The organism is Escherichia sp. MOD1-EC6021 (assembly GCF_002965245.1).
GTDB lineage: Bacteria > Pseudomonadota > Gammaproteobacteria > Enterobacterales > Enterobacteriaceae > Escherichia > Escherichia coli_F.
On the sequence record NZ_PTRU01000010.1, the window covers coordinates 57,672 to 114,527 of the forward strand.

A 56,856-nucleotide genomic window follows, 5' to 3' on the forward strand; every position below is an offset into this window, starting at 1 on the left:
AGACCGTCCAACAGTGCAAGCCAATGAAGTTTCAAAGCAGGAGCTGCACGCAGGCGGGCGTAAGCTGATTGAAAAAATTGAAGATTACCAACCACAAGCGTTGGCAATTCTGGGCAAACAGGCGTTTGAGCAAGGATTCAGCCAACGCGGTGCACAGTGGGGGAAGCAAACGCTCACTATTGGTTCGACGCAGATTTGGGTACTGCCAAATCCCAGCGGTTTAAGTCGCGTTTCACTGGAGAAACTGGTTGAGGCGTATCGGGAACTGGACCAGGCGCTGGTAGTGCGTGGGCGATAAAAAACGCCACCGAAAAGGTGGCGTTTGTGCAAAGGGAAAAGTGCCGGATGTGGCGTAACGCCTGATCCGGCCTACCGATTAATCGTCCAGGAAGCTACGCAGTACTTCAGAACGGCTCGGGTGACGCAGTTTACGCAGCGCCTTCGCTTCGATCTGACGGATACGTTCACGGGTAACGTCGAACTGTTTACCCACTTCTTCCAGCGTGTGGTCGGTGTTCATATCGATACCGAAGCGCATACGCAGAACTTTCGCTTCACGCGCGGTCAGGCCAGCCAGCACGTCGTGCGTTGCCGCACGCAGGCTTTCAGTGGTCGCAGAATCCAGCGGCAGCTCGAGGGTGGTATCCTCGATGAAATCCCCCAGATGCGAATCTTCATCATCACCGATCGGCGTTTCCATGGAGATTGGCTCTTTGGCGATTTTCAGCACTTTGCGGATCTTGTCTTCCGGCATCAGCATACGTTCAGCCAGTTCTTCCGGCGTCGGCTCGCGGCCCATCTCTTGCAGCATCTGGCGAGAAATACGGTTGAGCTTGTTGATAGTCTCAATCATATGCACCGGAATACGGATGGTGCGCGCCTGATCCGCGATAGAACGAGTGATCGCCTGACGAATCCACCAGGTTGCGTAGGTGGAGAATTTGTAACCACGACGGTATTCGAACTTATCAACCGCTTTCATCAGGCCGATGTTACCTTCCTGAATCAGGTCAAGGAACTGCAAGCCACGGTTGGTGTATTTCTTGGCGATAGAAATAACCAGACGTAAGTTCGCTTCAACCATCTCTTTCTTCGCACGGCGGGCTTTCGCTTCACCGATGGACATACGACGGTTGATATCTTTAACCTGCTCGATGGTCAGGCCGGTTTCTTCTTCAATCTGCTGCAGTTTCTGCAGGGCGCGATGCACTTCTTCAGAGACATCGTGCAGTTTTTCCGACCACGGCTTGTTCATTGCAATTGCCGCGTTGAACCAGGTATCGCTGGTTTCGTTGCCGGTAAACAGGGTAATGAAGTTTTTCTTCGGCATTTTGCACTGCTCAACGCAGAGCTTCATGATCAGACGTTCTTGCGTACGAACGCGGTCCATCATGACGCGCATGCTGTTGACCAGGTAGTCAAACTGCTTCGGTACCAGGCGGAACTGTTTGAATACTTCAGACAGTTTCAGGATCTCTTCCTGAGCGGCTGCGTGACTGCGACCTTTCGCTTTGATGGTGTCACGCGTTACAACGTACTGAGCGCGCAGTTCCGCAAATTTTTCGCGAGCCAGTTCCGGGTCGATGCTGTTGTCATCATCGGCGCTATCGTCATCGCCATCTTCTTCGTCTTCATCTTCGTCATCGTCCAGATCTTCCTGGGAAAGCTCAGAACCGACGTGAGTGGCGGTAGGTGCCAGATCTTCTTCTGCGTTCGGGTCAACAAAGCCGGTGATCAGATCGGACAGACGCGCTTCTTCTGCTTCAACACGATCGTACTGTTCCAGCAGATAGGTGATCGCTTCCGGATATTCAGCAACGGAGCATTGAACCTGGTTGATCCCGTCTTCAATACGCTTAGCGATGTCAATTTCGCCTTCGCGGGTCAACAGTTCAACGGTGCCCATTTCACGCATGTACATGCGTACCGGGTCAGTCGTGCGCCCGATTTCAGATTCCACGCTGGAAAGCACCTGCGCGGCGGCTTCGGCAGCATCTTCGTCCGCGGTGTTTTCAGCCAGCATCAGATCATCGGCATCCGGTGCTTCTTCCATCACCTGAATGCCCATGTCGTTGATCATTTGGATGATGTCTTCGATCTGATCTGAATCGACGATATCTTCCGGCAGATGGTCATTGACCTCGGCATAGGTCAGATAGCCTTGCTCCTTACCACGGGTGACAAGAAGTTTCAGCTGTGACTGCGGGTTTTGCTCCATAAGACGGTATCCACACTTATTTCATGAGGTTGGTGTTGGGCGATTGACCCGCTGTCCTTCAGCCGTTAACGCTGAAATCCAACGGTTATTTACCGCCAACGATAATTACGAGGGCGTACTTATATATTTGCCGCTGCCTCTCAGTGCGGCTGTCGGGGGCTTCCCGATCGCTCTTCGGCACTTAAGCCGTTAAATTACTTTTTCGCCAGCTCCTGGTTTAATGTCCAGAGCTCCAGGCGTTCTTCGTTGCTTAAACCATGCGTGCGCTCACGAGCGATTAACTCTTCCTGGCGCAGTTCAAGCAGCGAATCAAACATATGGTTGAGTGAGTCGGTGAAGGTTTGCTCAGCAATATTCCTATCTGCTATATCGTCCCACATCGACAGTTTTTCAAGGGTGGCAGCATTATTTGTACCACGATAGTGCTCTAAAAGTTGCCCGGTGGTCAGACCCGGCTGAGAGAGACAAGTGTTGACCAGTTCTCTGAATAAGCCAAGTCCAGGGAGCTTATTTTCATCCAGATTCTCAAGCGGCGGGACCAATGTCGCTAATTCTGGATTTTGCACCAGCAACCCTATAAGTATACGCATGGTCGTGCGTTTTAGCTGTGGAACAGGGCGAGAAACGCTGCTCTCCGCCGCTTTTGGCATTAATCGTTCAAGCTGGCTGTCATCAAGTATGCCTAATTTGCTGCCTAATTCCTGACGAAGATAGATTCGCAGCGTTTCGCCCGGCACCTGCGATATCAATGGCAGTGCCAGCGTACTCAAACGTGCGCGCCCGTCAGGGGTACTCAGATCAACTTGCGGCATCAGACTGTTAAACAGAAAAGCGGAGAGCGGCATCGCCTGCTCCATCCGCGCTTCAAACGCTTCTTTACCTTCTTTGCGCACCAGCGTGTCAGGGTCTTCGCCATCAGGCAAAAACATAAAACGTAGCTGCCGTCCGTCTGTCATGTAAGGCAACGCCGTTTCCAGCGCTCGCCAGGCGGCATCGCGGCCTGCACGGTCGCCGTCATAACAGCAAATGACATTGTTGGTCGCGCGGAACAACAGTTGTATGTGATCGGCGGTGGTTGACGTACCTAACGACGCAACGGCGTAATTAATACCGTATTGCGCCAGCGCCACCACGTCCATATAGCCTTCGACCACAAGCAGACGATTGGGTTCAGCGTTATCCTGCTGCGCCTCATAAAGACCGTATAGCTGGCGGCCTTTATGGAAAATATCGGTTTCCGGCGAGTTCAGGTATTTGGGGGTATCGTTGCCCAACACGCGCCCGCCAAAACCAATCACCCGACCGCGTTTATCGCGAATGGGGAACATCACCCGCTCGCGGAAACGATCGTAACTGCGACCCTGATCGTTGGTGACCAACATGCCCGCATCAATCAACGACTGACGATTTTCTGGATTGCCGCCAAACCGTTTCAGGACGTTGTCCCAGCCGGGGGGCGCAAAACCAATCGCAAAGCGGGCGATAACCTCGTGGCTTAATCCGCGTTTTTCCAGATACTGGCGCGCAGACGTGGCAACAGGTTGCTGTAAAGATTGTTGGTAAAACGTATTCAGACCGTCCATCAACTGATAAAGCGTTTGCCGTTGATGGCGCTCGATCTGACTGGGGCCGCTGCCTGCTTCAAATGGCACTTCAAGATTGTGCATTGCCGCCAGCTCTTCGACCGTTTCGACGAACTCGAGCTTGTCGTAGTTCATCAGGAAGTCGATCGCATTGCCGTGCGCGCCACATCCAAAGCAGTGGTAAAACTGTTTTTCACCGTTAACGGTGAATGACGGGGTTTTCTCGTTGTGGAATGGACAACACGCGTGGAAATTCTTGCCCTGCTTTTTCAGCTTTACACGGGCATCGATCAGATCGACGATGTCAGTGCGTGCCAGCAGATCATTAATGAATACGCGTGGGATTCGTCCAGCCATAGGCCCCGATTTTTAGCAATTCATAAACGAAAATAAGCCGCGCATTCCTTTCGGAAGCACGGCCTTACAACTACAACTCGGTCTGATCGGAGAGCAACGCTCTCGGGGAATTAGTACAGACGAGTGCGGCGTGCGTTTTCGCGAGCCAGTTTCTTCGCGTGACGTTTCACTGCAGAAGCTTTAGCGCGCTTACGTTCGGTAGTCGGTTTTTCATAGAACTCACGACGACGAACTTCCGCCAGAACACCTGCTTTTTCGCAGGAACGCTTGAAGCGACGCAGAGCTACGTCGAACGGCTCGTTTTCACGTACTTTAATTACCGGCATGTGCCTCTCACCTTTGATTAATTCGGTTTGCCGCTGGCATCAACGCCAGCTTATTTCAAAATGGTGCGGAATTTTACTGCAATTGCTGCTGCTTTGTAAAGCACCGCGGCCTTTTTTGAAAGGGACTTTTATAAGGGTGAGGAGTATACACGAGGCTTTCTCCAGGGGCGAACAAAGTTTTACATCAACCCGCATTGGTCCTACACTGCGCGGTAATAAAGCGAGGTAAAACAAGTCATGCGTGTACTGGGTATTGAAACTTCCTGCGATGAAACCGGCATCGCCATTTACGACGATGAAAAAGGTTTGTTAGCCAACCAATTGTATAGTCAGGTGAAATTGCACGCTGACTACGGTGGTGTAGTGCCTGAACTGGCCTCCCGCGATCACGTGCGTAAAACCGTACCGTTGATCCAGGAGGCGCTGAAAGAGTCCGGTTTAACGGCAAAAGACATTGACGCCGTGGCCTATACTGCAGGCCCTGGATTAGTCGGTGCGCTGTTGGTTGGCGCAACGGTCGGGCGTTCGCTGGCGTTTGCCTGGGGCGTTCCGGCGATCCCTGTACACCATATGGAAGGGCATCTGTTAGCGCCGATGCTGGAAGATAACCCACCGGAATTTCCGTTTGTCGCGCTGCTGGTTTCCGGCGGCCATACGCAGTTAATCAGCGTCACAGGCATTGGTCAGTACGAGCTGCTCGGCGAGTCTATCGATGATGCCGCCGGTGAAGCCTTTGATAAAACCGCGAAACTGTTAGGGCTCGATTATCCTGGTGGTCCGTTACTGTCGAAAATGGCGGCGCAGGGTACAGCCGGGCGCTTTGTCTTCCCGCGCCCGATGACTGACCGCCCAGGGCTGGATTTCAGCTTTTCTGGTCTGAAAACCTTTGCGGCAAATACCATTCGTGATAACGGCACCGACGACCAGACGCGTGCTGATATCGCCCGCGCCTTTGAAGATGCGGTGGTCGATACGTTGATGATTAAGTGTAAGCGAGCGCTGGATCAGACAGGCTTTAAGCGACTGGTCATGGCAGGCGGCGTGAGTGCTAACCGCACGTTACGGGCGAAGCTGGCTGAAATGATGAAAAAACGCCGTGGCGAAGTGTTCTACGCGCGTCCGGAATTTTGTACTGATAACGGCGCGATGATCGCCTATGCCGGAATGGTGCGGTTTAAAGCAGGCGCGACGGCGGATCTCGGCGTTAGCGTGCGTCCGCGCTGGCCGCTGGCAGAGTTACCGGCCGCGTAAAACTATTAGGTGCCGGAGAGTCACTTCCGGCACCGTCCTCACTTAAAGCAACACCACGGGCATCCACAGTAAGCCGGTAATCACCAGCAACACGAGGAATATCAGCCCAAAAATTGCCCCCAGTCGCCAGTAATCCACCGTTGGCAGATAACCACTACCGTAGTAAATCGGACTGGGTCCGGTGGCGTATGGTGTAAGAATGCTCCCCAGACCAATTGCCGCGCCAACCATCAGGCAGAACACGGGAAGCGGGATTTCCGGCATCGCCAGCGCGGCGGCAATCATCATCGGCGCGAGAGCGGAGGTATACGCCGTGGCGCTGGCAAAGAAGTAGCGTAGCAGATAAAACACCACAATCAACGCCACCATCACCATCGTTGGCGAATAACCGCTTAAGCTGCCTGCTAACAGTTTGCCAAACCAGCTAATAAAACCGGTGTTGTTGAGTCCGGTAGCGAGGGTGATAAGCGAGGCCAGCCAGAAGAAAACGTTCCACGCCGCTTTATTACTGACAATATCGTCCCAGCAGATAATGCGCAGAAGCAGCATCAGTGCCACCACGCTGTAACCGACCATCGCGGCATCGATATAATCACCGCCGAAAATCCACAGCACCAGTGCGCCTACCATCAGCCCCAGCATCCGTTTTTCACGAGAACAGAGCGGGCCCATTGCCTGCAGTTCCGTCTCTGCCCAGCGCGGCACCTGATCACCAGACTTCAGTACCGGCGGGTACAGCACGTAAGCCAGCCAGGGAACCAGCAGAACCAGTAAAATGCTGAGCGGCAACATGCCGAGAAACCAGTCGCCCCAACTCAGCGTGGCGTGAGATGCGCTTTTCATCAGTCCAATTAACAGCAAGTTTGGTGCCATCGCCGTCAGGAAAATGGCGCTGGTCACGCAGTCGGCAACAATCCCCATCCACATGATGTACGAGCCCATGCTGCGCGAACTGCTGTCGTTTGGTTGTGATTGATAGAGCGGTGGCAGGTTACGGATGATGGGATAGATAATCCCCGCACCGCGCGCCGAGTTGGACGGTGTTACAGGTGCCAGGATCAGCTCGGAGAACATCACCGCATAGCCGAGAAACAGCGTACGATGCCCCATCTTTTTCACCAGAATCAGCGCGATACGTCGCCCCAGCCCGGTTTTTTCATAGCCTGTGCCAAACATAAAGGCGGCGAAAATCAGCCAGATAACCGAATTAGAAAAACCAGAAACCGCCCAGGAGAGGGATTTGGCGGTGAACTTAAAACCTGGCTGGGCGAGCTGCTCCGGGCTAAACAGCAGCCACGGCGAGAGAATGGCGATAATGGAGATACCCACCATCGCCACCACGGCACCCGGCACGGGTTCGAGGATCAGTCCAACGATCACGCCAGTAAAAACGGCAAAGTAGAGCCAGGTATGACTCTCCAGCCCTGCGGGAACCGGAATTAGAGCAATAATGGCGATGACCGCCAGCGGCGCAAGGTATCGCCACCATTCAGTGGAAGGTTTCATCGTGTTATGCCTGCGAAAAAGGAGAGGGGGTGAGCCTCTCCGGGAGGGTTATTTGATGTAGTGGACGTGCTCGCAAATCTCTTCCACGATGGGATCGCGGCGTTCGGCGAACAGCTTTTTGTTTTCGGCTATCTGGTTGTTGCCGTGGGTATCAATAGAGACAATCAGCGGACCGAACTCTTTGACCCGGCAGACCCACAGCGACTCCGGCATCCCGAGTTCTGTCCAGTGCACCTCTTCAATCTCTTCCACCTGGGTTGCCGCCAGTACTGCGCAGCCTGCCGGGAAAATCACATGCAACGCCTTGAATTTCTGGCAGCCTTCTTCGGTCAGCGGCCCCATTCCGCCTTTGCCGACCACCAGTTTCACGCCGGTCTGTTCGATAAATTCACGTTCAAAACTTTCCATACGCATACTGGTTGTCGGGCCGACGGATACCATCTCCCATTTGTCGCCGTTTTTGCGCACGATGGGGCCAGCGTGGAAAATCGCTTTGCCGTTGAGATCGTAAGGGATCGGACGTTTGAGTTCGATCAAGCGACGGTGACAAACGTCACGGCAGGTTACCAGCGTACCGGTCAGGTAGATCACATCGCCGACGCGAATATCTTGCAGATCTTCAGCTTTGATCGGGGTTGTCAGGATCTTTTTCATAACGCACTCCGGGTGTGAGACAGATTTTCAAAGGTGAGATCGGCATGAACCAGCAGTGTGCCGCGACGATGCGCCCAGCAGCCGGTAGAAACAGCAACGCCGATGGTTGACGGATGGCGGGCGGCAGATTCGATATGTACGCCCATCACTGAACTGTTGCCAGTCAGCCCCTGTGGACCAATCCCCAGACGGTTGAGTCCTTCTTCCAGGCGTAGTTCCAGCTCTGCCGCTTTTGGATTGGGATGGCGGCTGCCAATCGGGCGCAAAATGGCTTTACGTGAGAGCACAGCGGCGGTTTCCACCGAGGTGGCGATGCCCACGCCTACCAGTACCGGTGGACAGGCGTTTACGGCGAGGGTGGAGATATTTTCGAAGACGAATTTCACTACGCCTTCGTAGCCTTCCGACGGCATTAACACTTTCGAACGACCAGGCAACGTGCAGCCGCCGCCTGCCATGTAAACTTCGATTTCCGCATCGTCACCGTCGGGGACGATATCCCAGGTGACCCACGGTACGCCGCTGCCGGTATTTTTGCCGGTGTTCACTTCGTCAAAAATTTCTACCGCATTGTGACGCAGTGGCGCTTTGACGGTTGCCTCTTCCACGGCTTGCTTAAGAATGCTTTGCAGCTCGCCAAGCAGTGGGAAACGGGAACCGACCTTAACAAAAAACATGATTTCGCCGGTGTCCTGACAGGCAGGACGATTCAGGTCGATTGCTTTTTGCATGTTGTCGAACATCGTGTGGTAGATGATTTTCCCCATCGACGACGTTTCGGCATCCTTTAGCTGTTTTAGTTTGTCCACCACGTCATCGGGCATTCGGGTAGAAATCATGGCGGTAAAGTTAGCGACAATCTCCGTCAACTTATTCACTGCCTGTTGCTTATTACTTTCGCTCATCATGGCAACTCCAGTTTATGTATTTGTCTGGAAAAATTCACCGCCACAAACTACCACTAAAAATGTGGTTTTATATTTTTTGCCGCCGTGAATATGTAATTCACAGTTCGTGAATCAACGCGAAAATAAGAATGAATATTGCGCCAGAGCAGGGAATGGCAATGTTTTGCGAAATACACTGCGCTTATCACAACTGCGGATAATTAACGATGCTGAATAGCTGGCCTTTAGCCAAAGATTTGCAGGTACTGGTAGAAATCGTCCACAGCGGGAGTTTTAGTGCTGCAGCGGCGACGCTTGGGCAAACGCCTGCATTTGTCACCAAGCGGATCCAAATCCTTGAAAATACGCTGGCAACAACGCTGCTGAACCGCTCCGCCCGCGGCGTGGCGCTGACTGAAAGTGGCCAACGTTGTTACGAGCATGCGCTGGAAATCCTCACCCAATATCAGCGACTGGTCGATGACGTCACGCAAATCAAAACGCGCCCGGAGGGGATGATTCGTATTGGCTGTAGTTTTGGTTTTGGGCGCAGCCATATTGCGCCAGCTATTACCGAACTGATGCGCAATTATCCTGAGTTACAGGTGCATTTTGAATTGTTCGATCGGCAAATTGATTTAGTGCAGGATAATATTGATCTGGATATTCGTATTAATGACGAAATTCCTGATTATTATATTGCGCATCTTTTGACAAAAAATAAACGAATATTATGTGCAGCGCCTGAGTATCTGCAAAAATATCCGCAGCCACAATCCTTGCAGGAATTAAGTCGTCATGACTGTCTGGTGACCAAAGAGCGCGATATGACCCACGGAATATGGGAGTTGGGGAACGGTCAGGAGAAAAAATCGGTGAAGGTAAGCGGGCACCTTTCCTCCAATAGCGGCGAGATTGTGCTGCAATGGGCGCTGGAAGGAAAAGGAATTATGCTGCGTTCTGAGTGGGATGTTTTACCGTTTCTGGAGAGTGGCAAACTGGTGCGAGTATTGCCGGAGTATGCACAAAGCGCCAATATCTGGGCTGTTTACCGGGAGCCGCTCTATCGCAGCATGAAATTACGTGTCTGCGTGGAATTTCTGGCGGCATGGTGCCAGCAGCGGCTAGGCAAGCCCGACGAAGGCTATCAGGTTATGTAGACTCGCGAAAAATCACTCAGGATCCTTTTCGCGCTTTCTTTTGAATTTCGTCCAGATTTTTGTCTCCTGACGACGCCACAGACGCTGGATGTTGTCATGATGGCGCAGCAGGATCAGGCATGAGAGCATCGAAACCGGGAAGGTGAATTGTGGCTTAAACCACCAGACGTAAAATGGAGCAATCAGTGCGCTGACAATCGCTCCCAGCGACGAGTATCCGCTCAATAGCACGGTCAGTAACCAGGTTCCCGCCATTACTCCGGTGAGATCCCAGCCAATTGGTGCGATGGCACCAAAAGCGGTAGCAACGCCTTTTCCTCCTTTAAAACCGAAGAAAACGGGCCAGATGTGTCCAAGGCAGGCGGCGATGGCAATTAAGCCTAGCCAGAAGGGGCTGACACCTAATTCATACGCGCCCCAGACGGGCAACATTCCTTTCAGAACGTCGAAAATCAGTACTGCTACGGCTGCTCCCTTGCCACCGATACGTAACACATTGGTTGCGCCAGGATTACCGGAGCCGCTGGTTCGCGGATCGGGCAGCCCACACAAGCGGCAAACCAGAATGGCACTGGAAATGGAGCCGCAGAGGTACGCGATGAGGATCATTCCAGGCGCGATTGCACTCATAAGCTGTTCCGTTTTGAAAATTCGTGTTCAACGATGAATCTGTGGATAATACGCACATTTCGCCGGAAGTGGTATCCGGTTAGCCAAAAAGCAGGCAGGACGTGATGGATATTGTATTTATAGAGCAACTTTCGGTAATCACCACTATTGGTGTTTACGACTGGGAACAGACCATCGAACAGAAGTTAGTGTTCGATATCGAAATGGCGTGGGATAACCGTAAAGCGGCGAAAAGTGATGATGTGGCGGATTGCCTCAGTTACGCTGACATTGCAGAAACGGTAGTCAGCCACGTCGAGGGCGCGCGTTTTGCGCTGGTGGAACGTGTGGCGGAAGAGGTGGCGGAGCTGCTGTTAGCACGCTTCAACTCGCCGTGGGTGCGTATCAAACTCAGCAAGCCAGGCGCAGTGGCGCGGGCGGCGAATGTTGGCGTCATCATTGAGCGTGGCAATAATCTGAAAGAAAATAATTAATTTTACAGCTGTTAAACCAAACGGTTATAACCTGGTCATACTGCAGTAGTTTGGACAAGCGTTACATTTTTATAATTTAGGGGTTTATTGATGAGCGATATGCACTCGCTGCTGATAGCGGCAATATTGGGTGTGGTCGAAGGATTGACAGAATTTCTGCCGGTATCCAGCACGGGCCATATGATTATTGTCGGTCACTTGTTGGGATTTGAGGGCGACACGGCGAAAACCTTTGAAGTCGTGATCCAGTTAGGATCAATTCTGGCGGTAGTAGTGATGTTCTGGCGGCGTCTGTTTGGCCTGATTGGCATTCACTTTGGTCGTCCGCTGCAACACGAAGGAGAAGGCAAAGGCCGTTTAACGCTGATCCACATTCTGCTTGGCATGATCCCAGCGGTAGTACTGGGGCTGTTGTTCCACGACACGATTAAGTCGTTGTTTAATCCAATAAATGTGATGTATGCGCTGGTCGTTGGCGGTCTGTTGCTGATTGCCGCCGAATGCCTGAAGCCGAAAGAGCCGCGTGCGCCGGGTCTCGATGATATGACCTATCGTCAGGCGTTTATGATTGGCTGCTTCCAGTGTCTGGCGCTGTGGCCAGGTTTCTCCCGTTCCGGGGCGACCATTTCAGGTGGGATGCTGATGGGTGTGAGCCGTTATGCGGCTTCTGAGTTCTCGTTCCTGCTGGCGGTGCCGATGATGATGGGCGCAACGGCGCTCGATCTCTACAAAAGCTGGGACTTCCTGACAACCGGCGATATCCCGATGTTTGCCGTTGGGTTTATCACCGCTTTTGTGGTGGCGCTGATAGCGATTAAAACCTTCCTGCAATTGATTAAGCGCATTTCGTTTATCCCTTTCGCCATTTATCGCTTTATTGTGGCGGCTGCGGTGTATGTCGTGTTCTTTTGATTGAGGAATAGTGTCGGATATGACGCTTGTGCGTCTTATCCGACCTGGCCGGTGTTTGCAATAAATTGAAATTCAAGTGCTTAATCAGGCTTTGGACAACGTTGTTCCTTCCAGCTGGCTACCGCCGCAATCCGCCGTCGGGTCAGCTCCTCGCGAATCTCCACACCTTTAAATCCCGCTTCAACGACGGCTTTTGTCGGCACTGACTGTGCCACTTCCCAGGCTTCGCGCAACCAGCGGCCTTGCGGGTAGTCCGCTGATTCAAAACCGGTTCTGCCGCGCACATCAGCCTCGCTGGTCAGCGCCAGTTGCTCGACACGCTGCGGTTTACGCCAGGCGTCGATGGAATCAAATAGTTTGACGATGGTTTTTGGGTTCAGCATTGGGAAGGTGTGGATGAGATCGTGAAACTCAGCCACCAGTCTGGCTAAATCGCGAATTTCATTTGGCACGCGCAGACGCTGGCATAGTTGTTCCACTAACTTCACACCCGCCGGGCCATGACCATGATGACGCGGCCAAAGTTCTGGCGGCGTCAGTCCTTTACCGAGATCGTGGCATAGCGTTGCGAAACGGACATCGACCTGCGGACTTAGCATCGCCGCCATTGAGAGCGTCATTAAGGTGTGAATACCGGTGTCGATTTCCGGATGCCACTTGGCAGGGGCCGGAACGCCAAACAGGGCGTCAATTTCCGGGAATAAAACGCGCAGTGCGCCGCAATCGCGCAGTACCTGGAAGAACACCTGGGGATTGCGGGTAGTGAGGGCGCTTTCCGTCTCTTTCCACACCCGTTCAGGCGTCAGGTGTTCCAGTTCACCCGCGTGGGTCATCTCGCGCATCAGCGCCAGAGTTTCATCGGCAATACGAAAACCGAGGTGGGCATAACGCGCAGCAAAACGCGCCACGCGCAATACGCGTAACGGATCTTCGCCAAAAGCGGGGGAAACATGGCGCAACAGACGATTTTGCAGATCGCCCAGACCGTTGTACGGGTCGATAATCTCGCCGTTATCGTCCTGGGCCAGCGCATTAATGGTCAGATCGCGCCGCTTAAGATCATCTTCCAGCGTGACATCCGGTGCGGCATAGCAGGTAAAACCGGTGTAACCGGAACCGGATTTCCGTTCGGTACGTGCCAGCGCATACTCTTCATGCGTTTGCGGATGCAGAAAAACAGGAAAATCGCGGCCTACCTGCTGGTAGCCCGCGTCGAGCATCTCCTGTGGCGTACTACCGACTACCACCCAATCTCTGTCTTTGACCGGTAGCCCTAACAATGCATCCCGAACAGCACCACCGACCAGATAAATCTTCACGCCATCATCCCTTCGTCAAATACACAATTCCTAATAATAAGACAGTGCAACGAAGAAGGCGATTTAGTTCATCCAGCGATCTTTACGTTTGCGCGTTGGGATCAGGTGCGGCAGTACCAGACCGAGCAGCAAGCCAAGCCCCAGCACGCCGCCACCATACATAAACCACTGCATGATGATGGTGCGCTGTTTGTCATCCAGCTGCACGCTGGCGGCATCGACCTTTTTCTGCGCGACAATCAGCTCGTTTTTCAGTTTCTGATTTTCTTCTTTTAACCCGTTGATCACGCTGTCGCTCTGCGCCACTTTTTGCTGCATTTCTGCGGTGCGCTGATTCCAGGTGTTATCGATATTGGTGAGCTTATCGGTCAGGGTTTTGACCTGATTTTCCAGATCTGGCACACGGGAGCGCAGGCTTGGCTCAGTGCTAAGTTGTTTCAACGGGATCCAGGCGGTACGGCCAGAGCTGTCTTTCACCTGGGCATAATTGGTGTTGGCGTCAGTTTGTAATAAGGTCACTTCCTCGCCGGCGTTAACCGTGCCCACGAGGCGATAATGGTCTCCCGGACCGCTACGGACCCAGGTATTCAGTTCGTCGGAAACATAGCGCGTTTCTTCAGCGTGTGAGACGGCAGTCGCGCTAAGTGCGAGTAAAGTTAATCCGATCAGGCGTAATTTTGGCATCAGGCTGTCGTTATTGTCATGGAAAGTGGAACGATAGTAGTGGCATCAGTGTCGCTACGCAAAGCATTCGACATCAATCGGAATCCTCTGTGTCAGGTCTTGCCACTGCTTCAAACTTTTACGCCCGTCAAATTGCCCGTTGCATGGCAATTTGGCGCAAAATACTATCTACTGACAAAAAAGATCGCATTAAGTTCGCCGTTCATCGTCACTTATGTGACATAACCGATAAGTAAAGGCCTTGACATCCTCCCCCACCTTCGCGCAAAGCGACTCAGGAGGGGGATTCCCTTGTCAGGGTAGCAATACGTTGCCGCATTGCCCGGTTCCTCGCTCGACGGCTTACGCCGCCTTACGGGCGCGTCCTTTACGGACTGACGGCAATATTTGTCCTGCCGCCATGACTTCAAAACCTGCTGTTAATATATTGCGAGCGCCGTTTACATCGGCGTTTGCCGTATAGCCGCACGCGGTACAGATAAAGCTCGCCTGCGTCCTGCGGTTATTTTTCGATGTATGCCCACAACATGCGCATTTCTGACTGGTGTACGCCGGATTAATCGCCAGCACATCACCGCCGCGCCATGCCTGCTTATATTCGAGCTGGCGGCGCATTTCTGCCCAGCCCTGATCCAGTATCGCCCGGTTAAGACCTGATTTTGCCGCGACGTTGCGCCCCGGCTGGTCTACCGTACCCGCTGCTGATTTTGACATGTTCGAAACCTTTAAATCCTCAATGACTATCATCGCGTGGTTTTTGCTGATCGTCGTCGTGGTTTTATGAAGGTAATCGCGGCGGATGTTTGCGATATGAGAGTGGAAACGGGAAATCTTCGCTTTCTGCTTTTTCCAGTTGGCGGAGAATTTAACCATCCGGGCCAGACGGCGCTGTAAGCGAGCCAGCTTATCCTGATTTTTTTTAAAGCTGTTTACCGGTTCAAAGACAGTGCTGTCTGAAAGTGTTGCCAGCTTCGTTATACCTGCATCCAGGCCTATTGCGCTGGTCGATGCGTGAATCGGATCGGTAACAGCTAATTCGACCTGAAAAGACACATACCAGTGTCCGGCATGCTGGCTGATGGTGCAATTTTTAATGACGCCTTCAATCTTCCGGGACTGACGAAATTTAACCCAGCCCAGTCCTGACGGGAGTTTCACACGGCCATAATCCAGCCCACAATATTTGCTGAAATTGACGAACCGGATAGAGTCGCAGCCTTTGGTTTTCTTTTTGAAAACGGGCTTTTCAGCCGTCAGGGATTTATCAAAACAGCGATCCCATGCGCTCCGTAGGTCTTTCAGTTTCTGCTGGAGGTTGTCAGTGTAACCCTCAGCAAGAAAGGCCAGCTCAGGGAGTTTTTTCCAGCCCGTAAGTCGTTTATTCAGGTCGAAAGCTGACGGAATTTTTCCGCCCGCGTCATGAATGCTCAGTGTTTCATTCAGTGCATAGTTCCAGACAAAGCGAGCGCAACCGCACAACTGACGCAACCTTTGCGCCTGCTGGTCAGTGGGGTAGAGCCTGTATTTATATGCTTTCTGGATTAACATTTTGCATTCAGTATGTGGTTATTTAGAATGTACAATATATCCACATTTTTTTGGGAGGATCAATACGTGTGCGAAATCAATCGTTCACGCTATTCAGCTTACCTGTTGCATGTTCACGTTGTTTTTATGACAAAATACCGCCGTCCAGTTTTTGGTGAATTGCATCATGCAAACATGCGTCAGTATGTAGCGGAGGTATGCGCGGACTTTGGCGCCGAGTTAAAGGAATGTGACGGCGAGGCAGATCATGTTCACATGCTGATTGAATACCCACCGTTGGTGCAACTCACAAAGCTGGTAAACAGCCTTAAGTCCGTTACCAGTAGGCGGCTGCGGAATGATTTTATTGATTTGCGCGCCGCGTATTCAAAGCCCGTACTCTGGTCACGCTCTTATTTCATCGGTTCATGTGGTGGAGCACCGCTGGAAGTTGTGAAAAAGTATATTCAGAATCAGCGTGGCTGATAAACTGCGGGCTTAACAGCCCAAATTCCCCTCCCGCCTACGTTGGGGGGGAGTACCCAGTGGAGGAAGGATGGCTCAGGAAATCGAATTAAAGTTTATTGTTAATCACAGTGCCGTTGAGACGCTGCGTGACCATCTCAATACGCTGGGCGGCGAGTACCATGACCCCGTGCAGTTGCTGAATATTTACTACGAAACGCCGGATAACTGGTTGCGTGAACACGATATGGGCTTACGTATTCGTGGCGAAAACGGCCGCTATGAGATGACCATGAAAGTCGCAGGAAGAGTGACTGGCGGTTTACACCAGCGCCCGGAATATAACGTGGCGTTGAGCGAACCGACGCTCGAGCTGGCGCAGTTACCGACGGAAGTCTGGCCGAACGGTGAGTTACCAGCCGATCTCGCGTCCCGCGTGAAGCCACTGTTCAGCACCGATTTTTATCGCGAAAAATGGCTGGTGGAACTCGATGGCAGCCGAATTGAAATCGCTCTCGATCAGGGCGAGGTGAAGGCAGGCGAATTTGCTGAGCCTATCTGCGAGCTTGAACTGGAACTGCTTAGCGGCGACACGCGCGCGGTGCTGAAACTGGCGAACCAACTGGTATCGCAAACCGGATTACGTCAGGGCAGCCTGAGCAAAGCCGCGCGCGGCTATCATCTGGCGCAGGGCAATCCCGCGCGTGAAATCAAACCCACCACCATTTTGCATGTTGCGGCAAAAGCTGATGTGGAACAGGGGCTGGAAGCGGCGCTCGAGCTGGCGTTAGCGCAATGGCAGTATCATGAAGAACTGTGGGTACGTGGCAACGATGCGGCGAAAGAGCAGGTGCTGGCAGCCATCGGTCTGGTCCGTCATACGCTGATGCTGTTCGGCGGTATTGTGCCGCGTAAAGCGAGCACTCACTTACGTGACCTGCTGACCCAATGCGAAGCGACCATCGTTTCTGCGGTATCTGCCGTGACGGCGGTCTACTCTACCGAAACGGCGATGGCGAAGCTGGCGTTGACCGAATGGCTGGTAAGCAAAGCCTGGCAGCCGTTTTTAGATGCCAAAGCGCAGGGCAAAATCAGCGATTCTTTCAAACGCTTTGCCGATATCCATCTTTCCCGCCATGCCGCTGAACTGAAAAGCGTTTTCTGCCAGCCATTAGGCGATCGCTACCGTGACCAATTGCCGCGCCTGACGCGTGACATTGACTCAATATTGTTGCTGGCGGGTTACTACGATCCTCTCGTCGCGCAAGCCTGGCTGGAGAACTGGCAGGGACTGCGTCATGCCATTGCGACCGGGCAACGCATTGAAATTGAACATTTCCGTAATGAGGCAAACAATCAGGAACCGTTCTGGTTGCACAGCGGAAAACGTTAATCAGGCAAGGATAAAATCGCTTATGAAGCCGCTCTCTTCACCGTTACAGCAGTACTGGCAGACCGTTGTTGAGCGGCTGCCAGCGCCTTTAGCCGAGGAATCACTTAGCGCACAGGCGAAGTCAGTACTTACCTTCAGTGATTTTGTGCAGGACAGCGTAATTGCGCATCCAGAGTGGCTGACGGAACTGGAAAGCCAGCCGCCGCAGGCCGACGAATGGCAGCATTACGCTGCATGGTTGCAGAAGGCGCTCAGTGATGTAAGCGACGAAGCAGGGTTAATGCGCGAGCTGCGTCTGTTCCGGCGGCGCATTATGGTGCGCATCGCCTGGGCGCAAACGCTGGCACTGGTTACTGAAGAGAGCATATTGCAGCAGCTCAGCCATCTGGCGGAGACATTGATTGTCGCCGCGCGTGACTGGCTGTATGAGGCCTGCTGCCGCGAGTGGGGTACGCCCTGCAATGCGCAGGGTGAAGCGCAACCGCTGCTGATTTTAGGCATGGGTAAACTGGGCGGCGGGGAGCTGAATTTTTCCTCAGATATCGATCTGATTTTTGTCTGGCCGGAACATGGTTGCACGCAGGGCGGACGCAGGGAACTGGATAACGCTCAGTTCTTTACCCGCATGGGTCAGCGGCTGATTAAAGTGCTGGATCAACCAACGCAGGATGGTTTTGTTTATCGCGTGGATATGCGACTGCGTCCGTTTGGCGAAAGTGGCCCGCTGGTGCTGAGCTTTGCGGCACTGGAAGACTATTACCAGGAGCAGGGGCGCGACTGGGAGCGATACGCCATGGTCAAGGCGCGGATTATGGGCGTTAGCGACGGCGTCTATGCTAACGAGTTGCGTGCGATGCTGCGCCCGTTTGTTTTCCGCCGTTACATCGATTTCAGCGTCATCCAGTCGCTGCGCAACATGAAAGGGATGATTGCCCGTGAAGTGCGCCGACGCGGTTTGACCGATAACATCAAACTTGGCGCGGGTGGCATTCGCGAAATTGAATTTATCGTTCAGGTGTTCCAGCTCATTCGCGGTGGGCGCGAGCCGTCGCTGCAATCCCGCTCTTTACTACCCACTCTCAGCACCATTGCCGCGCTGCATCTGCTTTCTGAAAACGATGCCGAACAATTGCGAGTGGCGTATCTCTTCCTGCGGCGTCTGGAAAACCTGCTGCAAAGCATTAACGACGAACAAACTCAGACGCTTCCTTCGGATGAGCTTAACCGTGCGCGGCTGGCATGGGCAATGGATTTCGCGGACTGGCCGCAACTGACCGGGGCGCTGACCGGACATATGACCAATGTGCGCCGGGTGTTTAATGAATTGATTGGCGACGACGAAAGCGAAACACAGGAAGAGTCGCTGTCGGAACAGTGGCGTGAGCTGTGGCAGGATGCGTTGCAGGAAGATGACACTACGCCAGTGCTGGCGCATCTTAGCGAAGATGATCGCAAACAGGTGCTGACGCTGATTGCTGATTTCCGCAAAGAGCTGGATAAGCGCACTATTGGGCCGCGAGGACGTCAGGTGCTCGACCATCTGATGCCGCATCTGCTAAGTGATGTCTGTGCGCGTGAAGACGCTGCTGTCACGCTGTCGCGCATTACCGCTTTGCTGGTGGGGATTGTTACCCGCACTACCTATCTTGAGCTGCTTAGTGAATTCCCCGCGGCGCTTAAGCATTTGATTTCTCTGTGTGCCGCATCGCCGATGATTGCCAGCCAACTGGCGCGTTATCCATTATTGCTGGACGAACTGCTCGATCCAAACACTCTCTACCAGCCGACGGCGACGGATGCCTACCGTGATGAACTGCGCCAGTATTTGCTGCGCGTGCCGGAAGATGACGAAGAACAACAGCTTGAGGCGCTGCGTCAGTTCAAACAGGCGCAACTTTTACGCATCGCGGCGGCGGATATCGCCGGTACGCTACCGGTAATGAAAGTGAGCGATCACTTAACCTGGCTGGCAGAAGCCATGATAGATGCTGTCGTACAACAGGCATGGGTTCAAATGGTTGCCCGCTACGGTAAGCCAAATCACCTGAACGAACGCGAAGGGCGTGGTTTTGCGGTGGTCGGCTACGGCAAGCTGGGCGGCTGGGAGTTAGGCTACAGTTCTGATCTTGACCTGATCTTCCTCCATGATTGCCCAATGGATGCGATGACTGACGGCGAGCGGGAAATCGACGGGCGACAGTTTTATCTGCGTCTGGCGCAACGCATTATGCATCTGTTCAGTACGCGAACCTCTTCCGGCATTTTGTATGAAGTGGATGCTCGACTGCGTCCGTCCGGGGCGGCGGGAATGCTGGTCACCTCTGCAGAAGCGTTTTCCGATTATCAGAAAAACGAGGCCTGGACGTGGGAGCATCAGGCGCTGGTGCGTGCTCGCGTGGTATATGGTGATCCACAATTGACCGCGCAATTTGACGCGGTACGCCGGGAGATTATGACGCTGCCGCGTGAAGGCAAAACCTTACAGACAGAAGTGCGGGAAATGCGCGAGAAAATGCGCGCTCATCTCGGCAATAAACATCGCGATCGCTTTGATATCAAAGCCGATGAAGGCGGAATTACCGATATCGAATTTATTACCCAATATCTGGTGTTGCGCTACGCTCATGAAAAACCGAAGTTAACGCGCTGGTCAGACAACGTGCGTATTCTGGAGCTGCTGGCGCAAAACGACATTATGGAAGAGCAGGAAGCGATGGCGCTGACCCGTGCTTACACTACGCTGCGCGATGAACTTCATCATCTGGCATTACAGGAATTGCCGGGCCATGTGTCGGAGGATTGCTTCACCGCAGAGCGTGATCTGGTGCGGGCAAGCTGGCAGAAGTGGCTGGTGGAAGAATGAAGTATGGTATTATCGCGCGCAAATTTTGAATCTCTCAGGAGACAGGAATGAAAGTAACGCTGCCAGAGTTTGAACGTGCAGGAGTGATGGTGGTTGGTGATGTGATGCTGGATCGTTACTGGTACGGTCCCACCAGCCGTATCTCGCCGGAAGCGCCGGTGCCCGTGGTTAAAGTGAATACCATCGAAGAACGTCCGGGCGGCGCGGCTAACGTGGCGATGAATATCGCTTCTCTCGGTGCTAATGCACGCCTGGTCGGGTTGACGGGCATTGACGATGCGGCGCGCGCGCTGAGTAAATCTCTGGCCGACGTCAACGTCAAATGCGACTTCGTTTCTGTACCGACGCATCCGACCATCACCAAATTACGGGTACTTTCCCGCAACCAACAGCTGATCCGTCTGGATTTTGAAGAAGGTTTCGAAGGGGTTGATCCGCAGCCGCTGCACGAGCGGATTAATCAGGCGCTGAGTTCGATTGGCGCGCTGGTGCTCTCTGACTACGCGAAAGGTGCGCTGGCAAGCGTGCAGCAGATGATCCAACTGGCGCGTAAAGCGGGTGTTCCGGTGCTGATTGATCCAAAAGGTACCGATTTTGAGCGCTACCGCGGCGCTACGCTGCTGACGCCGAATCTCTCGGAATTTGAAGCTGTTGTTGGTAAATGTAAGACCGAAGAAGAGATTGTTGAGCGCGGCATGAAACTGATTGCCGATTACGAACTTTCGGCTCTGTTAGTGACCCGTTCAGAGCAGGGGATGTCGCTGCTGCAACCGGGTAAAGAGCCGCTGCATATGCCAACTCAGGCGCAAGAAGTGTATGACGTTACCGGTGCGGGCGACACGGTGATTGGTGTGCTGGCAGCAACGCTGGCTGCGGGTAATTCGCTGGAAGAAGCCTGCTTCTTTGCCAATGCGGCGGCAGGCGTGGTGGTCGGCAAACTGGGGACATCCACGGTTTCGCCGATCGAGCTGGAAAATGCAGTACGTGGACGTGCAGATACCGGCTTTGGTGTGATGACCGAAGAGGAACTGAAGCTTGCTGTAGCGGCGGCGCGTAAACGCGGTGAAAAAGTGGTGATGACCAACGGCGTCTTCGACATCCTGCACGCCGGGCACGTCTCCTATCTGGCAAATGCCCGCAAACTGGGTGACCGCCTGATTGTCGCTGTGAACAGCGATGCCTCCACCAAACGGCTGAAAGGGGATTCCCGCCCCGTTAACCCTCTCGAACAGCGTATGATTGTGCTGGGGGCACTGGAAGCGGTCGACTGGGTGGTGTCGTTTGAAGAAGACACGCCGCAGCGCTTGATCGCCGGGATCTTGCCAGACCTGCTGGTGAAAGGCGGCGACTATAAACCAGAAGAGATTGCCGGGAGTAAAGAAGTCTGGGCCAACGGTGGCGAAGTGTTGGTGCTCAACTTTGAAGACGGTTGCTCAACGACCAACATCATCAAGAAGATCCAACAGGATAAAAAAGGCTAACCGGAAAGCGGTTCACAGATCTCGCTTCGAACCAGGCAGGTCTATTGACGCTGTTGTTTTTTCAACCTAAAGTAAAGGAACAAGGGTAAGGGAGGATTTCTCCCCCCTCTGAATTGGTTGTTAGTAAGTCGGGAAACTTAACAGTAACAACACAATCAGTATGATGACGAACTTCATCATAACCCTTTCCTTATACAAGGCCCCTTCCTCGGGAGGGGCTTTCCCGTTTCAGCCCCTTGCTGACTCCCCGATTGTTGATGAGCGCCAGACCCCGCGCAATGCTTTCTCTGTGGCAGTTCTCCCTTCCCCAAGCGGTCACGCAAAACGCTGCAACAACCTGATCATTTGCAGTTTTTTGTGGAACACAGATATAAAAAATCCCCGGTTTTTTGGGCCAGGGATATGTGTTAATGAAACCTTCTTGACGCTGATTTTTTTTCAACCTAAAGTAAAGGAACAAGGGTAAGGGAGGATTTCTCCCCCCTCTGAATGGCCGTTAATAAGCGTGGAAACTTATCAGTAACAGCACAATCAGTATGATGACGAACTTCATCATAACCCTTTCCTTATGCAAGGCCCCTTCCTCGGGAGGGGCTTTCCCGTTTCAGCCCCTTGCTGACTCCCCGATTGTTGATGAGCGCCAGACCCCGCGCAATGCTTTCTCTTATGCAGTTTTCTCTTCCCCGAGTTGGCTCGCAAAACGCTGTAACAACCTGATCATTTGTACTTTTTAGCGGAACGCAGATATAAAAAATCCCCGGCTTTTTGGGCCAGGGATGTTCATAGTTGAAAATTTATTCTATGTTTTCTGCGACGGGAGTTGTTGAGGTTAAGGGTGAAGTCAATGCCGCCAGTGAGCCGCCTGAAACACCGATTTCATTGAGTAAGGAGTCAATCAGCGGTGCCTGTGTGCGATAAGAAAGCGCGGCTGATAACGCTTGTTCCGCCAGATTTCCTCCACCAACGCTACCTGATATTGCATCCCCTGCGGTACCACCACGGTTCAGACCATCGACCTGAATAATCTTAATACCGTCGATAGACTTCATTGGTTCCACAGATTTCTCAATTACCGCAGGGAGCGCCTGCAACAATGCCAGTTTGAATTTAAGGCTGGTTTGCTCGTCAGAAAGTACGTTGATAGCATCGTTCAGCGCACGTTGCGCTTCTGCTTCCGCCAGGCCTTTTTTACGCGTAGCTTCGGCTAACTCAACGATCGCCGCCGCCTGCATCTCTGCGGCTTCTTTCTCTGCTTTCGCCCGCACGGTCAGTTCAACCGCTTTGGTTTCTGCATCCTGCGCGGCAGCGATTAGGGCAACTTGTTTAGCACGATCGGCTTCTGCGGTCTGGCGAGTGGTTTCTACGTTTTGCTGGGCGCTTACCGCTTCTGCAAGTGCAAGGTTGGCACGCGCTTCCGCTTGTGACTGCTGTTCCGATTTGGCGGCAATAGCGATCGATTTCGTCTGGTTGGCGATTTCGGTGACCTGCTGCTGTTCGATCTCTTTAATGCGAACTTCACGTTCAGCTTCAACTTTTCTGGAACGGACGGCCTGTTCGCGGTCGATTTCCGTTTCCTGAATCTGTCGTTCAGCCAGAATTCGCGTCTGCTCTGCTTCCCGACGACGCTCGGCCTCAAAAGCCGCAATTTTCGCATTCTGCTCAGCGGTACGGGTTTTAACCTGCTGCTCCTGCTCAAGCGTCATAAACGCTTCTTGCTGTTCAATCTCCAGCTTCCGCGAAAGCGCATCACGGTTTTTCTCACGCACCGCAACTTCTACATCCTGTTCAACTTCGTTACGTTCGCGACGACGGCGCTCCGTCTCCTGCGTCAGCTTGGTTAAACCTTCGGCGTCAAAGGCGTTGTTAGGATTGAAATGTTCTTTCGACGTCTGGTTAAAGTTGGTAAGTGAAACGCTTTCCAGTTCCAGGCCGTTTTTCGACAGATCTTCAGCAACGGTATTTTGTACGCCCTGCACGAAGTTCTCGCGGGTATCCTGTAACTCATGCATGGTCATTTGTGCAGCTGTTGCACGGAGGGCATCGACAAATTTATCTTCAACCAACATACGTAAGTCTTCAGGCGACAGGGTGCGTTGCCCCAGCGTCTGGGCGGCGGTGGCAATACCTTCCACTGACGGTTTTACCCGCACAAAGAAAGCGACAACGACATCGACGCGCATACGATCTTTCGTAATCAGGCTATCAATGGTTGAGCGGCTGACTTCCAGCTTCAGAGTATTCATATTGATGGGGATTATTTCATGAAAGATCGGCATCACGATTGCGCCACCGCTCATTACCACTTTTTGCCCACCTAAACCAGTACGAACAAAAGCTTGCTCTGCCGAAGCGCGACGATAGAGCCTGGCGAAAATAATTCCAATAATAAACAGAATGCATACGGCAATAATTGCGGTAAACATCCAGGAGGGCACAGAATTAACAATATCATCCATTATTAAATTTCCTTTTGATTAATAAATTACAATATCTGGGGCCAGGGATTGTTTTCCGCCAAATATCGCGTTGCAGAAAGTCGGCAAATAATTAATACTTTGTCTCCTTTAGTGAAAGTTTTTTCTTCTTCAGGTTCCAGTAGTAAATAATGTATTTGGCCAAATTGATCGGTGAGTTTTCCTTCACAGGGGTTACCTGAAGTGGCCTGATGTCCGGTAATTAATGCCATGCAGCCAATATAATCGTCTTCTGTAATAGCAGTGCTATGATCTCGTGGTAACCAGGGCGCAATTACTTTACCGGTATAATGCACTGCAATAATCGTTAGCAGTAAACTGACAGGAACCACAAACAGATTTGTGAGTGGTGATTGCCAGACCATGATGCAGACCTGCTGTAGCAGGATGCCAATAAGGCCAAAAAAACCAGCATGTAAGCAGAGAACGACGAGAGCTGGCAATCTTCCAAAATTGAGATAATGAAGTGCCTGGCTAATATGACCTGTGGTTATGGAATCATAATGGTCAAGATGTGCATCAAGAGCACCGGAGAGCATGTGACCGCAGATAAGTGCAAAAATTTCTAAAAGGCCGATCAAAAGTACAAAAGAAATAGCGAAAAGATAAGGGGTGTTATAGTCAGCGAATAAAATCATATGTCACTCCAATGTCCATTTAGTGACGCAATATTTATTTTGCGATAATTTCCTTGCTTACATTTATCTTTGTTAATAATAACACATGTTAGAGATGTTCTGAAAGAGAAAGTCTTTTAATGTTGTTTTTTTATTTTTCACTAAAAAGTGTGATCGGGAACAATATATTTACGCACGTTATGTTTAAAGGCACTACACTGATTGGGGAATACTGAAATCAGAAAAAGCATATGGCCTTAAAAGGTATGCGATAACCGGAGGATGTGCTTATGGATCATAGTCTTAATTCTTTAAATAACTTCGATTTCCTGGCGCGTAGTTTTGCCAGAATGCACGCAGAAGGTCGCCCGGTCGATATTCTGGCCGTTACTGGTAACATGGATGAAGAACATAGAACCTGGTTTTGCGCACGTTATGCCTGGTATTGCCAACAGATGATGCAAACCAGAGAACTGGAATTAGAACATTGATATTACGGGCCGTCTGGCCCGTTTTTGTGGTGCTTTATTCTGCTTTATCAACCGGCGGGATAGCCGGAGGAGATTGAAGTTCTGCTACCGGATTATTGCGCGCTTCCAGTTCACTGATGCGCTGCTCCAGTAATGCCAGTTTCTCACGAGTCCGTAACAGGACTTGCGTCTGTACGTCGAATTCTTCGCGGCTCACCAGATCGAGACGCGTCAGCTGCGCTTGTAGGGTTTGGCGGATTTTTTTCTCCACATCTTCCCCGAACTCCCTGATTCCTTTAGGCATTGATTCGTGAACCTGGCGAGCGATTTGCTCAATTTTTTTCGGGTCAATCATTGTAGTTTCCCTGTACTGATAGGTGTTGAGTGCCATTGTAGTGCGATAAGGGTAAGTCATAAACCAGAATTATGTGAAGCTATGCGTTGCTGCCGCTAATCATTAGCGTTATAGTGAATCCGCTTATTCTCAGGGCGGGGCGAAATTCCCCACCGGCGGTAAATCAACTCAGTTGAAAGCCCGCGAGCGCTTTGGGTGCGAACTCAAAGGACAGCAGATCCGGTGTAATTCCGGGGCCGACGGTTAGAGTCCGGATGGGAGAGAGTAACGATTCTGTCGGGCATGGACCCGCTCACGTTATTTTGGCTATATGCCACCACTCCTAAGACTGCCCTGATTCTGGTAACCATAATTTTAGTGAGGTTTTTTTACCATGAATCAGACGCTACTTTCCTCTTTTGGTACGCCTTTCGAACGTGTTGAAAATGCACTGGCTGCGCTGCGTGAAGGACGCGGTGTAATGGTGCTTGATGATGAAGACCGTGAAAACGAAGGCGATATGATCTTCCCGGCAGAAACCATGACCGTTGAGCAGATGGCGCTGACCATTCGCCACGGTAGCGGTATTGTTTGCCTGTGCATTACTGAAGATCGCCGTAAACAACTCGATCTGCCAATGATGGTAGAAAATAACACCAGCGCCTATGGCACCGGTTTTACCGTGACCATTGAAGCGGCTGAAGGGGTGACTACCGGTGTTTCTGCCGCTGACCGTATTACGACCGTTCGCGCAGCGATTGCCGATGGCGCAAAACCTTCTGATCTGAATCGTCCTGGCCACGTTTTCCCACTGCGCGCGCAGGCGGGTGGTGTGCTGACGCGTGGCGGCCATACCGAAGCGACTATTGATCTGATGACGCTGGCAGGCTTTAAACCGGCTGGTGTGCTGTGTGAGCTGACTAATGACGATGGCACGATGGCGCGTGCACCAGAGTGCATTGAGTTTGCCAATAAACACAATATGGCGCTCGTGACTATTGAAGACCTGGTGGCATACCGTCAGGCACATGAGCGTAAAGCTAGCTGAAAACCGCTGCTTAATTTACCGCGTTAATCAAGAAACCGAAGCTATTACTGGCTTCGGTTTTTATTTTGCTCTTGTTATGCAAGATGTTAATTCCTCTTCTCTTTCTATGAGAAAATTTCATTAATATCAGGCATTCTTTTCCATTATGATCAAAATCATATAATTGTTCCGTTATTATGCGACCATATGAATATATCCGAAAAAGGATATGTGAATTTTATGCGCTAAATGTTTAGTATTGTTAAATATTAAGGGTAAAAGGATGTTTATCGCCTGGTACTGGATTGTATTGATTGCTCTGGTTGTGGTGGGTTATTTACTGCATTTGAAACGTTATTGTCGGGCGTTTCGTCAGGACAGAGACGCACTGCTTGAAGCGCGGAATAAATACTTAAACAGTACGAGAGAAGAGACAGCCGAGAAGGTAGAATAGGGCTTTAGTGAAGCTGGCAGAAGTTGTCCATGCGCTGGACAACTTCTGATGTTGCTTTTAACCAATTCCCGCCGTTTGTAGTAGCACTAAACTGAATCCCATCACTGACATTCCACATAGCACGCCATAGCTGGGGTTATTATTGGGGTCAATCTCTTTAGCTAGCGGCATTAATTCATCAACCGAGAGCGCCACCATAATTCCTGCAACCGCCGCCATGATTGCCGCCATGACCACCGGAGAAATCATGCTACCGAGGATTAACCACGCCAGAACACCACCAAGAATTTCTGCCAGCCCAGAAATGCCCGCCCACAAAATTGCGGTGCGTTTTGACCCCGTTGCCGCGTAAACCGGCCCCGCAACTGCCAGACCTTCAGGAATATTATGCAATGCAACAGCCAGCGCGATGCCAAAGCCCAGCTCCAGGTTACTGCTCGCCGTGACAAAGGTGGCAATGCCTTCCGGGAAGTTATGCAGACTGATGCCGAGAGTGAGCAGAATGGCTGTGCGCTTGATCGATTTTGGCAACGGCTGCACCGATTTTTGCATTAAATCCTGCGGATGCGCATGTGGCAACATGCGGTCCAGGCCAAAATAGCCAAGCAGACCGAAGATAAACATTCCATAACCCAACACAGGCGACATTCCTTCGGCGGCTAATGCGGCAGGAAGCATTTCCATTAATGAGATGAGCAACATGATCCCCGCCGCAAATCCTAGCGAAAACGCCAGTAAGCGGTTCGAGGGTTTTTGCCCGAGAACGCCGAGAAACGCGCCAATAAACGTGGCTGCCCCCGCCAGTATGGTCAGAATGAGAGGTACTGACATCGACAACTCCTTATAAATCTTCACCTTCAGGCAGATCGTCAAAATAACTGATGATCATCATCATTGTTATCCGGGTTCTTACTCCGCCGAACAAGCGTATTGTGAGGATATCAAAATGACACCTTTAGTTAAGGATATCATCATGTCTTCAACACGTATGCCAGCATTGTTTTTAGGTCACGGTAGTCCGATGAACGTGCTGGAAGATAATTTGTATACCCGCAGCTGGCAGAAGTTGGGGATGACATTGCCACGCCCACAAGCGATTGTGGTGGTTTCGGCTCACTGGTTTACCCGTGGAACTGGAGTGACCGCGATGGAGACGCCGCCCACGATTCATGATTTTGGCGGTTTTCCGCAGGCGCTGTACGACACCCATTATCCTGCTCCGGGTTCGCCTGCGCTGGCACAGCGTCTGGTTGAGCTGTTAGCGCCGGTCCCTGTGACGCTGGATAAAGAAGCCTGGGGCTTTGACCACGGTTCCTGGGGCGTGCTGATTAAGATGTATCCTGACGCCGATATCCCAATGGTGCAGTTGAGCATCGACAGTACCAAACCTGCCGCCTGGCACTTTGAGATGGGGCGTAAACTGGCGGCTCTGCGAGACGAAGGAATAATGTTGGTCGCCAGCGGTAACGTGGTGCATAACCTGCGTACGGTGAAGTGGCACGGTGATAGTTCACCGTATCCGTGGGCGATGTCGTTTAATGAGTATGTGAAAGCGAATCTGACGTGGCAAGGGCCGGTAGAGCAGCATCCTCTGGTGAATTATCTCGACCATGAAGGTGGCGCGTTATCGAACCCAACGCCAGAGCACTATCTGCCGTTGTTGTATGTCTTAGGTGCGTGGGATGGGCAGGAGCCAATTACCATTCCGGTCGATGGTATAGAAATGGGCAGTTTAAGTATGTTGTCGGTGCAGATAGGCTAATAATTACCGGATGGCGAGTGCCATCCGGTATCATGGCTTATTCAACAAAAATATGTGGATAAAACCGAGACATATCCTGGGTGATCAATGCACGGTCTTCACGAATGCCAATTCCGGCAGGTTGATCGTTCACCAGCCAGCTACCAATCAGCATATAGCTGTCGCCGAATTTCGGTAACGGGTGGAATTGCTGAACAATCATCCCTTCTTCGCCATACGGACCTTCCGCTGCTTCAATGGTTTTGCCGTTCTCAATGATCGACACGTTTGCGCCTTCACGGGAGAAGATCGGTTTAACCACATATTTTTCCATTTGCGGATGATCATCTTCCGCAAAATAAGCGGGCAGCAGGTTCGGGTGATTCGGGAACATCTCCCACAGTAGCGGCAGAAGCGCTTTGTTGGAGATAATGCTCTTCCACGCCGGTTCCAGCCAGCGTACGCCTGCATCCTCCAGCTTGGTGGAGAACATCTCACGCAGCATAAATTCCCACGGATACAGCTTGAACAGGTTAGAAATCACCTGATCCTGTAAATCCGTGAACTGACCTTTTTCGCCTAAACCGATATCGTCGATGTAGAGGAATTCAGTAGCGATTTCAGCTTCTGTCGCGCAGTCCTGCAAATACTGAATGGTTCCGCGATCTTCCACCGTGTCGCGACAGCAGGTGAGATGCAGCAACTGGAAGCCATACTGTTCACGCAGCTCGACAAAGCGATCGATCAGCTTCTCTTGCAGACTGTTAAACTGGTCGCTGCCTTCCGGCAGGTTACCGGCGTTAAGCTGATCTTCCAGCCAGATCCACTGAAAGAACGCCGCCTCGTATAGTGAGGTTGGCGTATCGGCGTTATTTTCCAGAAGTTTAGGTTCGCCAGTGCCATCCCACGCCAGATCGAGACGCGAATAAAGCGACGGCTGGTGAGTCAGCCATGACTGGCGCACAAAACTCCAGGTATGTTTTGGAATGCGGAATTTAGTCATCAGCTCATCGCTGGCGATCACTTTTTCCACCACTTTCAGGCACATCTGGTGCAGTTCGGCGGTGACTTCTTCCAGCTTTTCAACCTGGGCGAGGGTCAACTTGTAGTAAGCATCTTCACACCAGTATGGCTCTCCGTACATGGTGTGAAAATTGAAACCGTATTCGTGGGCTTTTTCGCGCCAGTCCGGACGCTCGGTAATACTGACTCTTTCCATCGGTATCAGCCACCCATTGAACGAGAAGAGGTGCCAGTTGCGCTACGCTGCATGGTGCTTTGTTTGGCAACAGATTCACCAAAGCCACCGCGGGTAACGGTAGTGGTGGTCGCCGGTTTTGGTGCCATGGCTGTCTTCGGTACGGTCATGGTGCGGCCTGGCTGAGCTGCGCCATAGTTTTTACCGGTGGCATCAGTATATTTACCGTAAGCCGGGCTGGCTGGGTTTTTCGAGGAGAACAGCGGTTGTTGTGCAAAGCCCGCGCCGCCGCCCATCAAACGTCCCATCATGTAACCTGCCATCAGCGGCATCCAGAAACTCCCGCTGGATTGCTGGGCCTGCGCCTGATTTTCAGGTGCCATGCCAGCCTGGGCTGGTGCCTGCTGGCACTGACCTTCACCAAATTCGGCAACACAGTCTTCACGTGTGGCGTATTTCGGCGCAGTACGTTCGGCTTCTTTCAGCGCATTGTTATACGCAGTGGTACATTCTGCGCTTTTGCCTGGGTTTGCGGCTGAGCAGTCATCAGCATTTTGATACAGAGACACTGTCTCATCACTCTTTTCACAGCCTGCCAGCATAAAAACAGTGGCAACAGCAAGAGCGACAGGTGTCAGATGGCGTGCGCTCCAGTTTTTGCGGAACGATGCGTGGCGTATGGATTTTGTCCGTTTCATTTTTGTCTTCCGGGACCAGTGGTAAATACCCATCAGAATAGAGGATGGCTGGTCGAAATTGAAGCGGGAAGGGGGAAGAATGCGGCAGATAACCCGTATCTTTACGTTGCCTTACGTTCAGACGGGGCCGAAGCCCCGTCGTCAGCATCAGTTACGGAAAGGGTTATGACCGTTACTGGTAGTCGTGCGTGCGGATGCTTGCTGAACGGCTGGGGCTGGGCTATCTGGTGCATAACCATCAGCAATAGCATTTTGTTCTGGCGTTTGCGGCGCAACGTTTTCTGGATTAGTGGAAACCGGTTTGCTCAGCGCATTGTTCAGTGCCAGCAGATCCTGCTCGTTCAACGTACCCAGAGCTGATTTAATATTCAACTGGTTAATCAGGTAGTTATAACGCGCATTCGCCAACTCTTGCTTGGCGTTGTACAGCGTGGTGGTCGCATCCAACACATCAACAATGGTACGCGTACCGACCGAGTAGCCCGCTTCCATCGCGTCTAATGAGCTTTGAGCGGAAACTACGGCTTGTTTGTAGGCGTTAATGCTACTGATAGAAGCATTAATGTTGTTGAATGAGGAACGTACGGTTTGCACGACGCTACGATGGGCGCTTTCCAGTTGCTCACTGGCACCAACAAAGTTGTACTGGGCCTGTTTCACCTGCGAGTTAACCATTCCGCCCTGATAAATCGGCAGCGAGAAGCTCAGGCCAACTTTGTTCTGGCCCATATTGCTATCGTCATACTGGGTACCAGCGGCACCACGGGTTTTCGAACCGCTATATGAGGTGTCAGATATCCCGGTAGAAGCCGTTAAATCCAGAGTCGGTAAGTGACCATCCTGCGCCTGGCGAATTTGCTCGCGCGCCAGGTCTTGGCTCAAGCGTGCCTGTAACAGCGACAGGTTGCGTTTTTCGGCTTCTTTCAGCAGCGCGTTAACCGGCTGCGGTTTGTCGGTTTTAAAGTTTTCGACATTCAGCGCCGCCAGTTCCGGATAATAGTTACCGGTGATCTGACGCAGTTGCTCTACAGCGTTATCGAGGTTATTACGTGCGGTCACTTCATTCGCCAGCACGGTATCGTACTGTGCACGGGCGTTCTGCACGTCGGTGATCGCCACCAGGCCCACGTTAAAACGTTGAGTGGTTTGATCTAACTGACGGTAGATCGCTTCTTTTTGCGCCTGTGTATAGGAAAGAACGTCAATCGCATTCAACACGTTGAAATAAGCGGTCGCGGTGTTGAGGATCAAGGTTTGTTGATCGGTCTGATACGTGACGTCCTGAATACCCGCTGCTTTTTCCTGTAGCGTTAACGCACGCCATTTTGACATATCAAAAATGGATTGAGTTAACTGCAGGGACGCACTGGTCGCGTTAGAGTTGATGCCGTTCGCGTCGCGGTAGCCGTTGCTATAGGTGTAATCTGCACCTAAACCTAGCTGTGGCAGTAATGGACTGCGCGCTTCATTAATTTTTTCAAAGGCAGCATCACGATCGGCGGCAGACTTACGCAATTCCGGGTTACTAAGGCGTGCTTGCTGATAAACTTGCATCAGGTTCTCGGCCTGGCTCAACGTACTGAACCCAGAAAGGCTCAGGCCGATAAGAATGGGGAGCAATTTCTTCATTTGCATTCCTTGTGGTGAAGCAGTATTTAGCGCGATCAAACTGTAAAATTATTGCGGATTCTAGCAGAAGCCGCTACCGCAAAAGGTTGGCGTTACGTGCCATAGGGCGTTAATGTGCCTCAATTTAACACATGACTGCTCAAACGGCAGTCAAACGTCGCTGAAATTCACATTTAATTCACTATTAGTGCCAGGACATTAACAATGCTTAAGCCAGACAACCTGCCCGTTACTTTTGGCAAAAACGATGTTGAAATTATTGCACGAGAAACACTTTATCGCGGCTTTTTTTCATTAGATCTTTATAGATTTCGTCATCGTCTATTCAACGGGCAAATGAGTCGTGAGGTACGGCGGGAAATTTTTGAGCGCGGTCACGCCGCAGTCTTGCTACCCTTTGACCCAGTGCGCGATGAAGTTGTGCTGATTGAGCAGATTCGGATTGCCGCGTATGACACCAGCGAAACCCCCTGGCTACTGGAGATGGTGGCCGGGATGATTGAAGAGGGTGAAAGTGTGGAAGATGTCGCCCGTCGCGAAGCGATTGAAGAGGCGGGACTGATAGTCAAACGGACCAAACCGGTGTTAAGTTTCCTGGCAAGCCCTGGGGGCACCAGTGAGCGTTCGTCAATTATGGTGGGCGAAGTGGACGCCACGACCGCAAGCGGTATTCACGGTCTGGCTGATGAAAACGAAGATATTCGCGTTCATGTGGTAAGCCGGGAACAGGCATACCAATGGGTAGAAGAGGGGAAAATCGACAACGCAGCGTCGGTCATCGCTTTGCAATGGCTGCAGCTGCATCATCAAGCGTTAAAAAATGAGTGGGCATAAATGAAGCGTTACACACCTGACTTTCCTGAAATGATGCGCCTGTGCGAGATGAACTTTTCACAATTGCGGCGTTTGTTACCGCGCAATGACGCACCCGGCGAAACTGTAAGCTATCAGGTGGCAAACGCACAATATCGGCTAACGATTGTGGAATCGACCCGATACACTACCCTGGTGACAATCGAACAGACTGCGCCCGCGATCAGTTACTGGAGCCTTCCGTCAATGACGGTGCGTCTGTATCATGACGCGATGGTGGCTGAAGTGTGTTCAAGTCAGCAGATTTTTCGCTTCAAAGCGCGGTATGATTATCCTAATAAAAAGTTGCATCAACGCGACGAAAAGCATCAAATTAACCAGTTTTTAGCGGACTGGTTGCGATACTGTTTAGCACATGGAGCGATGGCGATTCCGGTTTATTAGCGTCGTGAAACCTAAGGACACCATTTGGAAAGCCTGTTAACCCTTCCTCTGGCTGGTGAGGCCAGAGTCAGGATTTTACAAATTACCGACACTCACCTGTTTGCGCAAAAGCACGAAGCCCTGTTGGGGGTAAATACCTGGGAAAGCTACCAGGCGGTGCTGGAGGCGATTCGTCCACACCAGCACGAATTCGACCTGATTGTCGCGACCGGTGATTTAGCGCAGGATCAATCCTCTGCGGCCTATCAGCATTTCGCTGAAGGCATCGCAAGTTTTCGTGCGCCCTGCGTCTGGCTGCCGGGCAACCACGATTTTCAGCCTGCGATGTACAGCGCGCTACAGGATGCGGGGATTTCCCCGGCGAAGCGGGTGTTTATTGGTGAGCAATGGCAAATCCTGTTGCTGGATAGCCAGGTGTTTGGCGTGCCGCACGGTGAGCTGAGCGAGTTTCAGCTTGAGTGGCTGGAACGTAAACTGGCCGATGCGCCAGAACGCCATACGTTGCTGCTGCTGCACCATCATCCGCTACCTGCGGGTTGTAGCTGGCTCGACCAACACAGTCTGCGTAACGCGGGCGAACTGGATAACGTGCTGGCGAAGTTTCCGAACGTTAAATACTTGTTGTGTGGACATATCCATCAGGAGCTGGATCTCGACTGGAATGGTCGCCGCCTGCTGGCAACGCCATCGACCTGCGTGCAGTTTAAGCCGCACTGTTCCAACTTCACGCTGGACACCATAGCGCCTGGTTGGCGTACGCTGGAACTCCATGCCGATGGCACGTTGACCACCGAGGTGCACCGCCTGGCAGACTCCCGTTTCCAACCAGATACCGCTTCAGAAGGTTACTGATGTCGACGCTTCTTTATTTACACGGTTTCAATAGTTCGCCGCGTTCTGCGAAAGCGAGCTTGTTGAAAAACTGGCTGGCGGAACATCACCCTGACGTTGAGATGATCATTCCGCAGTTGCCGCCGTATCCTTCCGACGCGGCAGAACTGCTGGAATCCATTGTCCTGGAACATGGCGGCGATTCACTGGGGATCGTCGGTTCATCACTGGGGGGATATTACGCCACCTGGTTGTCGCAATGTTTTATGCTGCCCGCCGTGGTGGTAAACCCAGCGGTGCGCCCGTTTGAACTGTTGACGGACTATCTCGGTCAGAACGAGAACCCCTACACCGGGCAGCAATATGTGCTAGAGTCACGCCATATTTACGATCTCAAAGTCATGCAGATTGACCCGCTGGAAGCGCCGGATTTGATCTGGCTGCTGCAACAGACGGGAGATGAAGTGCTGGATTACCGCCAGGCAGTTGCGTATTACGCCTCCTGCCGCCAGACGGTGATTGAAGGCGGTAACCACGCATTCACGGGCTTCGAAGATTATTTCAACCCGATCGTCGATTTTCTTGGTCTGCACCATCTCTGACGATCAACTCGAATTGCTAACTTAAACCATGACGCAAACTTATAACGCTGATGCCATTGAGGTACTCACCGGGCTTGAGCCGGTTCGCCGCCGCCCGGGGATGTATACCGATACCACGCGCCCTAACCATTTGGGGCAAGAAGTCATTGATAACAGTGTCGATGAAGCACTGGCGGGTCACGCGAAACGCGTGGACGTTATTTTACATGCTGACCAGTCGTTAGAAGTGATTGATGATGGTCGCGGGATGCCGGTGGATATTCACCCTGAAGAAGGCGTTCCGGCGGTCGAACTGATTCTTTGCCGTTTGCACGCGGGTGGTAAATTTTCTAACAAAAACTACCAGTTCTCTGGCGGCCTGCATGGCGTGGGGATTTCGGTGGTTAACGCCCTGTCGAAGCGCGTAGAAGTTAACGTACGCCGCGATGGTCAGATCTATAACATCGCCTTTGAAAATGGCGAAAAGATACAGGATTTGCAGGTTGTGGGCACTTGCGGTAAACGCAATACCGGTACCAGCGTGCACTTCTGGCCGGATGAAGCCTTCTTTGACAGCCCGCGTTTCTCTGTTTCACGCCTGACGCATGTGCTGAAAGCCAAAGCGGTACTGTGCCCGGGCGTTGAGATCACTTTTAAAGATGAGATCAACAACACCGAACAACGCTGGTGCTATCAGGACGGTCTGAACGATTACCTGGCGGAAGCGGTAAACGGTTTACCGACGCTGCCGGAAAAACCGTTTATCGGTAATTTCGCTGGCGATACTGAAGCGGTGGACTGGGCGCTACTGTGGCTACCGGAAGGCGGAGAACTGCTGACCGAAAGCTACGTCAACCTGATTCCTACGATGCAGGGCGGTACGCACGTTAACGGTTTGCGTCAGGGCCTGCTGGACGCAATGCGCGAGTTCTGTGAATACCGCAACATTCTGCCGCGCGGCGTGAAGCTGTCGGCGGAAGATATCTGGGATCGCTGCGCCTATGTGCTGTCAGTAAAAATGCAGGATCCACAGTTTGCCGGGCAGACCAAAGAGCGCCTCTCCTCGCGTCAATGTGCGGCATTCGTTTCTGGTGTAGTGAAAGATGCTTTCATCCTGTGGCTGAACCAGAACGTTCAGGCGGCTGAACTGTTGGCAGAAATGGCGATTTCCAGCGCCCAGCGTCGTATGCGTGCGGCCAAAAAAGTGGTGCGTAAAAAGCTGACCAGCGGTCCGGCACTGCCCGGAAAACTGGCTGACTGTACCGCGCAGGATCTTAACCGCACCGAACTGTTTCTCGTGGAAGGTGACTCCGCAGGCGGCTCTGCCAAGCAGGCGCGCGATCGTGAATATCAGGCGATCATGCCGCTGAAAGGTAAGATCCTTAACACCTGGGAAGTCTCTTCTGATGAAGTGCTTGCTTCGCAGGAAGTGCACGATATTTCGGTAGCGATCGGTATCGATCCTGACAGCGACGATCTTAGCCAACTGCGTTATGGCAAGATCTGTATTCTGGCGGATGCGGACTCCGATGGTCTACACATTGCCACGCTGCTTTGCGCTTTGTTTGTAAAACACTTCCGCGCGTTGGTGAAACACGGTCACGTTTACGTTGCTCTGCCACCGCTCTACCGTATTGACCTTGGAAAAGAGGTTTATTACGCACTGACAGAAGAAGAAAAAGAGGGCGTGCTCGAGCAATTAAAACGCAAGAAAGGCAAGCCGAACGTTCAGCGTTTTAAAGGTCTGGGGGAAATGAACCCGATGCAATTGCGCGAAACCACGCTTGATCCGAATACTCGCCGTCTGGTGCAGTTGACCATCGATGATGAAGACGATCAGCGTACTGACGCGATGATGGACATGCTACTGGCGAAGAAACGCTCGGAAGATCGCCGTAACTGGTTGCAAGAGAAAGGCGACATGGCGGAGATTGAGGTCTGATAATCCTCCCGCCAGAAGAATAAAACATAGCCCGGTATACAAGTGTATACCGGGCTTTTTTGATCAAAATTCCATTTTCACCGTGAATTGCACTTCACGAGGATCGCCAATCTGGTTGCCCAGATTATTTGTGGCGATGGAAGAGGTGTAATACGTTTTATCAAACAGGTTTTTGACGTTTAATTGCAGTGTGACCGGATACTGCAATTTCATTTTGTATGCGGCGAAGGCATCGGCAACAAAATAGCCTGGCAGATAATAGTCAGCCCCATTGGTTGCCGAACGACGGCTTACACCATGTCCACCACCGCCAAATGTCAGCGTATTATTGCCTGGCATGTTATGAATATCATAGGTCAGGAATAGCGAACCGGTATGACGAGGAACATTCGGCAATGGTTTACCTGCATAATCAGGATCCTCCAGAACCTTAGCATCGGTATAGCCGTAGCTGGCAATGATATTAATGTTTTCAGTTAATGCTCCCGCAAGGTCGACTTCTACCCCTCTTGAACGAACACGGCCTGCCGTTTTGGCAATGGTTTCATCACCAACACTTTCGGTATACAACACATTACGTTTATGGATATCAAACAGCGCAATATCTGCGGTGATACCATCGAATAGCTCGAATTTTGCCCCGACTTCGTAAGCATTAGATGATTCTGGTGGCAGATCGCCAATGTAGCTGGCAATTGACGATTGCGGCATAAATGTTTGCGAATAATTGGCAAATAAGGATACCGATGGCGTCAGTTTGTAGACCAATCCCAGTTTGGGAGTCCATTGTTCATCGCGGCTGTCAGTATTGACATTAAAAGGACGGCCTTTACCCGCATACTGCGTGTAATACTGATAGCGGATCCCAGCGACAGCAATCCAGTTATCGGTCAGATAGAGTGCGTCCTGTGCATACGCTGAGTAGCTCTCCTGTTTGATCGTCTGATCACTGTCCGACGCCGAAACCGTTGTGCATTTGCTGGTAATACCATAAACGGGGTTGTAGATATTGAAATCTTTAGCTTTTTTACAGCGAATCATATCTGTGCGCAGAAGATCATAATATTCATATGACACCCCACCCAGAATCTCATTATAGAATCCAGCAACATCAACATTCCCTTGCAGATCCGCACGAGTAGCATGCATACGCTGGGTAGATCCCTGAGTTGCATCAACACGCCGTGTCAACGTTCCTGTTGTGGCATCATACGCGGTAACGCGAGCTTGATTATCGCTGTATTTATCCTGGCTGTAGCTGTAATCAAAGCGCGCTGTCCACTGGCTATTGAGATGATATTCTGCGTTGAGTTGCGCCAGATCGGACTGACCATCTGTAATATTAAACGGTTCGTCGAAACGTATTTTTCGATCAACGTTTACGGGCTGTTTCGTCGTAAGATCGAAAATCGTTCCACGATCGAACGGCGTTTTATAATCCCGATGAGAATAGAGCATGGTTACTGTTGCATTATTACCAAACCAGGTGAGTGATGGAGCAATAAATGTACTGCGCTCTTTACCGAAGTTTCGCCAGTAATCTTCATCCTGCACTTCCCCGGTAAGGCGATACGCCAGCTGAGTGCCTTCAATGGGACCTGTGATATCCAATTGCCCAGTGCCTCCGCCAAAACTGGAGGAAGTGGCTGAGACAGTACCATGGAATGTTTTTTCCGGGCGCTTTGTCACGACGTTAATCAGTCCGCCAGGATCGAGAATGCCATACAGCGTGGAGGCCGGACCTTTTAGCACTTCCACACGTTCTGTGGCGGCGTTGAAACTGCGAGGAAGTACAGTTCGCAGGCCGTTGGTCATGATGGAGCCATCCCGGTTAGCACCAAACCCACGACGTACAAAAGCATCCTGAGTCCCGCCTAATGTATTGGTCTGTACCACGTTACTGACGTTATAAAGTGCCTCATCCAGCGTCGTCGCATTCTGATTTTCCAGAACTTGATCGCTAACCGTATTGACCACCTGCGGGATATCCAGCATCGGCATATCGGTTAATGTCGCCGTGGAGGTGCTCAGAGGTTGATAACCATCGGTCGCCTCAGTTGCGGTATTTGCATCCGCTGTAACAGTGATTGTTTCGCCATCTTTGGTCGTTACAGTGTCGGTTGCATGAATCATCGGTGCTGCAAAGAGCAGTGAAAAGAGCGCTCGACCTTTGAGTCCTGAGAATGAAGGTGTGAACATAGCCATTTAGTCTGTTATCCCAAAAACTCGCGGATTGTCGCGAGTGAAAATTGTTTCTTATTGCTCACTAAGCACTATCCGTTTGTTATTTCGCCATCGGATATGTAATTGAGAATCATTCAATCACGCGGTAATGTAGTAGTAAATGAGAAATAACAAAAAATTGCTACATGTGTTTTTATGAAAGGTTTATACAATTTAATTGTTTTTAATTTATTGATATTTAATGTTTTTATTTTTATGTGCAAAAATATTTTACCTGTTATTTACCTTGTTTTTGTGTGGCTTTTAACTGCTTGACTACTACATTTTGTGGCGTCAAACTCTCAAAGGAGAATGAGTTTTATTTTTGTTTGTCTTTGATTAAGTTGGCGTACACGTGGCACATAACGCAAAAGGGCAGGGGCTGATCCTCGACAATGTTTCTGCCGGGTATCACAAGAAAATCATTGTTGATGGTGTTTCTTTCTCCGTTCCCACAGAAAAAATGACCGTTCTGGTTGGGGCAAACGGCTGTGGAAAGTCGACGCTGCTCAGCACCATTGCTCGTATCTTGCATCCCATGGGCGGTTCGATATTGCTTGATGGCAACGCGATTCACGAGCAACCAACGAAAGCGTTATCCCGTAGACTTGGGATCTTGCCGCAGTCGCCATTATTGCCGGAGGGCTTAACCGTTTATGAACTGGTGTCGCGTGGGCGTTTTCCCTGGCAGAATTTCATTCGTCAATGGAGCGACGCCGATGAGCTGGCGGTAGAAGAGGCCCTGAAATTAACGGGTACGCAGGAGTTTGCACATTTACCTGTTGAAAAACTCTCTGGTGGGCAGCGCCAGCGTTGCTGGATTGCGATGGTGTTGGCGCAAAAGACGCCTTATATCCTGCTGGATGAACCCACAACCTGGCTTGATTTACGTTATCAGGTTGAAATTCTTGAGTTATTACATGATTTAACGCGTCATCACGGGCGTACAGTCGTCGTGGTGTTGCATGATCTGAATTTTGCCGTCAATTATGGCGATACGTTGATATTTTTACGCCAGGGGAAAGTGGTGCGTGTGTTGAATGAGGGGGAGCATTGCACGCCTGAGCTGGTAAAAGCGGTCTTTGACGTTGATGTTCACGCATCAATAAATCCTCTGACGGGAAAGCCGTTCTTCATGCCGTTTCGTGGTGTAGAAAAAGTATGATGCGCACAGGGCTGGTTACTGTAATTTTCCTCGCCTTACTGCTGGTGGGATGCGTGGTATATCCAGGGATTGGTGCCCGATTTATTGCACCACAAACGGTGTTGCAGGCATTTCTTCATTTTGATCTGCAAAACTTCGATCACAACGTAATTGTAAGACTCCGTTTGCCGCGTTTAGCGGCAGCATTGCTTACCGGTGCTTCTCTTGGCGTTGCTGGTGCTTTGTTGCAGGCTGTCATTCGTAACCCATTGGGGGAGCCACATATTTTAGGCTTAAATGCCGGAGCCGCTCTTGCTGTCGTTGCCGCCAGTGCGCTTGGACTGGCCTTTCCGATTGGACGCCCACTGCTGGCATCTACGGGGGGCGCGTTATTGTTCCTGTTGATATTGCTGCTTTCCTCCGCAGGGCGTTCAGGGTTAACGCCAATGAAAGTTACTTTATGCGGCGTGGCGCTATCGGCGTTCGTGTCCTCAATAACGGCTGCAATCCTGATTCTTGACGAACAAACACTGCTGGCGATGCGGACATGGCTAGCAGGTGATTTAGCGGGGCAGGATTGGGCGACGCTGGGTACGTCCGCCTGGTTTTCTCTGGGGGGATTTGTGTTAGCCCTTTACCTTGCACCCTCCCTTAACATGTTGGCACTGGGCGATCGCATGGCGCAGGGGCTGGGCGTCTCTGTATTCCGCACGCGAACATTCACCCTGCTTGCGATCGCGTTGCTCTGTGGCGCAGCCGTATCGATTGCTGGCCCCATTGGTTTTGTCGGCCTGCTAGTACCGCAGATTGTCCGGCGTCTGGTATCAGCGGATCTGCGCGTTCTGCTCCCTCTTTCAGCTTGTGTCGGCGCACTTTTGTTATTACTGGCAGATATTATTGCCCGTACGCTTTTCACGCCCCATGAGTTAGCGACCGGTGTCATGACGGCGTTAGTTGGTGCGCCTGTTTTTGTCATTATGGCGACGAGGATGTTCAAATGAGTCGGATAATGAACGTCGGGCTACGCCCACTACGTGTTGGTAAGTTTTCGACACTGGTACGCCCTAAAAATCTGCTGTTGCTTGGTGGGCTGTTCCTGCTTGCGGTTGGAATACTGATATTCGGTCTGATGCAGGGTTCTTTCTCTGTTCCGGCATCGGAAGTAGGACGAGCGTTGTTTGCTCCAGAAAACGTAAGCACAGACGCACGTTATATTGTGCAGGATATTCGCTTGCCGAGAGTCATCATGGCATTGCTATGCGGGGCCATGTTAGGTATGGCAGGGGCCGCAATGCAATCCATTGCACGTAACGGCCTTGCCGATCCTGGTTTAATCGGCGTCAAAGAAGGATGTAGCGTGGCTGTGCTGTGGCTGATTTTCCAGTTTCCAATGCTGGGAATGTTCTGGCGTCCAGTGGCTGGTCTTGCTGGCGGCCTGTTGGTGGCTTTAATCGTGATTTTTTGTGCGCGCGATATTTCCCGCCCGCGATTTGTTCTGATTGGTATTGGTGTTTCCTGGTTTTTCGCCGCCGGTATCGGTGTATTTATGACCACTGCAGATGTTCGAGATGTACAAACTGCATTGATGTGGTTATCGGGAAGCCTGCATGCAGCTAACTGGATGTTAGTCGGTATTTCAGCCTGTTGGATGTTGCCAGCCGCTCTTTTATTGCTGTTCACCGCCAGGACGGCGGATATCGCTCTGCTTGGTCATCAGGTGGCAACCGGGTTAGGCGTGAATAGTTCTCGCCTGGCGTTGTTACGTGTCGCCGCACCCATAATCCTGACAGCCGTCTGCGTTTCGTGTGTTGGTAACATAGGTTTTGTCGGATTGATAGCACCCCATATATCACGTTTTATTCTACGTGGCGGGCAGACGACATTACTGCTGGGGAGCGCGGTATCGGGGACGTTGTTAGTTATTCTGGCGGATAGCATTGGTCGTTTGGCTTTTTTGCCTTTGCAACTGCCTGCCGGAATCATTATCTCACTGATTGGTGGACCATTTTTTTTGCTACTGCTCTGGCAGCGCAGGAACAGTTTTTAACGGGAGTTATATGCGTTTATTTTTTTCTCTGCTGATACTGTTGTCATTTTTTTCCCGTGCAACAGAACCTGTTCAGGTATTTACTGATGATTTAGGGCGCAAAGTCACTGTTCCTGCTCATCCAAAGAGAATTGTCTCTTTACACGATCTTGATATCACTATTCCTCTGATTGAGCTCGGTGTACCTCCTATCGCCAGCCACGGGCGAACTCGGCCTGACGGTAGCCATTTCATTCGATCTGGCGCGTTATTGACAGGTGTCGACTTTGATAATTCATCGATCGCCTTTATTGGTACCGCTGATATTGATATTGAAGCGATTGTGGCGGCAAAGCCTGACCTGATCATCACAGAACCGACCCGTAATACGCCCATTGAACAACTTGAAAAAATTGCGCCCACGGTGAGCATTGATCATCTCAAAGGGGGCGCGCCAGAAATCTATCGCAAGCTGGCAGAACTTACAGGAACGCAGTCGCAGCTGGCGATACTTGAACGCCGCTATCAGGCACAAATCAATGCGCTGAAGGCGACGCTGGACAGCCAAAAAATAACGGTATCGGTGATTCAGGCAAACCAGGGAAAAATTAATGTGATGCATAGCTATCATTCGCTGGGGCGGGTATTACGCGATGCTGGTTTTCGTTTTCCGCCGCTGATTGAGAGCATTCCTGAAGGTGGGCGAATGGATGTGAGCGCGGAGCGTTTACCTGAACTGGATGCCGATTTTGTTTTTGCAACCTGGCGCGGTGACACCGGTGGTAAACCTCAGGATGAGCTGGCAGCAATGGAAAAAGTCATGCCGGGATGGTGTCAGTTTCTGACTGCCTGTCGTTCCGGGCGTTATGTGCTGATTTCTCGTGAAGAGGCAATTTCTAACTCCTTTGCATCTCTGGGGCTGATGGCTGCGCAGATACAATCACAAATTGCAGGGCGACCTCTACCGGAGGCTAAATGATCCAGAAAGATAAAGCGCGGGTTGATATTTTTGGTGAGCGTTTTCGCACTCGCGCGAGTCAGTTAACGCCTGGGTTAAGAGCTGTCGCCAGCTACATTAATGAGCATCGTGAAGTGGTACTCGAGCAAACGGCGATGGAAATTGCGGCCACGTTGAACACTTCCGATGCCACAGTTATCAGGGCTATACAGGCCCTGGGGTTTGCCGGGCTGCGTGATCTGAAACGCACTCTGGAACAGTGGCTTGGTCCAGCCCTTAGTTCCAGCGAAAAGATGTCTACGACGGTGAGTAACTTGACGAGCGATGTTAACACCGCAATCGACTTTGTTCTTGAAGGGCATTTGTATACCTGTAATGTCCTGTCAGAGCCTGAAAACCGCCACGCGCTTGCGCAAGCTGTAGCGTTGTTGGTGCAGGCACGGCAAGTCGCAATTTTTGGCATTGGCGCTTCGGGTATTCTGGCGGACTATACCGCACGACTATTCAACCGCATAGGTTTGCCTGCCACGGCACTAAACCGTACGGGTATTGGCCTTGCCGAGCAACTGATCGCGCTTCAACGTGGCGATGTTCTGATCATGATGGCGCAAAAATCTGCGCACCGGGAAGGGGTGACAACGCTTCGTGAGGCGAGGCGGCTGGGGATCCCTGTTATTTTGCTGACAAACGCGCTGGATTCACGTTTTAGCAAAGACGCCAGTATCGTGATTCATGTTCCGCGCGGGGATGAAAAAGGGAAAACGCCGCTACATGGTACGGTATTGTTGTGTCTGGAAATGATTGTCTGGTCGGTAGCTTCCGCAGTGCCGCAGCGTGCGGTTAAAACCATTAAGCGAATTAACGATTTCCATCGAGGACTGAAAACGGGAAGAAAGAATGGCTAATCTGGGCTGAGACCGGTAGCAGCACCGGCCTCTTTTCAGGAATGTTAAATCCCCGGTTGCAGGATACGAATATTCATCTCCAGCACGTCGCCTTTTACGGCTTCGCTGTACGCCTTCATGTGCGGGGTTTGCAGGTGCGCTTCAAGGTGCGCGATGCTTTCCCACTGCTCAATCATCACGATAGAATCCGGTGCCATAGACTGGAAACTCACGCCAGCAGCGCAATCCACCATTGGCGCATAGCCGTGGCAACCTTCTTCTTTCAATACGGTTGGAACGATTTTAGCAAACTGATCCAACACTGCCTGACGGTGATGTTGACCTGGACGAGTACGGATTTCTGCGATTACTGTAATCATGGTTAACTCCTTCTAAAGCCAGAGCTCTAGTTAACCAAAAATTTCCACAAGATGCTTGCGATATTCTTCAGTATAGCGGGGAACATCAGGCATTTTTATCACGTCATTAGCGATAAATGTCGGCAGCGGTTCCATACCGAGGAATTGGTTTGCTTTATGGAACGGCAGGTACACACCGTCAACACCAACGCCGTGGAAGAACTGATCTTTTTCGGTGAAGGCTTCCATTGGTGCGTTCCAGGTCAGGGAAAGCATATATTTTTTGCCCTGTATCAGGCCGCCGGAACCGTATTTTTTTGATGGATCTTTGCGGGTACGACCATCGCTGGCATACAGAGTCCCGTGACCTTCGGTGAATACATCATCAATATATTTTTTCACTGTCCACGGCGCGCCCATCCACCAGCCTGGCATCTGCCAGATCACCACATCAGCCCAGAGAAAGTTTTGTACTTCGGCTTTGACATCGTAGTCGCTCTCGGCGCGAACAATACGGACATCATGCCCGAGGTCGCGCAGCGTGCCATCCGCGACTTCGGTCAGGGTGTCGTTCAGTTGACCATTGGAGTGGGCGAATTTTTTCGCGCCGTTGATAATCAGGATGTTGCTCATTTTTTAACCTCAAGGTGAGACGTTTGCCGACTATAGTACGTCACAGAGCGGTACGGTGAAATTAGCAAAATGTGCAAAGTCTTTTGCGAATTTAGCAAAAGTCTGATCTTGCTCCGATTCACCGATGCAGGATAAATATTTTCTGAAAATGACAATACTGATAGCCATTCCTCATAATTCCTACTCGCACCGGATTAATTTACAGGTTTGGTTCGGTTTTTTGGGGATTAAAAATATGGCGTTGGATAAGTAAAAATGAAAATATCAACGCGTCACGTTGATAATTATAAATGGATTTTTATGAGCGTGCTAACATATGTTAAAGCATAAAATTCAAACAATATTTGAAGCTCTGTTATATATAGTGCTTACTTATTGGTTAATAGATGCTTTTTTTGCATTCAATAAGTATGACTGGATGCTTGAGTCGGGAGACAATATTTGCAGTATACCTTCCGTTTCAGGCGAAGATCGTATATTGCAAACAATGATTGCAGCATTTTTTCTTCTGACGCCACTTATTATTCTTATCTTAAGAAAACTCTTTGTGCGAGAAATCTTTGAGTTTTGGTTATATGTAATCTCGCTCGTTATTTGTTTGGTTTGTGGTTGGTGGCTTTTTTGGGGACGGTTTATATTTTGCTATTAATAAAATCTATGAGAGTCGTTTTAACGGCTCTCATAGACAGAGAAGTTACCAGCTTACTTTCGCCTCAAATCCACCTTGTTCCGCATTCCCAAACTCAACATTCATGCCATGCAGCTTGGCGATTCGCTGGACAATTGAAAGCCCAAGTCCACTGCCGGTAGCGGTTTGTCCGGGTGGGCGATAGAAGCGTTCGCCAATTCTCGCCAGTGCCTCTGGTGTCACACCGGGGCCGTTATCCCTCACGATGAAATTATCGGCATTCAGCGTGACGTCCACCACGCTACCTTGTGGACTGTAGCGCACGGCGTTATCCAGCAAATTTCGCACCAACAAACTTAGCAATAGCGGTTGTCCGGTGCGTTTGATGCCGTGGGCATTGAGTGTCAGTCGCACGTCAATTTTTGCCTGCTGCGCCGTGTGGTAAATATCCATCACCGACGATTGCAGGAGATCTTCAAGCGGGATCTCCGCGACGTCCTGAAGGTTATCCAGTGAGTCCAGCCGCGATAGCGTGAGCAGTTGATCAACCAGACGAGTAGCACGATCGATCCCGGAATGTAATTGGAGCAGCGCTTTTTTCCGCGCCTGCGGATCATCGTCAGAGAGCTGCGCAACTTCGGTTTGCACTTTCAGCGCCGTTAACGGGCTACGAAGTTCATGAGCTGCGTCGGAGGTAAAGCGTCGTTCACGAACCATCATCGCATGTGTGCGGGCGAACAGTTGATTCAACGACTCAACCAGTGGACGCACTTCGCTGGGTACGCCCGTCGCGTTTAGTGGTTTTTCCGAGTCAGGGTCACGCATACGTAGTGCCAGCGCCAGTTTGTTCAGCGGCGCGAGTTCACGACCCAGTAGTACCATCATGATGATTAACATAATCGGCAGTGCGACAAGCCACGGGATCAATTGCCCGGCAACAATCGCCAGCGCCATGTCTTCGCGGTATTCCCATTCCTGACCAACAACGATGCGATATTTGCCATCAGGTGAGGTCATCCAGACAAAACGCCAGGGATCTTTATCGCCCACCAGTTGCCCGTCAGCAAAACCTTCCCGTTGATAGCTATAGGGAATATCTTCTCCGTTATCCCCATCGTTAAGCACCATTCTGCCGTCGTGGGTAAAGATGGCAAAGGTCAGCGCATCGTCATCAACATGACCGTGTTTTAAGTTATTTGGCGTCTGTGCCATGCGATCCGCCGCGTTGATTTCGTTGAGATCGAGCGTACTTAACCGTTTGGCAAACAGCATCAGTTGGGTGTCGAACAACTCATCGACGTTATCCGTTGTTTGTTTCCAGGCGACAAAGCTGGAAAGCAGCCAGGTCACCGAGGCCAGAATTAAAAAGATTAGCGTCAGCCTGACTCGCAGACTAAGACGTTGGGTAAATTTCATTTCTCACCTAATGTGTAGCCAATACCATGCACGGTACGAATAAAATCACTACCGAGTTTGCGTCGCAGATGATGCACATGCACTTCAACGGCATTACTGGTGACCTCTTCGTCCCAGGTATACAGTTTCTCTTCAATCAGTTTGCGCGGCAGTACTCGACCAGCGTTACGCATCAGTAATTCCAGCAGGGCAAATTCTTTTGGTTTCAGCATTAAGGGTTCGCCAGCCAGCGTGGCGATACGTTTGCCGGGGTCGAGCATGACGTTGCCGTGGCGCAGCTCGTTGCTGGCCTGGCCGTTGGTTCGGCGCATCAGAGCTTCCAGCCTGGCGGCGACTTCTATCAACGCAAAAGGTTTACACAGATAATCGTCAGCTCCCAGACGCAGCCCTTCTACACGTTCCGCCAGCGCATCGCGCGCAGTCAGGATTAATACCGGCTCACGCTGACCTTTTTCTCGCCATTCGCGCAAAATATCGCGACCATCCATGCCCGGTAAGGTTAAATCCAGGATCACCGCATCATAAGGTGCGCTATATAGCGCCTCTTTTCCCTGACGACCTTGTGTAAACCAGTCGACGCTAAAACCCATTTTACTAAGGCCCGTTTTGATGCCGTCGCCAATCAGCATGTCATCTTCTATCAGTAAAATTCGCATTTTTTCATCCCTGCGATAACCATATTTGCTGCCAGTAAACCGTGTTGTAACGCGCTCTGTACAGCACTAAATTTTATTTTTTTCCCTTAAGAAGTTGTTAAGGACTATCTTGTTAAATGCTCGAAAACAGACATTAAAGGGAGTAATAAACATGAAAAAATTCGCAGCAGTAATCGCAGTAATGGCCCTGTGCAGTGCACCGGTGATGGCAGCAGAGCAGGGCGGTTTTTCTGGTCCATCGGCAACACAAAGTCAGGCCGGAGGATTCCAGGGGCCGAATGGCAGCGTAACGACCGTAGAAAGCGCAAAATCCCTGCGTGATGACACTTGGGTCACCCTGCGCGGCAATATCGTTGAACGTATCTCTGACGATCTCTACGTGTTCAAAGATGCCAGCGGTACTATCAATGTTGATATCGACCACAAACGCTGGAACGGCGTGACGGTGACCCCGAAAGATACCGTTGAGATTCAGGGTGAAGTCGATAAAGACTGGAACTCTGCTGAAATTGACGTCAAACAGATCCGCAAAGTAAATCCGTAATTGTTAGCGCTCCCGGGACACGTTCCCGGGAATAATTTCGCAGGGAGGCAAAATGAAAAACCTGACACTGGATGTAAATATTATCGATTTCCCATCAATCCCTGTGGCGATGTTGCCACATCGCTGTAGCCCTGAATTGCTCAACTACAGCGTGGCGAAATTTATCATGTGGCGTAAAGAAACGGGGCTTTCTCCTGTTAACCAAAGCCAGACTTTTGGTGTCGCCTGGGATGACCCTGCCACCACCGTACCGGAAGCGTTTCGCTTTGATATCTGCGGCAGCGTTAACGAACCGATTCCCGATAATCGTTATGGCGTGAGTAATGGTGAACTTACCGGTGGACGTTATGCCGTGGCCCGCCACGTTGGCGAGCTGGACGATATTTCACATACGGTATGGGGCATCATTCGCCACTGGCTGCCTGCAAGCGGCGAGAAAATGCGTAAAGCACCGATTCTGTTTCACTACACCAATCTTGCCGAAGGGGTAACAGAGCAGCGACTGGAAACGGATGTTTATGTGCCGTTGGCGTGATGAAGAATCTTTACCGGAGTGTGAGCCAAATCACTCGCGATAAGTTTGAGCGAACAATGCCACAGGCGTATTGTTGTTGGGCTTATAATTTCTCCGGTAAGGAATACCATGTATACGCGAAATTTATTATGGCTGGTCAGCCTGGTAAGTGCGGCTCCTCTCTACGCTGCTGACGTTCCCGCCAACACACCGCTCGCCCCGCAACAAGTCTTTCGTTACAACAATCATAGCGACCCAGGTACGCTCGACCCGCAAAAGGTGGAGGAGAATACTGCCGCGCAGATTGTGCTGGATCTGTTTGAAGGTCTGGTATGGATGGACGGTGAAGGCCAGGTGCAGCCCGCTCAGGCTGAACGCTGGGAGATACTGGACGGCGGCAAGCGCTATATTTTCCATCTGCGTAGAGGTTTGCAGTGGTCAGACGGTCAGCCTCTGACGGCAGAGGATTTTGTCCTCGGCTGGCAGCGCGCGGTTGACCCGAAAACGGCAAGCCCTTTTGCTGGCTATCTGGCACAGGCGCACATTAACAATGCCGCGGCTATTGTTGCGGGTAAAGCAGATGTTACATCGCTGGGTGTCAAAGCGATGGATGATCGTACTATTGAAGTTACGCTTGAGCAGCCGGTTCCTTGGTTCACGACGATGCTCGCCTGGCCGACGCTGTTCCCGGTTCCCCATCATGTAATCGCGAAATATGGCGATAGCTGGAGTAAGCCTGCGCATATGGTTTACAACGGTGCCTTTGTGCTTGATAAATGGGTAGTTAACGAAAAGATTACTGCACGCAAAAATCCAAAGTACCGCGATGCGCAACATACGGTATTGCAACAGGTTGAGTATCTGGCGCTGGATAATTCGGTCACCGGCTATAACCGCTATCGCGCGGGAGAGGTCGATCTCACCTGGGTTCCGGCGCAGCAAATTCCTGCCATTGAAAAATCACTGCCTGGCGAGCTACGAATTATCCCGCGTCTGAACAGCGAATATTACAACTTTAACCTTGAGAAACCGCCATTTAACGATGTGCGGGTGCGTCGGGCGCTATATCTTACGGTTGATCGACAGCTTATTGCGCAAAAGGTACTGGGGTTGAGAACGCCCGCAACCACGCTGACGCCGCCAGAGGTAAAAGGCTTTAGCGCGACGACGTTCGATGAACTGCAAAAGCCAATGAGTGAGCGTGTCGCGATGGCAAAAGCCAATGAGTGAGCGTGTCGCGATGGCAAAAGCCAATGAGTGAGCGTGTCGCGATGGCAAAAGCCTTGCTGAAACAGGCGGGATACGACGCCTCTCATCCGCTACGCTTTGAGCTGTTCTACAACAAGTACGATCTGCATGAAAAAACCGCGATAGCGTTGTCTTCCGAATGGAAAAAATGGCTGGGTGCACAGGTGACGCTGCGCACAATGGAGTGGAAAACCTATCTTGATGCCCGACGAACCGGTGATTTCATGCTGTCTCGGCAGTCGTGGGATGCGACGTACAATGATGCTTCCAGCTTTCTGAACACGCTCAAAAGCGATAGTGAAGAAAACGTCGGTCACTGGAAAAATGCGCAGTATGACGCCTTACTAAACCAGGCCACGCAGATCACTGATGCGACAAAGCGTAATGCGTTGTATCAGCAGGCAGAAGTGATCATCAACCAGCAGGTACCGCTCATTCCTATCTACTATCAGCCGTTAATCAAACTGCTTAAACCCTACGTTGGCGGTTTTCCGCTGCATAATCCCCAGGATTATGTCTACAGCAAAGAGTTGTATATCAAGGCACATTGATGCCTTTATCGCCGTCGGAGCACGTCCGGCGGCGCTATTCACGCTGATCTCCTGTGACTCGACGCGGCAGATAATGTAGTATCTCCGGCAATATTGCCCCTTTGAAGGCTGGCGAATAAGTTGAGGAATCAGAATTAATGAGCGATATGGCAGAGCGCCTTGCGCTACATGAATTTACGGAAAACGCCTACTTAAATTACTCCATGTACGTAATCATGGACCGTGCGTTGCCGTTTATTGGTGATGGTCTGAAACCTGTTCAGCGCCGCATTGTGTATGCGATGTCTGAACTGGGACTAAATGCCAGCGCCAAATTTAAAAAATCGGCCCGTACCGTCGGTGACGTACTGGGTAAATACCATCCGCACGGTGATAGCGCCTGTTATGAAGCGATGGTCCTGATGGCACAGCCGTTCTCTTACCGTTATCCGCTGGTTGATGGTCAGGGGAACTGGGGCGCACCGGACGATCCGAAATCGTTCGCGGCGATGCGTTACACCGAATCCCGGTTGTCGAAATATTCCGAGCTGCTATTGAGCGAGCTGGGGCAGGGTACGGCTGACTGGGTGCCAAACTTCGACGGTACTTTGCAGGAGCCGAAAATGCTACCTGCCCGTCTGCCAAACATTTTGCTTAACGGCACCACCGGTATTGCCGTCGGCATGGCGACCGATATTCCACCGCATAACCTGCGTGAAGTGGCTCAGGCGGCAATCGCATTAATCGACCAGCCGAAAACCACGCTCGACCAGCTGCTGGATATCGTGCAGGGGCCGGATTATCCGACTGAAGCGGAAATCATCACTTCGCGCGCCGAGATCCGTAAAATTTACGAGAACGGACGTGGTTCAGTGCGTATGCGCGCGGTGTGGAAGAAAGAAGATGGCGCGGTGGTTATCAGCGCATTGCCGCATCAGGTTTCAGGTGCGCGTGTACTGGAGCAAATTGCTGCGCAAATGCGCAACAAAAAGCTGCCGATGGTTGACGATCTGCGCGATGAATCTGACCACGAGAATCCGACCCGTCTGGTGATTGTGCCGCGTTCCAACCGTGTGGATATGGATCAGGTGATGAACCACCTCTTCGCAACCACCGATCTGGAAAAGAGCTATCGTATTAACCTCAATATGATCGGTCTGGATGGGCGTCCGGCGGTGAAAAACCTGCTGGAAATCCTTTCCGAATGGCTGGTGTTCCGCCGTGATACCGTGCGCCGCCGTCTGAACTATCGTCTGGAGAAAGTCCTCAAGCGCCTGCATATTCTGGAAGGTTTGCTGGTGGCGTTTCTCAATATCGACGAAGTGATTGAGATCATTCGCAATGAAGATGAACCGAAACCGGCGCTGATGTCGCGCTTTGGCCTCACGGAAACTCAGGCGGAAGCGATCCTCGAACTGAAACTGCGTCATCTCGCCAAACTGGAAGAGATGAAGATTCGCGGTGAGCAGAGTGAGCTGGAAAAAGAGCGCGACCAGTTGCAAGGCATTCTGGCGTCCGAGCGTAAAATGAATAACCTGCTGAAGAAAGAACTGCAGGCAGACGCGCAAGCTTATGGTGACGATCGTCGTTCGCCGTTGCAGGAACGCGAAGAAGCGAAAGCGATGAGCGAGCACGACATGTTGCCGTCTGAACCTGTCACCATTGTGCTGTCGCAGATGGGCTGGGTACGCAGCGCTAAAGGCCATGACATCGACGCGCCGGGCCTGAATTATAAAGCGGGTGATAGTTTCAAAGCAGCGGTGAAAGGTAAGAGCAACCAACCGGTAGTGTTTGTTGACTCCACCGGTCGTAGCTATGCTATCGACCCGATTACGCTGCCGTCGGCACGTGGTCAGGGCGAGCCGCTCACCGGCAAATTGACGTTGCCGCCTGGGGCGACCGTTGACCATATGCTGATGGAAAGCGACGATCAGAAACTGTTGATGGCTTCCGATGCGGGTTACGGTTTCGTCTGCACCTTTAACGATCTGGTGGCGCGTAACCGTGCAGGTAAGGCCTTAATCACTTTACCGGAAAATGCCCATGTTATGCCGCCTGTGGTGATTGAGGACGCTTCTGATATGCTGCTGGCAATCACTCAGGCAGGCCGTATGTTGATGTTCCCGGTAAGCGATCTGCCGCAGCTGTCGAAGGGCAAAGGCAACAAGATTATCAACATTCCATCGGCAGAAGCCGCGCGTGGAGAAGATGGTCTGGCGCAACTGTACGTTCTGCCGCCGCAAAGCACGCTGACCATTCATGTTGGGAAACGCAAAATTAAACTGCGTCCGGAAGAGCTACAGAAAGTCACTGGCGAACGTGGACGCCGCGGTACGTTGATGCGCGGTTTGCAGCGTATCGATCGTGTCGAGATCGACTCTCCTCGCCGCGCCAGCAGCGGCGATAGCGAAGAGTAGTATGCCGGGGAGGGTATTGCTTCCTCCCGCTTGCAAGGAACGCCGGATGAAACGTTAAGTCGTCATCCGGCAGCATATTCAACCCCCGGAAACGATAAAAATTCCCTTGAAACCGTTGTTTATTCATGCGTTGCGATTAACAATACGCTTTTCCAGAGAGCGGCTTTTAACAATGCCCTAACCTGATTTCAGGTGACGTACAATGCCAGTCTCTCAGACCTTCAGAGGGTGTTATGCTATATATCTTTCGTCTTATTATTACCGTGATTTACAGCATCTTAGTCTGTGTATTCGGCTCCATTTACTGCCTTTTCAGCCCGCGTAACCCGAAACATGTAGCCACCTTTGGGCATATGTTTGGTCGTCTTGCGCCGCTGTTCGGCCTGAAAGTTGAGTGTCGCAAACCTGCAGATGCTGAAAGCTACGGCAATGCTATTTATATTGCTAACCACCAGAACAACTATGACATGGTGACAGCATCGAACATCGTGCAACCGCCGACGGTGACGGTAGGTAAAAAGAGTTTGCTGTGGATCCCCTTCTTTGGTCAGTTGTACTGGCTAACCGGCAACTTATTGATCGACAGAAATAACCGCACTAAAGCTCACGGCACCATTGCAGAAGTAGTGAATCACTTCAAAAAACGCCGTATTTCCATCTGGATGTTCCCGGAAGGTACCCGTAGCCGTGGTCGCGGCCTGCTGCCGTTCAAGACCGGGGCATTTCACGCGGCAATTGCGGCAGGCGTCCCGATTATTCCCGTGTGCGTCTCTACAACTTCGAATAAGATTAATCTTAATCGACTGCACAACGGTCTGGTGATTGTCGAAATGCTGCCGCCAATTGACGTGAGTCAGTATGGTAAAGACCAGGTTCGCGAGTTGGCTGCCCATTGTCGTTCGATAATGGAACAAAAAATCGCTGAGCTCGATAAAGAAGTCGCAGAACGCGAAGCCGCCGGAAGAGTTTAAGTCGGCAATCTGTATTTTTGCGGGAACACTTTCCTGCACGGTATTACTTTAGCCAGTTTTACATGGAGCAAATATGTCACTCAGTCGGCGTCAGTTCATTCAGGCATCGGGGATTGCACTTTGTGCAGGCGCTGTTCCCCTGAAGGCCAGCGCAGCCGGGCAACAGCAACCGCTACCCGTTCCGCCGCTGCTTGAATCTCGCCGTGGGCAACCGCTGTTTATGACTGTACAACGTGCGCACTGGTCATTTACGCCAGGGACACGCGCGTCGGTCTGGGGAATCAATGGTCGTTACCTGGGGCCGACTATCCGCGTCTGGAAGGGCGATGATGTTAAGCTGATCTACAGTAACCGCCTGACAGAAAATGTCTCAATGACGGTGTCTGGTTTACAGGTGCCTGGCCCGCTGATGGGCGGTCCGGCACGGATGATGTCGCCAAACGCTGACTGGGCACCCGTATTACCCATTCGCCAGAACGCAGCGACATTGTGGTATCACGCTAATACCCCCAATCGCACGGCTCAGCAGGTCTATAATGGCCTTGCCGGAATGTGGCTGGTGGAAGATGAAGTCAGCAAGTCGCTGCCTATCCCCAACCATTATGGTGTGGATGATTTTCCGGTCATTATCCAGGATAAACGGCTGGATAACTTTGGTACGCCAGAATACAACGAACCGGGAAGCGGCGGCTTTGTTGGAGATACGCTGCTGGTCAACGGTGTACAAAGCCCGTACGTTGAAGTCTCGCGTGGCTGGGTGCGCTTGCGTCTGTTGAACGCGTCGAACTCTCGTCGCTATCAACTACAGATGAGCGATGGTCGCCCGTTACATGTGATTTCTGGCGATCAGGGATTCTTGCCTGCTCCTGTATCGGTGAAGCAACTTTCGCTGGCACCGGGCGAGCGCCGCGAGATTCTGGTGGATATGAGCAACGGTGATGAAGTGTCGATCACCTGTGGCGAAGCGGCGAGCATTGTTGATCGTATTCGTGGCTTCTTTGAGCCATCCAGCATTCTGGTTTCTACGCTGGTGCTAACGCTGCGCCCAACCGGTCTTCTGCCGCTGGTCACAGACAGTCTTCCGATGCGCTTGCTGCCAACTGAGATCATGGCCGGTTCGCCGATTCGCAGTCGCGATATCAGTCTGGGTGATGACCCGGGTATCAATGGGCAGCTGTGGGACGTCAACCGTATTGATGTCACCGCGCAGCAAGGAACGTGGGAACGCTGGACGGTACGCGCGGACGAGCCGCAAGCGTTCCATATTGAAGGCGTGATGTTCCAGATCCGTAACGTGAATGGCGCGATGCCGTTTCCGGAAGACAGAGGCTGGAAAGATACCGTTTGGGTTGACGGACAAGTGGAGCTGCTTGTTTATTTCGGTCAGCCTTCCTGGGCGCACTTCCCGTTCTACTTTAACAGTCAGACGCTGGAAATGGCGGACCGTGGCTCGATTGGGCAATTGTTGGTCAATCCGGTACCGTAATCGCCATACTCGCCCGAGAGGGCGAGTATGGAATACTTTTCGATTTCTCTTTCGTTCCGGCTTATAATCCCCGGCCTTTGATTATTTTTTTACCATTTCTGGAAGCAAAATGAGCTCTATCTCCCTGATCCAACCGGATCGCGACCTGTTCTCCTGGCCGCAGTACTGGGCCGCCTGTTTTGGACCGGCACCGTTTTTGCCGATGTCTCGTGAAGAGATGGATCAACTTGGCTGGGATAGCTGCGACATCATTTTGGTTACTGGCGACGCGTATGTCGATCACCCCAGCTTCGGGATGGCGATTTGCGGTCGTATGCTTGAAGCGCAGGGCTTTCGCGTCGGGATCATCGCCCAGCCAGACTGGAGCAGCAAAGACGATTTCATGCGTCTGGGTAAACCGAATCTGTTTTTCGGTGTTACTGCTGGCAACATGGACTCGATGATCAACCGCTATACCGCCGATCGCCGTTTACGTCATGACGATGCCTACACACCGGATAACGTCGCGGGTAAGCGCCCGGATCGCGCCACCCTGGTTTATACCCAACGCTGTAAAGAGGCGTGGAAAGATGTGCCGGTGATCCTCGGCGGTATTGAGGCTAGTTTGCGTCGTACCGCGCATTATGATTACTGGTCTGATACCGTGCGCCGTTCCGTGCTGGTGGATTCGAAAGCCGACATGCTGATGTTCGGTAACGGTGAGCGTCCGCTGGTGGAAGTGGCGCATCGTCTGGCGATGGGTGAGCCGATTAGTGAAATCCGCGATGTGCGTAATACCGCGATTATCGTAAAAGAGGCGTTGCCAGGCTGGAGCGGTGTGGATTCCACCCGTCTTGATACTCCTGGGAAAATCGACCCGATCCCGCATCCGTATGGCGAAGATTTGCCGTGCGCGGATAACAAACCGGTGGCCCCGAAAAAGCAGGAAGCGAAAGCCGTAACCGTGCAGCCACCGCGCCCGAAACCGTGGGAAAAAACTTACGTATTGCTGCCTTCTTTCGAGAAAGTGAAGGGCGATAAAGTGCTGTACGCTCATGCTTCGCGTATTCTGCACCATGAAACCAACCCAGGCTGCGCGCGTGCGCTGATGCAAAAACATGGCGACCGCTATGTATGGATCAACCCGCCTGCCATCCCGCTTTCTACCGAAGAGATGGACAGCGTCTTTGCGCTGCCGTACAAGCGCGTGCCGCATCCGGCTTACGGTAATGCCCGAATTCCGGCTTACGAAATGATCCGTTTCTCTGTCAACATTATGCGCGGCTGCTTTGGCGGCT

General features: G+C 51.6%; 54 protein-coding genes, 1 pseudogene and 1 riboswitch (2 of these 56 running past the window's edge). Of the genes and pseudogenes, 31 read left to right on the top strand and 24 right to left on the bottom strand.

Annotated features, from left to right (window positions below; genetic code table 11):
• On the top strand, positions 1–298 hold the 3' portion of the coding sequence (mug, locus tag BEB54_RS13390; protein ID WP_000228932.1) for a G/U mismatch-specific DNA glycosylase. Its footprint begins 209 nt before the window's first position; only the last 298 of its 507 coding nucleotides appear in the window; the start codon falls outside the window, past its left edge; it ends in the stop codon at positions 296–298.
• Between the two features lie 78 nt (positions 299–376).
• Here the strand turns inward: mug and rpoD are convergent, their stop codons facing one another.
• The 3 genes from rpoD to rpsU form a co-directional block, all read right to left on the bottom strand.
• Positions 377–2,218 (bottom strand): RNA polymerase sigma factor RpoD, encoded by a 1,842-nt coding sequence (gene rpoD / locus BEB54_RS13395; protein WP_000437371.1) that lies wholly within the window; start codon positions 2,216–2,218, stop codon positions 377–379.
• Between the two features lie 194 nt (positions 2,219–2,412).
• Positions 2,413–4,158, bottom strand: a complete 1,746-nt coding sequence (dnaG, locus tag BEB54_RS13405; RefSeq protein WP_105276774.1) for a DNA primase — start codon at positions 4,156–4,158, stop codon at positions 2,413–2,415.
• Between the two features lie 110 nt (positions 4,159–4,268).
• Positions 4,269–4,484, bottom strand: coding sequence for a 30S ribosomal protein S21 (rpsU, locus tag BEB54_RS13410; protein WP_001144069.1), 216 nt, complete (start codon positions 4,482–4,484; stop codon positions 4,269–4,271).
• A gap of 237 nt (positions 4,485–4,721) precedes the next feature.
• Here rpsU and tsaD point away from each other — a divergent pair, with 237 nt between their 5' ends.
• Entirely contained in the window at positions 4,722–5,735 is a 1,014-nt protein-coding gene (gene tsaD, locus BEB54_RS13420; RefSeq protein ID WP_032185154.1) for a tRNA (adenosine(37)-N6)-threonylcarbamoyltransferase complex transferase subunit TsaD, read from the top strand.
• A 42-nt stretch (positions 5,736–5,777) separates the two neighbouring features.
• On the opposite strand, the gene ttdT is transcribed toward tsaD, so the two are convergent.
• The 3 genes from ttdT to ttdA are packed head-to-tail and all read right to left on the bottom strand — an operon-like array spanning position 5,778 to position 8,803.
• Positions 5,778–7,241: an L-tartrate/succinate antiporter gene (gene ttdT / locus BEB54_RS13425; protein ID WP_105276773.1), complete on the bottom strand. Its 1,464-nt coding sequence runs from the start codon at positions 7,239–7,241 to the stop codon at positions 5,778–5,780.
• Positions 7,242–7,289: 48 nt separating this feature from the next.
• A complete protein-coding gene (gene ttdB, locus BEB54_RS13430) occupies positions 7,290–7,895 on the bottom strand; it encodes a L(+)-tartrate dehydratase subunit beta (protein ID WP_105282212.1) in 606 nt (201 codons plus the stop codon).
• Positions 7,892–8,803: a L(+)-tartrate dehydratase subunit alpha gene (gene ttdA / locus BEB54_RS13435; RefSeq protein ID WP_000986806.1), complete on the bottom strand. Its 912-nt coding sequence runs from the start codon at positions 8,801–8,803 to the stop codon at positions 7,892–7,894. Before ttdA ends, ttdB begins: the two co-directional genes overlap by 4 nt.
• A 206-nt stretch (positions 8,804–9,009) precedes the next feature.
• On the opposite strand from ttdA, the gene ttdR reads away from it, so the two are divergent.
• Positions 9,010–9,942: an L-tartrate utilization transcriptional activator TtdR gene (gene ttdR, locus BEB54_RS13445; RefSeq protein WP_000935209.1), complete on the top strand. Its 933-nt coding sequence runs from the start codon at positions 9,010–9,012 to the stop codon at positions 9,940–9,942.
• 12 nt (positions 9,943–9,954) lie between these two features.
• Here the strand turns inward: ttdR and plsY are convergent, their stop codons facing one another.
• Complete coding sequence (gene plsY / locus BEB54_RS13450; RefSeq protein WP_001272796.1) at positions 9,955–10,572, bottom strand: glycerol-3-phosphate 1-O-acyltransferase PlsY; 618 nt, start codon at positions 10,570–10,572, stop codon at positions 9,955–9,957.
• A gap of 104 nt (positions 10,573–10,676) precedes the next feature.
• Between plsY and folB the strand changes: the two genes are divergently transcribed.
• Both folB and bacA read left to right on the top strand, forming a co-directional pair.
• Positions 10,677–11,045, top strand: a complete 369-nt coding sequence (gene folB / locus BEB54_RS13455) for a bifunctional dihydroneopterin aldolase/7,8-dihydroneopterin epimerase (RefSeq protein ID WP_001295541.1) — start codon at positions 10,677–10,679, stop codon at positions 11,043–11,045.
• Between the two features lie 90 nt (positions 11,046–11,135).
• Positions 11,136–11,957 carry an undecaprenyl-diphosphate phosphatase gene (gene bacA / locus BEB54_RS13460; protein WP_105282213.1) on the top strand — a complete coding sequence of 274 codons (822 nt, stop codon included), beginning with the start codon at positions 11,136–11,138 and terminating at the stop codon, positions 11,955–11,957.
• A gap of 80 nt (positions 11,958–12,037) precedes the next feature.
• On the opposite strand, the gene cca is transcribed toward bacA, so the two are convergent.
• The 3 genes from cca to BEB54_RS13480 form a co-directional block, all read right to left on the bottom strand.
• The gene (cca, locus tag BEB54_RS13465) at positions 12,038–13,276 is read right to left on the bottom strand and encodes a fused tRNA nucleotidyltransferase/2',3'-cyclic phosphodiesterase/2' nucleotidase/phosphatase Cca (protein ID WP_001551671.1); all 1,239 of its coding nucleotides are present in this window, start codon (positions 13,274–13,276) and stop codon (positions 12,038–12,040) included.
• A 63-nt stretch (positions 13,277–13,339) separates the two neighbouring features.
• On the bottom strand, positions 13,340–13,960 hold the full coding sequence (locus BEB54_RS13470; protein ID WP_001125332.1) for a TIGR04211 family SH3 domain-containing protein: 621 nt from the start codon (positions 13,958–13,960) through the stop codon (positions 13,340–13,342).
• A gap of 342 nt (positions 13,961–14,302) precedes the next feature.
• Positions 14,303–15,508 (bottom strand): RNA-guided endonuclease InsQ/TnpB family protein, encoded by a 1,206-nt coding sequence (locus tag BEB54_RS13480; protein WP_105276771.1) that lies wholly within the window; start codon positions 15,506–15,508, stop codon positions 14,303–14,305.
• A 12-nt stretch (positions 15,509–15,520) separates the two neighbouring features.
• Between BEB54_RS13480 and tnpA the strand changes: the two genes are divergently transcribed.
• From tnpA to hldE, 4 genes are all read left to right on the top strand, one after another.
• Positions 15,521–15,973, top strand: coding sequence for an IS200/IS605-like element ISEc41 family transposase (gene tnpA, locus BEB54_RS13485; RefSeq protein WP_000266196.1), 453 nt, complete (start codon positions 15,521–15,523; stop codon positions 15,971–15,973).
• A gap of 70 nt (positions 15,974–16,043) precedes the next feature.
• Positions 16,044–17,345 (top strand): inorganic triphosphatase, encoded by a 1,302-nt coding sequence (gene ygiF / locus BEB54_RS13490; RefSeq protein ID WP_105276770.1) that lies wholly within the window; start codon positions 16,044–16,046, stop codon positions 17,343–17,345.
• Positions 17,346–17,367: 22 nt separating this feature from the next.
• Complete coding sequence (gene glnE / locus BEB54_RS13495) at positions 17,368–20,208, top strand: bifunctional [glutamate--ammonia ligase]-adenylyl-L-tyrosine phosphorylase/[glutamate--ammonia-ligase] adenylyltransferase (protein WP_105276769.1); 2,841 nt, start codon at positions 17,368–17,370, stop codon at positions 20,206–20,208.
• 47 nt (positions 20,209–20,255) lie between these two features.
• A complete protein-coding gene (gene hldE / locus BEB54_RS13500) occupies positions 20,256–21,689 on the top strand; it encodes a bifunctional D-glycero-beta-D-manno-heptose-7-phosphate kinase/D-glycero-beta-D-manno-heptose 1-phosphate adenylyltransferase HldE (protein ID WP_000869186.1) in 1,434 nt (477 codons plus the stop codon).
• A gap of 120 nt (positions 21,690–21,809) precedes the next feature.
• Here hldE and BEB54_RS13505 read toward each other — a convergent pair whose 3' ends face one another.
• From BEB54_RS13505 to BEB54_RS13530, 4 genes are all read right to left on the bottom strand, one after another.
• Complete coding sequence (locus tag BEB54_RS13505) at positions 21,810–21,869, bottom strand: type I toxin-antitoxin system Ibs family toxin (RefSeq protein ID WP_071821827.1); 60 nt, start codon at positions 21,867–21,869, stop codon at positions 21,810–21,812.
• Between the two features lie 316 nt (positions 21,870–22,185).
• A complete protein-coding gene (locus BEB54_RS13515) occupies positions 22,186–22,245 on the bottom strand; it encodes a type I toxin-antitoxin system Ibs family toxin (protein ID WP_100733770.1) in 60 nt (19 codons plus the stop codon).
• Between the two features lie 238 nt (positions 22,246–22,483).
• Positions 22,484–24,145 (bottom strand): flotillin family protein, encoded by a 1,662-nt coding sequence (locus BEB54_RS13525; RefSeq protein WP_032185149.1) that lies wholly within the window; start codon positions 24,143–24,145, stop codon positions 22,484–22,486.
• Positions 24,146–24,171: 26 nt separating this feature from the next.
• On the bottom strand, positions 24,172–24,801 hold the full coding sequence (locus BEB54_RS13530; protein ID WP_105276768.1) for an OB-fold-containig protein: 630 nt from the start codon (positions 24,799–24,801) through the stop codon (positions 24,172–24,174).
• Positions 24,802–25,070: 269 nt separating this feature from the next.
• Here BEB54_RS13530 and glgS point away from each other — a divergent pair, with 269 nt between their 5' ends.
• On the top strand, positions 25,071–25,271 hold the full coding sequence (glgS, locus tag BEB54_RS13535; RefSeq protein ID WP_001296424.1) for a cell surface composition regulator GlgS: 201 nt from the start codon (positions 25,071–25,073) through the stop codon (positions 25,269–25,271).
• 34 nt (positions 25,272–25,305) lie between these two features.
• Here the strand turns inward: glgS and ubiK are convergent, their stop codons facing one another.
• The gene (gene ubiK, locus BEB54_RS13540; protein ID WP_000566827.1) at positions 25,306–25,605 is read right to left on the bottom strand and encodes a ubiquinone biosynthesis accessory factor UbiK; all 300 of its coding nucleotides are present in this window, start codon (positions 25,603–25,605) and stop codon (positions 25,306–25,308) included.
• A 121-nt stretch (positions 25,606–25,726) separates the two neighbouring features.
• A riboswitch (FMN riboswitch) is annotated at positions 25,727–25,875 on the top strand.
• 103 nt (positions 25,876–25,978) lie between these two features.
• On the opposite strand from ubiK, the gene ribB reads away from it, so the two are divergent.
• A complete protein-coding gene (gene ribB, locus BEB54_RS13545; RefSeq protein ID WP_001076997.1) occupies positions 25,979–26,632 on the top strand; it encodes a 3,4-dihydroxy-2-butanone-4-phosphate synthase in 654 nt (217 codons plus the stop codon).
• A 262-nt stretch (positions 26,633–26,894) separates the two neighbouring features.
• On the top strand, positions 26,895–27,065 hold the full coding sequence (gene yqiD, locus BEB54_RS28845; protein WP_000469268.1) for a protein YqiD: 171 nt from the start codon (positions 26,895–26,897) through the stop codon (positions 27,063–27,065).
• A 57-nt stretch (positions 27,066–27,122) separates the two neighbouring features.
• On the opposite strand, the gene zupT is transcribed toward yqiD, so the two are convergent.
• Positions 27,123–27,896, bottom strand: coding sequence for a zinc transporter ZupT (gene zupT / locus BEB54_RS13555; RefSeq protein WP_001295627.1), 774 nt, complete (start codon positions 27,894–27,896; stop codon positions 27,123–27,125).
• A 142-nt stretch (positions 27,897–28,038) separates the two neighbouring features.
• Here zupT and ygiD point away from each other — a divergent pair, with 142 nt between their 5' ends.
• The gene (gene ygiD, locus BEB54_RS13560; protein ID WP_001364330.1) at positions 28,039–28,827 is read left to right on the top strand and encodes a 4,5-DOPA dioxygenase extradiol; all 789 of its coding nucleotides are present in this window, start codon (positions 28,039–28,041) and stop codon (positions 28,825–28,827) included.
• Positions 28,828–28,864: 37 nt separating this feature from the next.
• Here ygiD and BEB54_RS13565 read toward each other — a convergent pair whose 3' ends face one another.
• From BEB54_RS13565 to tolC, 3 genes are all read right to left on the bottom strand, one after another.
• Positions 28,865–30,025 (bottom strand): glutathionylspermidine synthase family protein, encoded by a 1,161-nt coding sequence (locus tag BEB54_RS13565; protein ID WP_000442860.1) that lies wholly within the window; start codon positions 30,023–30,025, stop codon positions 28,865–28,867.
• 5 nt (positions 30,026–30,030) lie between these two features.
• On the bottom strand, positions 30,031–30,702 hold the full coding sequence (locus tag BEB54_RS13570; protein WP_000831543.1) for a DUF1190 family protein: 672 nt from the start codon (positions 30,700–30,702) through the stop codon (positions 30,031–30,033).
• Between the two features lie 147 nt (positions 30,703–30,849).
• Positions 30,850–32,331 (bottom strand): outer membrane channel protein TolC, encoded by a 1,482-nt coding sequence (gene tolC / locus BEB54_RS13580; protein WP_000735299.1) that lies wholly within the window; start codon positions 32,329–32,331, stop codon positions 30,850–30,852.
• 204 nt (positions 32,332–32,535) lie between these two features.
• Here tolC and nudF point away from each other — a divergent pair, with 204 nt between their 5' ends.
• From nudF to parE, 5 genes are read left to right on the top strand one after another with little or no spacing between them, the layout of a single operon-like run.
• Positions 32,536–33,165 carry an ADP-ribose diphosphatase gene (gene nudF / locus BEB54_RS13585; RefSeq protein ID WP_000917127.1) on the top strand — a complete coding sequence of 210 codons (630 nt, stop codon included), beginning with the start codon at positions 32,536–32,538 and terminating at the stop codon, positions 33,163–33,165.
• Entirely contained in the window at positions 33,166–33,588 is a 423-nt protein-coding gene (locus BEB54_RS13590; protein WP_000833393.1) for a DUF1249 family protein, read from the top strand.
• Positions 33,589–33,612: 24 nt separating this feature from the next.
• On the top strand, positions 33,613–34,440 hold the full coding sequence (gene cpdA, locus BEB54_RS13595; protein WP_105276767.1) for a 3',5'-cyclic-AMP phosphodiesterase: 828 nt from the start codon (positions 33,613–33,615) through the stop codon (positions 34,438–34,440).
• Positions 34,440–35,021, top strand: coding sequence for an esterase YqiA (gene yqiA / locus BEB54_RS13600; RefSeq protein WP_000105733.1), 582 nt, complete (start codon positions 34,440–34,442; stop codon positions 35,019–35,021). Before cpdA ends, yqiA begins: the two co-directional genes overlap by 1 nt.
• Positions 35,022–35,049: 28 nt before the next feature.
• On the top strand, positions 35,050–36,942 hold the full coding sequence (parE, locus tag BEB54_RS13605; RefSeq protein WP_105276766.1) for a DNA topoisomerase IV subunit B: 1,893 nt from the start codon (positions 35,050–35,052) through the stop codon (positions 36,940–36,942).
• Positions 36,943–37,005: 63 nt separating this feature from the next.
• Here parE and BEB54_RS13610 read toward each other — a convergent pair whose 3' ends face one another.
• Positions 37,006–39,147: a TonB-dependent siderophore receptor gene (locus BEB54_RS13610; RefSeq protein WP_032185144.1), complete on the bottom strand. Its 2,142-nt coding sequence runs from the start codon at positions 39,145–39,147 to the stop codon at positions 37,006–37,008.
• 373 nt (positions 39,148–39,520) lie between these two features.
• Here BEB54_RS13610 and BEB54_RS13615 point away from each other — a divergent pair, with 373 nt between their 5' ends.
• The 5 genes from BEB54_RS13615 to BEB54_RS13635 are packed head-to-tail and all read left to right on the top strand — an operon-like array spanning position 39,521 to position 44,198.
• Entirely contained in the window at positions 39,521–40,330 is an 810-nt protein-coding gene (locus BEB54_RS13615; protein ID WP_032185143.1) for an ABC transporter ATP-binding protein, read from the top strand.
• Positions 40,327–41,310 (top strand): FecCD family ABC transporter permease, encoded by a 984-nt coding sequence (locus BEB54_RS13620; protein WP_032185142.1) that lies wholly within the window; start codon positions 40,327–40,329, stop codon positions 41,308–41,310. Before BEB54_RS13615 ends, BEB54_RS13620 begins: the two co-directional genes overlap by 4 nt.
• Positions 41,311–41,318: 8 nt before the next feature.
• Entirely contained in the window at positions 41,319–42,356 is a 1,038-nt protein-coding gene (locus BEB54_RS13625; protein ID WP_123059739.1) for a FecCD family ABC transporter permease, read from the top strand.
• Between the two features lie 10 nt (positions 42,357–42,366).
• Positions 42,367–43,314: an iron-siderophore ABC transporter substrate-binding protein gene (locus BEB54_RS13630; RefSeq protein WP_001298369.1), complete on the top strand. Its 948-nt coding sequence runs from the start codon at positions 42,367–42,369 to the stop codon at positions 43,312–43,314.
• The gene (locus BEB54_RS13635) at positions 43,311–44,198 is read left to right on the top strand and encodes a MurR/RpiR family transcriptional regulator (RefSeq protein ID WP_032185141.1); all 888 of its coding nucleotides are present in this window, start codon (positions 43,311–43,313) and stop codon (positions 44,196–44,198) included. The genes BEB54_RS13630 and BEB54_RS13635 overlap by 4 nt, the downstream gene beginning before the upstream one ends.
• A 44-nt stretch (positions 44,199–44,242) precedes the next feature.
• Here the strand turns inward: BEB54_RS13635 and BEB54_RS13640 are convergent, their stop codons facing one another.
• Both BEB54_RS13640 and mdaB read right to left on the bottom strand, forming a co-directional pair.
• Positions 44,243–44,557 (bottom strand): putative quinol monooxygenase, encoded by a 315-nt coding sequence (locus BEB54_RS13640; RefSeq protein WP_000633737.1) that lies wholly within the window; start codon positions 44,555–44,557, stop codon positions 44,243–44,245.
• A gap of 30 nt (positions 44,558–44,587) precedes the next feature.
• A complete protein-coding gene (mdaB, locus tag BEB54_RS13645; protein ID WP_105276764.1) occupies positions 44,588–45,169 on the bottom strand; it encodes an NADPH:quinone oxidoreductase MdaB in 582 nt (193 codons plus the stop codon).
• Between the two features lie 316 nt (positions 45,170–45,485).
• On the opposite strand from mdaB, the gene BEB54_RS13650 reads away from it, so the two are divergent.
• Positions 45,486–45,818, top strand: a complete 333-nt coding sequence (locus BEB54_RS13650) for a DUF2645 family protein (RefSeq protein ID WP_105276763.1) — start codon at positions 45,486–45,488, stop codon at positions 45,816–45,818.
• Between the two features lie 45 nt (positions 45,819–45,863).
• On the opposite strand, the gene qseC is transcribed toward BEB54_RS13650, so the two are convergent.
• Together qseC and qseB are read right to left on the bottom strand one after the other, a co-directional pair.
• On the bottom strand, positions 45,864–47,213 hold the full coding sequence (qseC, locus tag BEB54_RS13655) for a quorum sensing histidine kinase QseC (protein WP_105276762.1): 1,350 nt from the start codon (positions 47,211–47,213) through the stop codon (positions 45,864–45,866).
• Entirely contained in the window at positions 47,210–47,869 is a 660-nt protein-coding gene (gene qseB / locus BEB54_RS13660; RefSeq protein ID WP_105276761.1) for a quorum sensing response regulator transcription factor QseB, read from the bottom strand. Before qseB ends, qseC begins: the two co-directional genes overlap by 4 nt.
• A gap of 151 nt (positions 47,870–48,020) precedes the next feature.
• On the opposite strand from qseB, the gene ygiW reads away from it, so the two are divergent.
• The 7 genes and pseudogenes from ygiW to BEB54_RS13695 all read left to right on the top strand — a co-directional run.
• Positions 48,021–48,413 carry an OB fold stress tolerance protein YgiW gene (gene ygiW, locus BEB54_RS13665; protein ID WP_105276760.1) on the top strand — a complete coding sequence of 131 codons (393 nt, stop codon included), beginning with the start codon at positions 48,021–48,023 and terminating at the stop codon, positions 48,411–48,413.
• Positions 48,414–48,465: 52 nt separating this feature from the next.
• A complete protein-coding gene (locus BEB54_RS13670) occupies positions 48,466–48,948 on the top strand; it encodes an AraC family transcriptional regulator (RefSeq protein WP_000793821.1) in 483 nt (160 codons plus the stop codon).
• A 108-nt stretch (positions 48,949–49,056) separates the two neighbouring features.
• Positions 49,057–50,726, top strand: a pseudogene (locus BEB54_RS13675) (ABC transporter substrate-binding protein).
• Positions 50,727–50,863: 137 nt separating this feature from the next.
• Complete coding sequence (parC, locus tag BEB54_RS13680; protein ID WP_001281881.1) at positions 50,864–53,122, top strand: DNA topoisomerase IV subunit A; 2,259 nt, start codon at positions 50,864–50,866, stop codon at positions 53,120–53,122.
• Between the two features lie 233 nt (positions 53,123–53,355).
• Positions 53,356–54,093: a 1-acylglycerol-3-phosphate O-acyltransferase gene (gene plsC, locus BEB54_RS13685; protein ID WP_000965713.1), complete on the top strand. Its 738-nt coding sequence runs from the start codon at positions 53,356–53,358 to the stop codon at positions 54,091–54,093.
• A 73-nt stretch (positions 54,094–54,166) separates the two neighbouring features.
• Positions 54,167–55,579 carry a cell division protein FtsP gene (gene ftsP / locus BEB54_RS13690; RefSeq protein ID WP_000059405.1) on the top strand — a complete coding sequence of 471 codons (1,413 nt, stop codon included), beginning with the start codon at positions 54,167–54,169 and terminating at the stop codon, positions 55,577–55,579.
• Between the two features lie 109 nt (positions 55,580–55,688).
• Positions 55,689–56,856, top strand: partial view of a YgiQ family radical SAM protein gene (locus tag BEB54_RS13695; RefSeq protein ID WP_000095184.1) — the 5' portion only. It continues 1,052 nt past the right edge of the window; the window shows 1,168 of its 2,220 coding nt (coding positions 1–1,168); its start codon is at positions 55,689–55,691; its stop codon lies beyond the right edge, outside the window.

What these genes read in the sequence shown, in the direction of transcription:
- BEB54_RS13640 (WP_000633737.1), bottom strand. Translation starts at nt 44,557, where the DNA reads ATGATTACAGTAATCGCAGAAATCCGTACTCGTCCAGGTCAACATCAC.
- BEB54_RS13565 (WP_000442860.1), bottom strand. Translation starts at nt 30,025, where the DNA reads ATGGAAAGAGTCAGTATTACCGAGCGTCCGGACTGGCGCGAAAAAGCC.
- glnE (WP_105276769.1), top strand. Translation starts at nt 17,368, where the DNA reads ATGAAGCCGCTCTCTTCACCGTTACAGCAGTACTGGCAGACCGTTGTT.
- rpsU (WP_001144069.1), bottom strand. Translation starts at nt 4,484, where the DNA reads ATGCCGGTAATTAAAGTACGTGAAAACGAGCCGTTCGACGTAGCTCTG.
- nudF (WP_000917127.1), top strand. Translation starts at nt 32,536, where the DNA reads ATGCTTAAGCCAGACAACCTGCCCGTTACTTTTGGCAAAAACGATGTT.
- tsaD (WP_032185154.1), top strand. Translation starts at nt 4,722, where the DNA reads ATGCGTGTACTGGGTATTGAAACTTCCTGCGATGAAACCGGCATCGCC.
- ubiK (WP_000566827.1), bottom strand. Translation starts at nt 25,605, where the DNA reads ATGATTGACCCGAAAAAAATTGAGCAAATCGCTCGCCAGGTTCACGAA.
- BEB54_RS13480 (WP_105276771.1), bottom strand. Translation starts at nt 15,508, where the DNA reads ATGTTAATCCAGAAAGCATATAAATACAGGCTCTACCCCACTGACCAG.
- ttdR (WP_000935209.1), top strand. Translation starts at nt 9,010, where the DNA reads ATGCTGAATAGCTGGCCTTTAGCCAAAGATTTGCAGGTACTGGTAGAA.
- tnpA (WP_000266196.1), top strand. Translation starts at nt 15,521, where the DNA reads ATGTGGTTATTTAGAATGTACAATATATCCACATTTTTTTGGGAGGAT.
- hldE (WP_000869186.1), top strand. Translation starts at nt 20,256, where the DNA reads ATGAAAGTAACGCTGCCAGAGTTTGAACGTGCAGGAGTGATGGTGGTT.
- zupT (WP_001295627.1), bottom strand. Translation starts at nt 27,896, where the DNA reads ATGTCAGTACCTCTCATTCTGACCATACTGGCGGGGGCAGCCACGTTT.
- BEB54_RS13650 (WP_105276763.1), top strand. Translation starts at nt 45,486, where the DNA reads ATGTTAAAGCATAAAATTCAAACAATATTTGAAGCTCTGTTATATATA.
- BEB54_RS13470 (WP_001125332.1), bottom strand. Translation starts at nt 13,960, where the DNA reads ATGCCAAAATTACGCCTGATCGGATTAACTTTACTCGCACTTAGCGCG.
- qseB (WP_105276761.1), bottom strand. Translation starts at nt 47,869, where the DNA reads ATGCGAATTTTACTGATAGAAGATGACATGCTGATTGGCGACGGCATC.
- folB (WP_001295541.1), top strand. Translation starts at nt 10,677, where the DNA reads ATGGATATTGTATTTATAGAGCAACTTTCGGTAATCACCACTATTGGT.
- bacA (WP_105282213.1), top strand. Translation starts at nt 11,136, where the DNA reads ATGAGCGATATGCACTCGCTGCTGATAGCGGCAATATTGGGTGTGGTC.
- qseC (WP_105276762.1), bottom strand. Translation starts at nt 47,213, where the DNA reads ATGAAATTTACCCAACGTCTTAGTCTGCGAGTCAGGCTGACGCTAATC.
- BEB54_RS13635 (WP_032185141.1), top strand. Translation starts at nt 43,311, where the DNA reads ATGATCCAGAAAGATAAAGCGCGGGTTGATATTTTTGGTGAGCGTTTT.
- BEB54_RS13530 (WP_105276768.1), bottom strand. Translation starts at nt 24,801, where the DNA reads ATGATTTTATTCGCTGACTATAACACCCCTTATCTTTTCGCTATTTCT.
- mdaB (WP_105276764.1), bottom strand. Translation starts at nt 45,169, where the DNA reads ATGAGCAACATCCTGATTATCAACGGCGCGAAAAAATTCGCCCACTCC.
- BEB54_RS13570 (WP_000831543.1), bottom strand. Translation starts at nt 30,702, where the DNA reads ATGAAACGGACAAAATCCATACGCCACGCATCGTTCCGCAAAAACTGG.
- BEB54_RS13525 (WP_032185149.1), bottom strand. Translation starts at nt 24,145, where the DNA reads ATGGATGATATTGTTAATTCTGTGCCCTCCTGGATGTTTACCGCAATT.
- BEB54_RS13620 (WP_032185142.1), top strand. Translation starts at nt 40,327, where the DNA reads ATGATGCGCACAGGGCTGGTTACTGTAATTTTCCTCGCCTTACTGCTG.
- ttdA (WP_000986806.1), bottom strand. Translation starts at nt 8,803, where the DNA reads ATGATGAGCGAAAGTAATAAGCAACAGGCAGTGAATAAGTTGACGGAG.
- BEB54_RS13630 (WP_001298369.1), top strand. Translation starts at nt 42,367, where the DNA reads ATGCGTTTATTTTTTTCTCTGCTGATACTGTTGTCATTTTTTTCCCGT.
- yqiD (WP_000469268.1), top strand. Translation starts at nt 26,895, where the DNA reads ATGTTTATCGCCTGGTACTGGATTGTATTGATTGCTCTGGTTGTGGTG.
- tolC (WP_000735299.1), bottom strand. Translation starts at nt 32,331, where the DNA reads ATGAAGAAATTGCTCCCCATTCTTATCGGCCTGAGCCTTTCTGGGTTC.
- BEB54_RS13610 (WP_032185144.1), bottom strand. Translation starts at nt 39,147, where the DNA reads ATGGCTATGTTCACACCTTCATTCTCAGGACTCAAAGGTCGAGCGCTC.
- glgS (WP_001296424.1), top strand. Translation starts at nt 25,071, where the DNA reads ATGGATCATAGTCTTAATTCTTTAAATAACTTCGATTTCCTGGCGCGT.
- ttdB (WP_105282212.1), bottom strand. Translation starts at nt 7,895, where the DNA reads ATGAAAAAGATCCTGACAACCCCGATCAAAGCTGAAGATCTGCAAGAT.
- ygiW (WP_105276760.1), top strand. Translation starts at nt 48,021, where the DNA reads ATGAAAAAATTCGCAGCAGTAATCGCAGTAATGGCCCTGTGCAGTGCA.
- BEB54_RS13590 (WP_000833393.1), top strand. Translation starts at nt 33,166, where the DNA reads ATGAAGCGTTACACACCTGACTTTCCTGAAATGATGCGCCTGTGCGAG.
- plsC (WP_000965713.1), top strand. Translation starts at nt 53,356, where the DNA reads ATGCTATATATCTTTCGTCTTATTATTACCGTGATTTACAGCATCTTA.
- rpoD (WP_000437371.1), bottom strand. Translation starts at nt 2,218, where the DNA reads ATGGAGCAAAACCCGCAGTCACAGCTGAAACTTCTTGTCACCCGTGGT.
- BEB54_RS13670 (WP_000793821.1), top strand. Translation starts at nt 48,466, where the DNA reads ATGAAAAACCTGACACTGGATGTAAATATTATCGATTTCCCATCAATC.
- ygiF (WP_105276770.1), top strand. Translation starts at nt 16,044, where the DNA reads ATGGCTCAGGAAATCGAATTAAAGTTTATTGTTAATCACAGTGCCGTT.
- yqiA (WP_000105733.1), top strand. Translation starts at nt 34,440, where the DNA reads ATGTCGACGCTTCTTTATTTACACGGTTTCAATAGTTCGCCGCGTTCT.
- BEB54_RS13625 (WP_123059739.1), top strand. Translation starts at nt 41,319, where the DNA reads ATGAACGTCGGGCTACGCCCACTACGTGTTGGTAAGTTTTCGACACTG.
- ttdT (WP_105276773.1), bottom strand. Translation starts at nt 7,241, where the DNA reads ATGAAACCTTCCACTGAATGGTGGCGATACCTTGCGCCGCTGGCGGTC.
- ribB (WP_001076997.1), top strand. Translation starts at nt 25,979, where the DNA reads ATGAATCAGACGCTACTTTCCTCTTTTGGTACGCCTTTCGAACGTGTT.
- dnaG (WP_105276774.1), bottom strand. Translation starts at nt 4,158, where the DNA reads ATGGCTGGACGAATCCCACGCGTATTCATTAATGATCTGCTGGCACGC.
- parE (WP_105276766.1), top strand. Translation starts at nt 35,050, where the DNA reads ATGACGCAAACTTATAACGCTGATGCCATTGAGGTACTCACCGGGCTT.
- plsY (WP_001272796.1), bottom strand. Translation starts at nt 10,572, where the DNA reads ATGAGTGCAATCGCGCCTGGAATGATCCTCATCGCGTACCTCTGCGGC.
- parC (WP_001281881.1), top strand. Translation starts at nt 50,864, where the DNA reads ATGAGCGATATGGCAGAGCGCCTTGCGCTACATGAATTTACGGAAAAC.
- ftsP (WP_000059405.1), top strand. Translation starts at nt 54,167, where the DNA reads ATGTCACTCAGTCGGCGTCAGTTCATTCAGGCATCGGGGATTGCACTT.
- ygiD (WP_001364330.1), top strand. Translation starts at nt 28,039, where the DNA reads ATGTCTTCAACACGTATGCCAGCATTGTTTTTAGGTCACGGTAGTCCG.